At 64.3% G+C, this 57,671-nt stretch carries 49 protein-coding genes (2 of these 49 running past the window's edge); 22 read left to right on the top strand and 27 right to left on the bottom strand.

What is annotated here, in order from left to right; genetic code table 11:
• Together ACW9UR_RS16380 and ACW9UR_RS16375 are read right to left on the bottom strand one after the other, a co-directional pair.
• Nucleotides 1-614, bottom strand: partial view of a glutathione S-transferase family protein gene (locus ACW9UR_RS16380; protein ID WP_458918126.1) — the 5' portion only. The gene continues 100 nt to the left of window position 1, outside the view; the window shows 614 of its 714 coding nt (coding positions 1-614); its start codon is at nt 612-614; the stop codon falls past the left edge of the window.
• Nucleotides 601-1,209 carry an NAD(P)H-dependent oxidoreductase gene (locus ACW9UR_RS16375; RefSeq protein ID WP_458918125.1) on the bottom strand — a complete coding sequence of 203 codons (609 nt, stop codon included), beginning with the start codon at nt 1,207-1,209 and terminating at the stop codon, nt 601-603. Before ACW9UR_RS16375 ends, ACW9UR_RS16380 begins: the two co-directional genes overlap by 14 nt.
• A gap of 141 nt (nt 1,210-1,350) precedes the next feature.
• On the opposite strand from ACW9UR_RS16375, the gene ACW9UR_RS16370 reads away from it, so the two are divergent.
• Nucleotides 1,351-1,725: a winged helix-turn-helix transcriptional regulator gene (locus ACW9UR_RS16370; RefSeq protein WP_458918124.1), complete on the top strand. Its 375-nt coding sequence runs from the start codon at nt 1,351-1,353 to the stop codon at nt 1,723-1,725.
• Between the two features lie 26 nt (nt 1,726-1,751).
• On the opposite strand, the gene ACW9UR_RS16365 is transcribed toward ACW9UR_RS16370, so the two are convergent.
• From ACW9UR_RS16365 to ACW9UR_RS16350, 4 genes are all read right to left on the bottom strand, one after another.
• Nucleotides 1,752-3,140, bottom strand: a complete 1,389-nt coding sequence (locus tag ACW9UR_RS16365; protein ID WP_458918123.1) for an MATE family efflux transporter — start codon at nt 3,138-3,140, stop codon at nt 1,752-1,754.
• A complete protein-coding gene (locus ACW9UR_RS16360; protein ID WP_458918122.1) occupies nt 3,137-5,065 on the bottom strand; it encodes a cation:proton antiporter domain-containing protein in 1,929 nt (642 codons plus the stop codon). Before ACW9UR_RS16360 ends, ACW9UR_RS16365 begins: the two co-directional genes overlap by 4 nt.
• A 3-nt stretch (nt 5,066-5,068) precedes the next feature.
• Nucleotides 5,069-5,662, bottom strand: a complete 594-nt coding sequence (locus tag ACW9UR_RS16355; protein ID WP_458918121.1) for an NAD(P)H-dependent oxidoreductase — start codon at nt 5,660-5,662, stop codon at nt 5,069-5,071.
• Between the two features lie 126 nt (nt 5,663-5,788).
• Complete coding sequence (locus tag ACW9UR_RS16350; RefSeq protein ID WP_458918120.1) at nt 5,789-6,967, bottom strand: MFS transporter; 1,179 nt, start codon at nt 6,965-6,967, stop codon at nt 5,789-5,791.
• 85 nt (nt 6,968-7,052) lie between these two features.
• Here ACW9UR_RS16350 and ACW9UR_RS16345 point away from each other — a divergent pair, with 85 nt between their 5' ends.
• The 8 genes from ACW9UR_RS16345 (at nt 7,053) to ACW9UR_RS16310 (ending at nt 17,274) form a co-directional block, all read left to right on the top strand.
• On the top strand, nt 7,053-7,979 hold the full coding sequence (locus tag ACW9UR_RS16345; RefSeq protein WP_458918119.1) for a LysR family transcriptional regulator: 927 nt from the start codon (nt 7,053-7,055) through the stop codon (nt 7,977-7,979).
• Nucleotides 7,980-8,042: 63 nt separating this feature from the next.
• Entirely contained in the window at nt 8,043-9,302 is a 1,260-nt protein-coding gene (locus ACW9UR_RS16340) for a hydroxymethylglutaryl-CoA reductase (protein ID WP_458918118.1), read from the top strand.
• Entirely contained in the window at nt 9,299-10,204 is a 906-nt protein-coding gene (locus tag ACW9UR_RS16335; protein ID WP_458918117.1) for a UbiA family prenyltransferase, read from the top strand. The genes ACW9UR_RS16340 and ACW9UR_RS16335 overlap by 4 nt, the downstream gene beginning before the upstream one ends.
• Nucleotides 10,201-12,621 carry a PEP/pyruvate-binding domain-containing protein gene (locus ACW9UR_RS16330; RefSeq protein ID WP_458918116.1) on the top strand — a complete coding sequence of 807 codons (2,421 nt, stop codon included), beginning with the start codon at nt 10,201-10,203 and terminating at the stop codon, nt 12,619-12,621. Before ACW9UR_RS16335 ends, ACW9UR_RS16330 begins: the two co-directional genes overlap by 4 nt.
• On the top strand, nt 12,614-13,705 hold the full coding sequence (locus ACW9UR_RS16325) for a DUF3419 family protein (protein WP_458918115.1): 1,092 nt from the start codon (nt 12,614-12,616) through the stop codon (nt 13,703-13,705). Before ACW9UR_RS16330 ends, ACW9UR_RS16325 begins: the two co-directional genes overlap by 8 nt.
• Entirely contained in the window at nt 13,702-15,009 is a 1,308-nt protein-coding gene (locus ACW9UR_RS16320) for a hypothetical protein (protein ID WP_458918114.1), read from the top strand. Before ACW9UR_RS16325 ends, ACW9UR_RS16320 begins: the two co-directional genes overlap by 4 nt.
• A complete protein-coding gene (locus ACW9UR_RS16315; protein WP_458918113.1) occupies nt 15,009-15,851 on the top strand; it encodes a hypothetical protein in 843 nt (280 codons plus the stop codon). Before ACW9UR_RS16320 ends, ACW9UR_RS16315 begins: the two co-directional genes overlap by 1 nt.
• A complete protein-coding gene (locus tag ACW9UR_RS16310) occupies nt 15,841-17,274 on the top strand; it encodes an AMP-binding protein (protein WP_458918112.1) in 1,434 nt (477 codons plus the stop codon). The genes ACW9UR_RS16315 and ACW9UR_RS16310 overlap by 11 nt, the downstream gene beginning before the upstream one ends.
• Nucleotides 17,275-17,294: 20 nt before the next feature.
• On the opposite strand, the gene ACW9UR_RS16305 is transcribed toward ACW9UR_RS16310, so the two are convergent.
• A complete protein-coding gene (locus tag ACW9UR_RS16305; protein ID WP_458918111.1) occupies nt 17,295-17,552 on the bottom strand; it encodes a hypothetical protein in 258 nt (85 codons plus the stop codon).
• A gap of 256 nt (nt 17,553-17,808) precedes the next feature.
• Between ACW9UR_RS16305 and ACW9UR_RS16300 the strand changes: the two genes are divergently transcribed.
• Nucleotides 17,809-19,599, top strand: a complete 1,791-nt coding sequence (locus ACW9UR_RS16300; protein WP_458918110.1) for a tetratricopeptide repeat protein — start codon at nt 17,809-17,811, stop codon at nt 19,597-19,599.
• A gap of 180 nt (nt 19,600-19,779) precedes the next feature.
• Complete coding sequence (locus tag ACW9UR_RS16295; RefSeq protein WP_458918109.1) at nt 19,780-20,826, top strand: IS30 family transposase; 1,047 nt, start codon at nt 19,780-19,782, stop codon at nt 20,824-20,826.
• On the opposite strand, the gene ACW9UR_RS16290 is transcribed toward ACW9UR_RS16295, so the two are convergent.
• From ACW9UR_RS16290 to ACW9UR_RS16265, 6 genes are all read right to left on the bottom strand, one after another.
• Nucleotides 20,819-21,871: an ABC transporter ATP-binding protein gene (locus ACW9UR_RS16290; protein ID WP_458918108.1), complete on the bottom strand. Its 1,053-nt coding sequence runs from the start codon at nt 21,869-21,871 to the stop codon at nt 20,819-20,821. The two genes, ACW9UR_RS16295 and ACW9UR_RS16290, sit on opposite strands and share 8 nt — an antisense overlap.
• On the bottom strand, nt 21,868-23,931 hold the full coding sequence (locus ACW9UR_RS16285; RefSeq protein WP_458918107.1) for a glutaminase domain-containing protein: 2,064 nt from the start codon (nt 23,929-23,931) through the stop codon (nt 21,868-21,870). The genes ACW9UR_RS16290 and ACW9UR_RS16285 overlap by 4 nt, the downstream gene beginning before the upstream one ends.
• The gene (locus ACW9UR_RS16280; protein WP_458918106.1) at nt 23,928-25,727 is read right to left on the bottom strand and encodes a glycoside hydrolase family 2 protein; all 1,800 of its coding nucleotides are present in this window, start codon (nt 25,725-25,727) and stop codon (nt 23,928-23,930) included. The genes ACW9UR_RS16285 and ACW9UR_RS16280 overlap by 4 nt, the downstream gene beginning before the upstream one ends.
• Before the next feature lie 68 nt (nt 25,728-25,795).
• The gene (locus ACW9UR_RS16275; protein ID WP_458918105.1) at nt 25,796-27,079 is read right to left on the bottom strand and encodes an extracellular solute-binding protein; all 1,284 of its coding nucleotides are present in this window, start codon (nt 27,077-27,079) and stop codon (nt 25,796-25,798) included.
• Nucleotides 27,080-27,111: 32 nt separating this feature from the next.
• Nucleotides 27,112-27,951 carry a carbohydrate ABC transporter permease gene (locus ACW9UR_RS16270; RefSeq protein ID WP_458918104.1) on the bottom strand — a complete coding sequence of 280 codons (840 nt, stop codon included), beginning with the start codon at nt 27,949-27,951 and terminating at the stop codon, nt 27,112-27,114.
• Nucleotides 27,952-27,954: 3 nt separating this feature from the next.
• Nucleotides 27,955-29,091 (bottom strand): carbohydrate ABC transporter permease, encoded by a 1,137-nt coding sequence (locus ACW9UR_RS16265; protein WP_458918103.1) that lies wholly within the window; start codon nt 29,089-29,091, stop codon nt 27,955-27,957.
• 210 nt (nt 29,092-29,301) lie between these two features.
• On the opposite strand from ACW9UR_RS16265, the gene ACW9UR_RS16260 reads away from it, so the two are divergent.
• Entirely contained in the window at nt 29,302-30,348 is a 1,047-nt protein-coding gene (locus ACW9UR_RS16260; RefSeq protein ID WP_458918102.1) for a LacI family DNA-binding transcriptional regulator, read from the top strand.
• 52 nt (nt 30,349-30,400) lie between these two features.
• Here ACW9UR_RS16260 and ACW9UR_RS16255 read toward each other — a convergent pair whose 3' ends face one another.
• The 5 genes from ACW9UR_RS16255 to ACW9UR_RS16235 all read right to left on the bottom strand — a co-directional run bounded on the left by ACW9UR_RS16255 (nt 30,401) and on the right by ACW9UR_RS16235 (nt 35,515).
• The gene (locus tag ACW9UR_RS16255; RefSeq protein ID WP_458918101.1) at nt 30,401-31,543 is read right to left on the bottom strand and encodes a zinc-dependent alcohol dehydrogenase family protein; all 1,143 of its coding nucleotides are present in this window, start codon (nt 31,541-31,543) and stop codon (nt 30,401-30,403) included.
• A gap of 81 nt (nt 31,544-31,624) precedes the next feature.
• Nucleotides 31,625-32,626, bottom strand: a complete 1,002-nt coding sequence (gene araD1, locus ACW9UR_RS16250; RefSeq protein ID WP_458918100.1) for an AraD1 family protein — start codon at nt 32,624-32,626, stop codon at nt 31,625-31,627.
• Nucleotides 32,627-32,696: 70 nt separating this feature from the next.
• Nucleotides 32,697-33,704, bottom strand: coding sequence for a TRAP transporter substrate-binding protein (locus tag ACW9UR_RS16245; RefSeq protein WP_458918099.1), 1,008 nt, complete (start codon nt 33,702-33,704; stop codon nt 32,697-32,699).
• A 27-nt stretch (nt 33,705-33,731) separates the two neighbouring features.
• A complete protein-coding gene (locus ACW9UR_RS16240; RefSeq protein WP_458918098.1) occupies nt 33,732-35,012 on the bottom strand; it encodes a TRAP transporter large permease in 1,281 nt (426 codons plus the stop codon).
• Nucleotides 35,009-35,515 carry a TRAP transporter small permease gene (locus ACW9UR_RS16235; protein ID WP_458918097.1) on the bottom strand — a complete coding sequence of 169 codons (507 nt, stop codon included), beginning with the start codon at nt 35,513-35,515 and terminating at the stop codon, nt 35,009-35,011. The genes ACW9UR_RS16240 and ACW9UR_RS16235 overlap by 4 nt, the downstream gene beginning before the upstream one ends.
• 140 nt (nt 35,516-35,655) lie before the next feature.
• Between ACW9UR_RS16235 and ACW9UR_RS16230 the strand changes: the two genes are divergently transcribed.
• Nucleotides 35,656-36,606: a LysR family transcriptional regulator gene (locus tag ACW9UR_RS16230; RefSeq protein ID WP_458918096.1), complete on the top strand. Its 951-nt coding sequence runs from the start codon at nt 35,656-35,658 to the stop codon at nt 36,604-36,606.
• 99 nt (nt 36,607-36,705) lie between these two features.
• On the opposite strand, the gene ACW9UR_RS16225 is transcribed toward ACW9UR_RS16230, so the two are convergent.
• The 3 genes from ACW9UR_RS16225 to ACW9UR_RS16215 all read right to left on the bottom strand — a co-directional run bounded on the left by ACW9UR_RS16225 (nt 36,706) and on the right by ACW9UR_RS16215 (nt 40,241).
• A complete protein-coding gene (locus ACW9UR_RS16225; protein WP_458918095.1) occupies nt 36,706-37,671 on the bottom strand; it encodes an aldo/keto reductase in 966 nt (321 codons plus the stop codon).
• Nucleotides 37,672-37,732: 61 nt separating this feature from the next.
• Nucleotides 37,733-38,608, bottom strand: coding sequence for an SMP-30/gluconolactonase/LRE family protein (locus ACW9UR_RS16220; RefSeq protein ID WP_458918094.1), 876 nt, complete (start codon nt 38,606-38,608; stop codon nt 37,733-37,735).
• The gene (locus ACW9UR_RS16215) at nt 38,598-40,241 is read right to left on the bottom strand and encodes an SMP-30/gluconolactonase/LRE family protein (protein WP_458918093.1); all 1,644 of its coding nucleotides are present in this window, start codon (nt 40,239-40,241) and stop codon (nt 38,598-38,600) included. Before ACW9UR_RS16215 ends, ACW9UR_RS16220 begins: the two co-directional genes overlap by 11 nt.
• A 141-nt stretch (nt 40,242-40,382) precedes the next feature.
• On the opposite strand from ACW9UR_RS16215, the gene ACW9UR_RS16210 reads away from it, so the two are divergent.
• The 9 genes from ACW9UR_RS16210 (at nt 40,383) to ACW9UR_RS16170 (ending at nt 50,980) form a co-directional block, all read left to right on the top strand.
• Entirely contained in the window at nt 40,383-41,546 is a 1,164-nt protein-coding gene (locus tag ACW9UR_RS16210; RefSeq protein WP_458918092.1) for an enolase C-terminal domain-like protein, read from the top strand.
• On the top strand, nt 41,539-42,444 hold the full coding sequence (locus tag ACW9UR_RS16205; protein WP_458918091.1) for an SDR family NAD(P)-dependent oxidoreductase: 906 nt from the start codon (nt 41,539-41,541) through the stop codon (nt 42,442-42,444). Before ACW9UR_RS16210 ends, ACW9UR_RS16205 begins: the two co-directional genes overlap by 8 nt.
• Nucleotides 42,445-42,479: 35 nt before the next feature.
• A complete protein-coding gene (locus ACW9UR_RS16200; protein WP_458918090.1) occupies nt 42,480-44,231 on the top strand; it encodes an ABC transporter substrate-binding protein in 1,752 nt (583 codons plus the stop codon).
• Nucleotides 44,232-44,301: 70 nt separating this feature from the next.
• The gene (locus ACW9UR_RS16195) at nt 44,302-45,306 is read left to right on the top strand and encodes an ABC transporter permease (protein WP_458918089.1); all 1,005 of its coding nucleotides are present in this window, start codon (nt 44,302-44,304) and stop codon (nt 45,304-45,306) included.
• Between the two features lie 14 nt (nt 45,307-45,320).
• The gene (locus tag ACW9UR_RS16190; protein ID WP_458918088.1) at nt 45,321-46,217 is read left to right on the top strand and encodes an ABC transporter permease; all 897 of its coding nucleotides are present in this window, start codon (nt 45,321-45,323) and stop codon (nt 46,215-46,217) included.
• Nucleotides 46,214-47,962 (top strand): ABC transporter ATP-binding protein, encoded by a 1,749-nt coding sequence (locus ACW9UR_RS16185; RefSeq protein WP_458918087.1) that lies wholly within the window; start codon nt 46,214-46,216, stop codon nt 47,960-47,962. Before ACW9UR_RS16190 ends, ACW9UR_RS16185 begins: the two co-directional genes overlap by 4 nt.
• Complete coding sequence (locus ACW9UR_RS16180) at nt 47,959-49,389, top strand: sulfatase family protein (RefSeq protein WP_458918086.1); 1,431 nt, start codon at nt 47,959-47,961, stop codon at nt 49,387-49,389. The genes ACW9UR_RS16185 and ACW9UR_RS16180 overlap by 4 nt, the downstream gene beginning before the upstream one ends.
• Nucleotides 49,386-50,294, top strand: a complete 909-nt coding sequence (locus tag ACW9UR_RS16175) for a dihydrodipicolinate synthase family protein (RefSeq protein ID WP_458918085.1) — start codon at nt 49,386-49,388, stop codon at nt 50,292-50,294. The genes ACW9UR_RS16180 and ACW9UR_RS16175 overlap by 4 nt, the downstream gene beginning before the upstream one ends.
• Nucleotides 50,291-50,980 (top strand): SDR family oxidoreductase, encoded by a 690-nt coding sequence (locus tag ACW9UR_RS16170; RefSeq protein WP_458918084.1) that lies wholly within the window; start codon nt 50,291-50,293, stop codon nt 50,978-50,980. Before ACW9UR_RS16175 ends, ACW9UR_RS16170 begins: the two co-directional genes overlap by 4 nt.
• Nucleotides 50,981-51,017: 37 nt before the next feature.
• On the opposite strand, the gene araD1 (ACW9UR_RS16165) is transcribed toward ACW9UR_RS16170, so the two are convergent.
• From araD1 (ACW9UR_RS16165) to ACW9UR_RS16140, 6 genes are all read right to left on the bottom strand, one after another.
• Nucleotides 51,018-52,010 (bottom strand): AraD1 family protein, encoded by a 993-nt coding sequence (gene araD1, locus ACW9UR_RS16165; RefSeq protein WP_458918083.1) that lies wholly within the window; start codon nt 52,008-52,010, stop codon nt 51,018-51,020.
• 37 nt (nt 52,011-52,047) lie between these two features.
• A complete protein-coding gene (locus ACW9UR_RS16160; RefSeq protein ID WP_458918082.1) occupies nt 52,048-53,385 on the bottom strand; it encodes a sulfatase-like hydrolase/transferase in 1,338 nt (445 codons plus the stop codon).
• Nucleotides 53,386-53,397: 12 nt separating this feature from the next.
• Nucleotides 53,398-55,002 (bottom strand): ABC transporter ATP-binding protein, encoded by a 1,605-nt coding sequence (locus ACW9UR_RS16155; RefSeq protein WP_458918081.1) that lies wholly within the window; start codon nt 55,000-55,002, stop codon nt 53,398-53,400.
• A 7-nt stretch (nt 55,003-55,009) separates the two neighbouring features.
• On the bottom strand, nt 55,010-56,155 hold the full coding sequence (locus tag ACW9UR_RS16150; RefSeq protein ID WP_458918080.1) for an ABC transporter permease: 1,146 nt from the start codon (nt 56,153-56,155) through the stop codon (nt 55,010-55,012).
• Between the two features lie 13 nt (nt 56,156-56,168).
• Nucleotides 56,169-57,167 (bottom strand): ABC transporter permease, encoded by a 999-nt coding sequence (locus ACW9UR_RS16145; protein ID WP_458918079.1) that lies wholly within the window; start codon nt 57,165-57,167, stop codon nt 56,169-56,171.
• A 65-nt stretch (nt 57,168-57,232) separates the two neighbouring features.
• Nucleotides 57,233-57,671, bottom strand: the end of a protein-coding gene (locus tag ACW9UR_RS16140; protein ID WP_458918078.1) for an ABC transporter substrate-binding protein. It continues 1,604 nt past the right edge of the window; only the last 439 of its 2,043 coding nucleotides appear in the window; its start codon lies off the right edge, out of view — the gene reads right to left on this strand; it ends in the stop codon at nt 57,233-57,235.

The raw sequence follows: 57,671 nt of genomic DNA, 5'->3' as shown, positions 1-57,671 counted from the left end.
AATGCCCTCTGCACCGCGGGGCGGGCGTCGATCAGATCGAACCAGGCCTGCAGGTTGGGCAGACCGTCGACCGAGACCTTTGCCCAGGCAAAAGCACGCGCCCAGGGGTAGGTCGCCATGTCGGCGATGGTGTAGTCATCGGCAGCAATCCACTCGCGGCCTTCGAGCCGGGTGTCGAGCACCTCGAGCAGGCGGCGCGACTCGTCGACGTAGCGCTTGATCGAGAAGGGCTCTTCGTGGCCGTTGGGTACAGCGATGCGCTGGAAGTACATTGCCTGGCCCATCATCGGGCCGATGTGACCTACCTGAAAGAACAGCCACTGCAGGACTTCCGACTGCGCTACCGGGTCTTCGGGCAGGAACTTGCTGTACTTCCGGGCGAGGTGCCAGAGGATCGCACCGGATTCGAAGATCGCGCGGTCCTCGGCCCGGTCCACGATCGTCGGGATCTTGCCGTTCGGATTGAGCTTCAGATACTCCGGGGCCTTCTGCTCCTGCTTCGAGAAGTCGATGAATGTCAGGTCGTAGGGCACGCCCGCTTCCTCGAGGAAGATGACCGGCTTGTAGCCGTTCATCGTCGCGGCGGTATAGAGATGGATATCAGGCTGCGACATCATCCGCCTCCGCGAAAACCGTTTCCAGATGCATATCGAAAAGGGCCAGATCGGCCTCGACCTCGGGGTTCTTCATGACGTCGAAGGCGCCGAAGCTGGGCAGCGGCTTCATCCCGAAGAACTTGGCGTTGAGGTGCATCGGCCGCAACAGGTCGTCCATGGACATGCCTTCGAAGAAGGGCTCGGCGGCGTTGTCGAATGCCTCGCGCGGAGCGTTGAACGTGGCCGAGAGCATGTAGCTGGTGCCGGCCAGTGAACCACCCATGCCGTAGTTCGCCTTGGGCGCCTCGGCGGTGCGGCCGTCGCCTGTGCAGAGGCGGCCATCCATCCCGGCGGTGTAGACCTCGTCCATGTACTTCTTGAACGACCAGGGCACGCCCATCCAGTTGACCGGGAACTGCATGATCACCGTGTCGGCCCATTGGTGGCTGGCGATCTCGGCCTCGACATCGTAGCCCTCGGCGACAGTGGTCACGCGAACCTCGTTGCCCCGTGCTTCGAGCCAGGCGCGGGCGCGCTTGGTCAGCGTCGCGTTCAGCGTGCCCTTGGCGAAAGGATAGGGCTGTGCGCCGTTGAGTATCAGGATCTTGCTCATGTGATGGTCCTCGTAGGTCCTTGGGTAGGGCACTTGACTTGCGTGCCGTCGAGGAGGAAATTGCGCGCCAGAACACAAAAAACAACCAGTATACTTTTGGTAACCTGCGATTGAAGGGGGCCGGAAGAGGAGGAACGTGGGATGAAAGCGCGCGTCGAGGAAGACCGAAAAGGCCGGCGGCAAGTATATGACGCCTGCATGGAGCCCTGTGCGATCGAGCGCGGGATGCGGATCATCGGCGGCAAGTGGACCGGGTCGATCCTTTGGCATCTGAAGGACGGGCCGGTGAGGTTCAACGACCTCGCGCGAATGGTCGGCGGGGCGAGCAAGAAGATGATCACCGAGCGGTTGCGCCAACTCGAAGCGCAGGGGCTCGTGCGGCGCGAAGTACTGGATACACAACCGGTCTCGGTTCACTACGAGATCACCGATTTCGGGCGCACCGCCCTTGGCTTCCTGGACGAGCTGCGCCAGTGGAGCGAGGGACTGCCGGAGGAGTTTTCTACAGCGACCTGAGGGTCTTGCGAGGAGGGCCGCCGTCCCTATTTGTTACGGCCCGCGAGGCTCTGCCAGCGGCTGTGGGGGACGAACGGGTCGGCCTCAGCGCGGTCCATCCGGTCCATGACGCGGCGTGCGAGGAGGATGGCGACTCCGGCGAAGGCCACGCCGCCCAGGGCCTGTCCGACCAGCGCTCCGGGCGCCCCGTACCAGGCGGCGCCCAGCACCACCAGTGGCCAGGTGCCCAGTGTGTGCCGGCCCCAATTCACCGCAGTCGAATAGAGCGGCCGTCCGAGGTTGTTGAAGCTCGCGTTGGCCACGAAGATCACTCCGTTGAAGAAGGACATCAGCGCCAGCGGTCCGCAGAAGAGCAGGATCAGTGAGAGGGTCTCTCCCTCGGCGTTGAACAGCGCCGCGATGGGTTGCCGCAGGATGAACAGGACCGCCGAGGCGATCAGCACGTAGATGCCGGTGAACAGGACTGCGTCGCGGAAGGCCGCGCGCACCCGGTCGGCCCGGCCCGCCCCGGCGTTCTGGCCGATGATCGGCCCGATGGCGCCCGAAAGCGCGAAGATCACCGCGAAGGCGAGAGGCATCAGGCGGCCGATGACCGCCATGCCGGCGACAGCCTCGGTGCCGAACCGGGCGACCTCGCGGGTGACGATGGCGTTGCCAATGGGGGTTGCGATATTCGCCGCGATGGCGGGCAGGCCGATGGCCAGTGCTGCGCGAGCGTGACCGAGCACCCGCGCGAGGTCCGGCATGGCGAAGGCGTCGTGCTTGCGGATCGCAGGACCGACGGCCGCCGCCAGCATCGCGAAACGTCCGAACACCGTGGCGATGGCCGCGCCGTCGAGCCCCAGCCCCAGCGCGAAGATGAAAATCGGGTCGAGGATCGCGTTCACCGTACCTCCGGCGAGCGTCGCCATCATCGACCAGCGCGCATCGCCATGGGCGCGCAATACCGCCATGCCGGTCATGGCGAGCGCGACCACCGGCATCGTCGGCAGGATGATCGTGAGGTAGCGCTGCGCCAGCCGCAGGACCTCTCCGTCGGCGCCCAGAAGCCCGAGGATCTGGGGCAGGGCGGGCAGCATCAGCAGAGGCAGTACGATGCCCGTCACGAGGCCCAGCATGGCGACGGTCGTGGCCGCGTCCCGTGCTTCGTCCCCAGCCCCCCGGCCGATGGCGCGTGCGGTCAGGGACCCGGCTGCGATCGACAGGCCGATATTGATCGAGTTGGTGAAGAACAGGACCGAGCCGGCATAGCCAATGGCCGCGGCCAGCGCCTCGTTGCCGATCATCGAAATGAAAACCATGTCCACGAAGTCGACAGCGAACATCGCCATCAGGCCGATGCTGGCCGTGAAGCTCATGACCGAGACATGGCGCATCAGGCTGCCGTCGAGGAAGACGGCTCTGGTATCGGTCATTGTCTGTCCTGGCTTTGCGCGGCGGCTTCCTGGTCCTGCGGACTGGGTGGATGCCATCCGCGTTCGGAGCGCTGGTGGAACGCCGACTTGCCGCGGCTGCGCATCTGTTCGGCCTGTTCCTGCTGGATTTCCTTGAGCCGTTCCCGGTATGGCGCGTTCTCGTGAACGGGGATGTCCGGATCGTAGAGATTGGCCACCTCGCGCAGCGTGCGGCGGTCTTCGGCAATGAAGGCCCGGGCGGCGCGCTCGGCGTCGAACGGATGGAAACCGAGCGCTTCGTAGGCGGATCGGCCGGCCCGTACCGCGCTGTCGAACGTGTCGCGGATGACATCCCGGCAGCCAGCGGCCCAAAGCTCGTAGACGTGGCCGCGATCCAGCGCGCGGGCGGTGATGTGGACATGGGGGTAGTGCGTCGCGACATGCCGCACCAGTTCCAGCGCCTGCTGGCGATCATCAATGGCCACCACCAGCAGCGAAGCGTGTTCGATCCCGGCGGCATGCAGCAGGTCGGGCCGTGTCGCATCGCCGTAGAAGGCGCGCACGCCAAACGCTCGCAGGACGTCGAGATGCTTGGAGGAATGGTCGAGCACCGTCGTCTCGTAGCCGGCGCTGAGCAGCATCCGGTTGATGACCCCGCCAAAGCGGCCATGCCCGGCGATGATGATTTTACTGGGTGCGGTGATCTCGTCCGCCACCAGCGGCTCGGCGGATTGGTAGCGCGGCAGCACCAGCCGGTCGTAGAGGATAAACAGCAGCGGCGTCAGCATCATCGACAGGGTCACGATCAGCGTCAGCCGAGGCGCAATATCGGGCGGCAGCACCGCGTTGGCGGTCGCGAACGAGATCAGCACGAAGCCGAACTCCCCGGCCTGCGCGAGGCCCATGCCGAAAAGCCAGCCCTGCTCGTCCCGGACGTTGAAGATCCGGGCGAGCGCCAGCAGGACGCCGGCCTTCACAGCGATGACGCCAAGCGTCAGTCCAACGATCAATAGGGTCTCGTTCGCCAGCAGGCCGAAATCGATACTGGCGCCCACGGTCATGAAAAACAGGCCCAGCAGCAGGCCCCGAAACGGGTCGATGTCGCTTTCCAGCTCGTGTCGGTACTCGCTGTTGGCCAACACCACCCCGGCCAGGAAGGTGCCGAGGGCAGGGGACAGGCCGACCAGCGTCATCAGAAGCGCGATGCCAATGACGAAGCCAAGCGCGGCGGCGATGAAGATCTCGCGCAGGTTGGCATGGGCGATGAAGCGGAAGGTGGGTCGGGTGAGGTACATGCCGCCCGCGATCACCACGCCGATGGCGGCGAGTGTGACAAGCGCGGTCTGCCACCCCGCGAGCCCTTCGACCAGCGACAGCGAGATGCCGTGTTCCTCGCCGCCATGCGCCGCCTCCGCGCCGTGACTTGCGATGCCCGGAAGGGCGAGCAGCGGCATGAAGGCCAGCATCGGGATGACCGCGATGTCCTGGAACAATAGCACCGAGAAGCTCGCTTGCCCGCCATCACTTTTCATCAGGCCCTTCTCGTTCAGGGTCTGAAGCACGATGGCCGTCGAAGACAGCGCGAAGATCAGGCCAATCGCCAGCGCCGTCTGCCAGACCTGCCCGAAGGCGAGAGCGACCGCCGCGATCAGGGCTGCGGTGAGGCTGACCTGCAGCCCGCCGAGGCCCAGCAATCGCGCCCGCATCTGCCAGAGCAGCTTCGGCTCCAATTCAAGCCCGACGAGGAACAGCATCATCACCACGCCGAATTCGGCGAAGTGTTGGATCGAAATCACGTCGACATGGAGCAGGCCGAGGATTGGGCTCAGCACGATTCCCGCGATCAGGTAGCCGAGCACTGAACCGAGCCCGAGCCGCGAGGCGATTGGCACCGACACGACGCCCGCGACGATGAACAGGAAAGCAAGCAGCAGGAAATCCGTCATCGGTCAGACCTCGGTCAGCGGGAGCGTGTCATGGGTCAGGGTCTCGGCCTCGGCCATGCGGTCCAGGTCGATCCGGTCGTCCCGCAGAGCCTCGAGCAGGCGCACGAACCCGTCGGCGTGGGGTCCCGGATCGGCGCGCAGGGCGCCGTGCTGGACGTAAGGCGCAAGGAACCGCATCTGGCAAAGCCGCGCGGTCTGCTCGAACGGCGTCAGGAAGGTCCTGAGCGGAAAATGCTGATATCCCTCGGGGCGATAGGCCTCCTGCGGGCCGCCTGCCGAGATTGCCAGCATCATCGACTTGCCGCGCAGCCTGTCGCCTCCTTCGCCATAGGCGAAACCGTGTTCGAGGACGAGGTCGATCCATTCCTTGACCAGGGCAGGCGAGGAGTACCAGAACAGCGGAAATTGAAGCAGCAGCACGTCATGGTCCAGCAGACGAGCCTGCTCGGCCTCGATGTCGATGTCGTAGCGCGGGGACGCCGCGTAGAGATCGACGCTGGTGATCCCTTCCACACGCTGTGCGGCCCGCCACTGGGCCATATTGATCCGTGACGACTTCTGGCCCGGATGGGCGAAGATATGCAGCACCTGGGCCATGGGGTCTCCTGCGGGGTAGGGCAGGAAAGTGATGCCTCGAGCGCGTTCTGGCAACCTTTGGGCCTGCCAGCACACGATTTCGCGATCCAGCGGTCGGGGCGCGGCTGGGTGCCGCGCCCCACAGCTTCATTCTGCGGGAACCGGCTCTCCGCCGCGATCAAGGCGCCCTGATAGGCGGGTGAGCCCGATACCTCCGGCGACGATGACCGCTCCGACGAAGGGCGTCGCGGCGAGGCCCGCGCTCTCGACGACGAGGCCTCCCGCCCAGGCGCCGAGCGCGATGCCGAGGTTGAACGCGCCGATGTTCAGGCCCGAGGCGACGTCCACCGCGCCGGGGCTGACCTCGCGCGCGACTTGCACCACGTAGGATTGAAGCGGCGGCACGTTGGCGAAGGCGAAGCCGCCCCAGAGCGCAACGACGGCAACCGCCGCAACCGGATGGCTAAGCGCCAGGCCAAGCGCCGCCAGCAGGAACGCGAGACCCCCAAAGATCATCGTCAGGGCGGGAACTGGTCCAACGCGGTCGGCTAAGCGACCGCCGAGGATGTTGCCCGCCGCGACAGACACGCCGTAGAGCAGGATCACGAAACTCACCGCGCCACTCGACAAGCCGGTGACGTCGGTCAGCATCGGCGCGAGAAAGGTGAAGGCGACGAAGTTGCCGCCATACCCTACTGCCGTGATCAGGTAGATCAGCAGCAACCGTGGCGAGGTCAACACTTGCGCCTGCGCCCGCAGGCTGGGCGGCGTCGATTGCGCGAGGTTCGACGGGACCAGTACAGCGCTTGCAAAAAGGCCGATCAAACCAAGGCCCACGACCCCGAGAAAGGTCGACTGCCAGCCGAAGGTCTGGCCGATCCAGGTCCCCAGCGGCACGCCCGTGACCAGCGCGACGGTCAGGCCCATGAAAACCATTGCGATGGCAGAGCTTTCCTTGTCCCGGCTCACCAGCCCGGTCGCGATGGTCGAGGCGATGGCGAAAAAGACGCCATGCGCGAGGCCAGTGATGAAGCGCGCGACGATCAGGCTGCCGTAGCCCGGTGCGAACGCGGCGAAGGCGTTGCCGGCAATGAACAGGGTGAGCAGCGCCAGCAGCAGAGCCTTGCGCGGCATCCGTCCGGTCAACGCGGTCAGGACCGGCGCACCGATGGTGACGCCAAGGGCATAGAGGCTGACCAGCAGCCCCGCCGAGGGCAGCGAGACGCCGAGGCTCTCGGCAATGGTGGGGATCAGGCCGACGATGACGAACTCGGTCGTTCCGACGGCAAAGGCGCTGATCGTCAGCGCCCAAAGGGCAAGTGGCATTTCGATACTCCGCGATGAATTTGGCTCGACCGCGGATGTGGCGGGGTTTAGCCTTTGCGTGAATGGTCAGTCTTGGAAAGGGCCTTTGCGTTTGGCGCACGAATTGCCACAGGCCGCGGATCTTGCGGTGTTCACTGCGGTGGTCGAGGACGGCGGCTTTGCCGAAGCGGCGCGGCGTCTGGGCACTGCCCCGTCGACGCTGAGCCGGACCGTCACCCGCCTGGAGGGGCAGCTCGGCGTGACGCTTCTGCGCCGCTCGACCCGCGCGATCGAGGTTACGCCGGAAGGGCAGGCAGTGCTGCGAGCGGCGCGCGATATCCTCGACCGGACCGAGGCGCTGCGCGACATCGCCGCGGCAGGGCGTGCGCCTCGCGGGCCGCTGCGGGTGAACGCGCCGGTGTCTTATGTGCTGCACGCCATCGCGCCTCGGCTGGAGGCGTTCCACCGCCGCTACCCCGAGATCGAGATCACGCTCGACATGACGGACCAGGTGGTCGACCTGATCGATGTCCACGCCGATGTCGCGATCCGCTTCGGGCGTCTGCCGGACAGCGACCTTCTGCACCGCAGGCTCGGACAGGCGGATTGGCGGCTGGTCGCGTCTCCGGCCTATCTGGATCGGGTCGGCAGGCCCGCGGCGCCCGAGGACCTGGCCGGACTTGAACAGGTTCGCTTCACGTCGCCGGATCACATCAACCGGCTGCGGATCCACGGCATGGAGGCCGAGGTGTCGCCGCGCGTCTCGGCCTGGGCGAGCAATGGCGAGGCTGTCCGGCAACTGGTGCTGAACGGTATGGGCATCGCGCGGTTCTCGGATTTCATGATCGACCGGGACATCGCCGAAGGGCGCGTGGTCGAGCTGTTTCCGGGGCGGTTGGCCGCGCCGCCGCTCGACGTCACCGCGCTCTACCTGACACGCGCATCCGGCCTGCGGCGGCTGGCGGTGTTCCTCGAGTGGCTGGAGCAGGACCACTCCGAGGCGAGCGCCGAGACGGGACGCTTTTCTACTTGAACCCGAGAGAGTAGGGTGGCTCGGCCCGCGGGGGGCGGTTTTTCAGCAAGGATTCCAATCGGTTTGATCGTTCCTTTTCACATCACCGAGATGCTCGACCGGGTGCGCCGGAAATTCGAGAACCCCGAACGCGCGCCCACGCTCAGCGCGCGCGACGCCCCTGCCACGTCCCTGCGGCCAAGCAGGCGCGCCACGGCGGCCAGCATCGCCGGCTACATGCGGCGGCTGGGTCTTGGCGAAGCGGCGCGCGGGGCGCTGGCGGATCCCGCGACGTTGGAAACTGCTCGGCTCTACTCGGCCAATATCGAGAACATGGTCGGGACAGTGAAACTGCCGGTCGGCGTGATCGGGCCGCTCAGGGTCAACGGTGTGAATGCCGACGGCGACTACCCGGTACCGCTTGCCACGACCGAGGCGGCACTGGTCGCGTCCTACGGGCGGGGCGCGGCGGCAACGAACCGGGCAGGAGGGATCAGCACGGCGGTGCTCTACGAGGGCGTGATCCGCACCCCGGCCTTCGTGGTCGGAAACCTGCTGGATGCCGGACGGCTGGTCGACTGGGTGGTGCGCGAGCAGGACGCCCTGCGCCGCGCGGCCGAGGCGACGACGCGGCACGGCAAGCTGGTCTCCCTCGAGCCGGTCATCGAGACCGATATCGTCTTCCTGCGGTGCCGCTACACGACGGGCGACGCGGCGGGGCAGAACATGGTGACTTTTGCAACGGATGCGCTTTGTCGGCACCTGGTCGCAACCTGCCCGGTGCCGATCCGGCGCTGGTATGTCGAGGGGAACTTCTCGGGCGACAAGAAGGCCTCGGGCCTCGGCGCGCTGACAGGACGCGGGCGCAAGGTCAGCGCCTCGGTCGTGCTTCCACCCGAGGTAGTCGCCGAAGTGCTGCGCAGCGGCGTGGAAGACATGCTGGCCTATGGCCGTGTGGCGAACCTGGGCGCGCTGCTGACGGGGCAGCTCGGCGCGCAGGCGCATTATGCCAACGCACTGGCAGCGCTTTACATCGCGACGGGGCAGGACGCGGCCTGCGTCGCGGAAAGCGCTGTCGGCGTCACCCGGATGGAGCGGCACGTGGACGGTCTGTTTGCCTCGGTCACGTTGCCGAACCTGCTGGTCGGCACGGTCGGCGGCGGCACCGGCTTGCCGTCGCAATCCGCCTGCCTTGAGCTAATGGGCCTGCGCGGTTCCGGCCATGCCGATGCGCTGGCCGAGGTCGCCGCTGCCTTGTGCCTCTGCGGAGAGCTGTCCATCGTCGCGGCAATGGCGGCGGGTCATTTCGCAGGGGCGCACGAACGGCTGGCGAGACACAGATGAACCCGGCGCAGCGCTTGTGGGTTTATCAGGCGGAGCGGTTTCCGCTGCCCCGTACCGTGCCGCTTCTGGCTGTGTTCTCGGCGGCGAGCATCAACGTCTCGGCTCTGCTGGCAGGGCGCGAGACACCGGGTCTCGGGGCCTACATGGCAGGGCTTGCGCTGGCGCTGATCCTGTTTTTCCAAATGCGCGCGGCCGACGAGTGGAAAGACCGAGAGATCGACGCCCGCTATCGCCCGAAACGGCCGGTGCCGCGTGGGCTGGTGAGCTTGCGACTGGTGCTCGGCATCGCCGTCGCGCTGATCCCCGTGGGTGCCCTGATAGCCTGGGCCGTCACGCCGGGCCTGCTTTGGCTGCTGGCGGTTGCCTGGCTCTGGCTGGCGCTGATGACCGCAGAGTTCGGCGCGGCCGACTGGCTGCGGGCGCGCATGGTGCTCTATCTCGTCAGCCACATGGCGATCATGCCGCTGATCGACCTGCTTCTGACCGGAATCGAGTGGGTCGTGGGCGGCGGCCCCGTTCCGGCGCTCTGGCTGTTCCTGGCCCTGTCCTTCGTCAACGGCTGCGTGCTCGAGATCGGCCGCAAGACCTGGGCACCCGAGGACGAACGTGAGGGCGTCGAAAGCTATTCGAGCCTCTGGGGTCCGCGGCAGGCGGTGGCGGTCTGGATGGGCTGCGTCGCGGTGGCGGCGGGTCTGCTGGCGCTGCTCGGCATGGCTCTGGGTGTTGGGCTGCTGGCGCTGGTGGCGGTCGTCGGATTCGGGTTGTGCGTCATCCTCGGCCTTCGGTTCCGCGCGATGCCCACGGGCCGGGCGAGGCTGCTCGATGCCGCCTCGGGTCTCTGGGTGCTGGGGTGCTACGCTGCCGCAGGTTTCCTGCCACTGCTCTCGGGCGGGGGCGCATGACTGCATTCCTGTTTCCCGAGCAGGCTCTGGACCCGGCTGAGGTCGGCGGCAAGGCGGCGGCGCTGGCGCGGCTGACCGCCGAAGGCTTCGACGTGCCGCCTTTCCTGGTCCTGAGTGATGCCGCGTTCGCGGCGGATGGCCTGACAGTGGATCTGCCGCTGGCGCGTCTCGGCCCCGGCCCCTATGCCGTGCGATCTTCGGCGCGGGGCGAGGACGGGGCCGAGGACAGCCACGCAGGGCAGTTCGACACGCTGCTGAACGTCGACGCACAAGGCATCGCCAAGGCGGCGCTGGCCGTGCGCGCCTCGGGCGATGCGGACCGGATCGCGGAATACCGGCGCCTACGCGGATTGTCTGGCGAAGGCCTTCCCGCTGTCATCGTGCAATGCATGGTCCCGGCGCGCACGGCGGGCGTCGCGTTCTCGGCGGACCCGGTGTCTGGCGTGCGCGGCCGGGCGGTGATCTCAGCGACTCGCGGCCTGGGCGATGCGCTGGTTTCGGGAGAGGTCGACGGCGAGGGCTGGACGCTCGATGCAGAAGGGACGCTGCTTGACGGCCCCGCCATCCCCGCCGTGCTGACTTTGGCCGAAGCTCAGCAAGTCGCCGCCCTTGCCCGCAGTGCCGAAACGCTGTTCGGCATCCCGCAGGACATCGAATGGGCGTTCGAGGGCGACCGACTCCTTATCCTGCAAGCCCGCCCGATCACCACGCCCCTGCGTCCGGAACCGGCACCGGACACCGCCCTCGTCGTGCTAGACAATTCCAACATCATCGAAAGCTATCCAGGCCATGTCAGTCCGCTGACCTACTCTTTCGCAGCCTATTGCTACGACCGGGTCTACCGCTCGTTCGTGCGCCTTCTAGGCATGCCGCAGGCCGAGGTTGCACGGAACGCCGCCGTCTTCGCCAATCTGCTGGCGCGGGTAGATGGCCGGGTCTACTACAACCTCGGCAACTGGTATCGCGCGCTGGCCCTGCTACCCGGTTTTCGCGTGAACCGGGGATTCATGGAAACCATGATGGGGGTGGACGAGCCGTTACCGACCGAATTGACGGACGCCATCGCGCCGCAACCCTCGACCGGCCTTGCGCGGCTTGCGGATATGGCGCGGCTGACGCGGGTGGGCCTTGGCCTCATCGCTCAGGCCTTGCTCCTGCCGCGCACGAAACGGCGGTTCATGGCGCGGCTCGACGGGGCAATCAAGAGCGCGGCTGACACGGAAACGGCCAACCTGACCCGGCTGGCCCGAGACTACCGTACCATCGAGGCGGAACTGCTGGACCGTTGGGATGCGCCGCTGGTCAACGATTTCCTGTGCATGATCGGCTTCGGGCTCTCGCGGAAGATGCTCGAGAAATGGGCCGGGCCGCGCGGACTGGAGTTCCACAACGACGTGATGATCGGGCAGGGCGATATCGTCTCGGCTGAGCCTGTGCAGCGGATCGCACGGATGGCTTCGCTGGCGCGCGAAGCGGGGGCGGTGGACGCGCTGGCCAAGGGGCGCGAGGCGATCGCGGACTTCCCGGCGCTGGCGACAGAGGTCGACGCCTATCTCGCCGCCTTCGGGGACCGCTGCACCGAGGAGCTGAAGTTGGAAAGCACGCCGCTTTCCGACGATCCCACCCCTCTGCTGGCGGCGATCCGCGCGGGAGCGTCGCGGGACATGGCACCGCGCGCCACACGCGAGCCCCCCGACTGGACGGCGCTGATCCCGGACCGTCCCGTGCGTCGTGCCGTGGCTCGAGCCGTTACCGGCTGGGCCCGCGCCCGCGTCCGGGATCGCGAGAACCTGCGTTTCGAGCGCACAAGGATATTCGGGCAGGCTCGCCGCGTGTTTCGCGCGATGGGGCGGGAACTTCACGCACTCGGCGTTCTGGACGATCCCCGCGACATCTTCGAACTAACTGTGCAGGAGGTTCTGGGCGCGATCGAGGGCGCGGCGGTCACCTCCGATCTTCGGGCGCTGGCAGCGCTGCGCAAAGCGGAGACCGAAGTTCAGCGAGCCTTGCCCGATCCCCCACGGCGCATTCTGCTGCGGGGTGCGGCGCGCGTTGGACGCAGGGCTGCTGCGGCGACCTCTGTAACACAGGGTGGCGATACCCGCACTGGCACAGGCTGCTCGGCCGGAGTGATCCGCGCCCGTGCCCGTGTGATCCGCGACCCACTGACCGAACGGCTCGAGGCGGGCGAGATCCTCGTCGCCGCCAACACGGACCCGGGCTGGATTGCGGTCTTTGCAAATGCCTCGGGCATCGTGGTCGAGCGGGGTTCGCTGCTGTCGCACTCGGCCATCGTCGCACGCGAACTGGGAATACCCTGCGTCGTGGGTATCTCGGATGCCACTTGCTGGATAGAAGGCGGCGAGGTGATCGAGGTGGACGGCGGCTCGGGCTTGGTGAGGAAAGTCGATGACTGACTCACCGGTCGCTGCCCGTGCGCGCTTCGACAAGGTGCGCTATGCCCAGGCGTGGGAGGATGCCGACGTACTGACGGCTGCGCTTGGCCATGTGGCGGGGCAACGGTTGGTGTCGGTCTGTGCCTCGGGCGACAACGCGCTGGCGCTACTGTTGCTGGATCCGGCCGAGGTACACGCCGCCGACTTGTCGTCTGCGCAACTTGAATGCCTGAACCTGCGCATGGCGGCGCTCGAAACGCTCGAACACCCTGAATTTCTGGAACTGATGGGCGCACGGCCCTCGGATCGACGCGGCGCGCTTTTGGACCAGACCTTGGAGGCCGCCGCCCCTGAAACCCGCGCCTTCTGGACCGCGCTGAAGCCACAGGTCGTGGCACATGGCGCGGGCGGTGCCGGCAAATTCGAAAGCTATTTCCGCCTCTTTGCCCGCTACCTTCTGCCGCTGGTCCATTCCCGCGCTACCCGCAGGGCGGTGTTCGAGCCGCGAGAGCCGCAGGACCGCGCCCAGTTCTTTGAAACCCGCTTCGACACCTGGCGCTGGCGGTTGCTGGTGCGGCTCTTCTTCTCGCGCTTCACCATGGCGCGGCTGGGCCGCGATGCGGCGTTCTTCGAGCATGTCGAGGGGTCGGCAGCCGATCATGTCTTCCGCCGTCTGAGGCACGCGGGGGTGGATACGGACCCGTCGCAGAATCCCTATCTGCACTGGATCTTCACCGGCACCCACGGGCAAGCCCTGCCACTGACCTGGCGGCCCGAGCCCTGGGAGGTGCTGCGCGCCCGCCGCGACCGGATCGTGCCGCATCTCTCGGGGATCGAGGCGTTGGATTTGCGCGATGTCGCCGGCTTCTACCTGTCGGATGTCTTCGAGTACATGTCCCCCGAGGAGGCGACATGCGCCTACGCGAACCTGCTGGATATGGCCCGGCCCGGTGCGCGGCTGGTGTACTGGAATATGATGGCCCCGCGCCGCCGTCCGGAGTCTCTTGCGTATCGGGTCAAGACGCTCACCGCTCTCGAAGATGAGCTGAAGTCGCGGGACATGGCCTTCTTCTACTCCGATCTCGTGATCGAGGCGGTGCGATGAGCGTGGTCTATGGGGTCCTGCCCGTCCTCGGTTTGATCGCGTTCATGTTGGCGGCGCTGCTCGGCCTGAACCGCATCGCCAGGGCGGGGGACTGGGCGCTGGAACTGCGCCGCAAGATCGTCCATGTGGCGACCGGAGCGCTGGCCATCTCGCTGCCCTGGGTGCTGGCGCAAAGCTGGCAGGTCTGGCTGATGCTGGGGTTTACAACCGTTGCTTTGGTACTGATGCGGACGGGTGCGCTTGGCGGGCTGGGGCAAGCTGTGCACGGTGTCGAACGGCAGTCCTGGGGTGATTACCTTCTGGTGCTTGGCGTTGCGCTGACCTTCGCGCTGCACGACGGCCGGGCGGTGCTCTACGTGCTGCCCCTAGCGGTGCTGACCGTTGCTGATGCGGCTGCGGCGCTTGCGGGACTGCGCTATGGGCGAACGTTCTACAGCGCCGGGTTGAGCCGCAAGAGCCTCGAGGGAAGTACGATCTTCTTCCTGTTGACGCTGATCCTGTCGATGGTCTGTCTTCTGCTGCTCACCGATGTGCCCAGGGCGAACGTGATCGCGATCTCGGGCGCGATCGCCGGCTTCGCCACCCTGGTCGAGGCCGATAGCTGGCAGGGATTCGACAACCTTTTCGTGCCAATGGGCGTGCTGATCTTCCTCACGGCGACGCTGGATGCGACGGTTGCAGGCGCGGTGGTGCGGGTCGGGATCGTTTCGCTGGCGTCCGGACTGGCGTTTCTCCTGGTTCGGGGTGCGGGCCTGTCGGCACAGGTCGCGCGGGTCTATGCGCTGGCGGCTTTCATGTTGCTGTCGGTGGCCGAACTGCACGACGTGCTGATCCCGGCAATCTATCTGAGCGTTCAGATCGCGATCGACCGGGATGCGCCGGGCCGGGACGACCGGGTTCTGCGCGCGGTCGCCGCGCTGGCGTTGGTGAGCTTCGGTTTCCTGGCCGCCGGCCCGTTGATCGGTGCGGGCGTGGTCGATTTCTACCTGCTTGGCGTCTCGTGCATGATCGCGGCGACAGTCGCGGTCTCAGCCGCAGGGTTGCGATCTGTCGGTAGGGTCGCCGCGGCTTCGGCCGGGTTCGCGGCGATGCTTCTGCTCTGGCAGTTTGTCGTGGGTTTCGACGCCGGTCCCCGCCTGTGGCATGGCCCGCTGACGGTTCCGGGTGCAATTGCGCTTGCATTGGCCGCAGGCATCCCGCTTGCCGCGCCCCGCCCGTTTCGAAAGCATACAGTGGCAACTGTCGCGGGGCTTGGCGCGGGTCTGGCCCTGGCGCTGTTGCTCTGGACCTGGGGAGGTACCTGATGTCCGACACCCGGAAGATCGACGGCGGGCAAGCGACTATCTATTACGAAGCTCCGGCGTGGGAGGGGCAGCGCACGGCTGCTGTCGGTCGGTTCCGCTGCGAGACGGCAAAGGCAGGGGCGACCCTGTTGCGGCAGATCGCTGACGAGCTGCGCGGCGAAGGCTATGCCCGGCTGCTCGGCCCGATGGACGGAAACACCTGGTACGCGTACCGGCTGGTTTCGGAAAGCGATGGCTCGCCGGCGTTTCTCATGGAGCCTACCTCGGGACCCAACGACCGCGAAGCGTTCGCAGCAGCGGGGTTCGAGGTCGCGGGCCGCTATTTCTCGGCCCGCGTACCCGTCAAGGCGGCTTTGGCAGACGCACGCACACCAGACCCAGCTATCAGGATCGAGCCTTGGGACGGGGCCGACCCCAAGAAGTATTTTGCCGAGGTCCATGCACTGTCGCTCAACGCCTTCCGCGAGAACGCATTCTACACGCCCATCGACCGCGAAACCTTTCTGGGCATGTATATGCCCTTCGTTCCTATGCTCCGCACGGAACTTATCTTCCTGGCGCGTGATCCCGGAGGGAGCCTTGTCGGCTTTCTTTTCGGCCTCCCGAACTACGCCGAAGGACCGAAGCCGCGGACCGCCATCCTCAAGACCTATGCAAGCATGCGATCCGGGGCAGGGCGGCTACTGGCACACGCGTTCCACAGCTCGGCGCGGGATCTTGGTTTCGAGACTGCTATCCACGCGCTGATCCGGGACGACAACGCCTCGGCCACACGCAGCCGGATGCTCGGAGCCGAGATCTTCCGGCGCTACGAATTGATGGGGGCCAGGCTTGACTGCTGACCTCGCATTTCTGTTCTCCGAGGTTGCCGAGCGCGAGGGCGACCGAACCGCGCTGATTGCACCCGAGGGCCGGATCGGCTTTGAGGAACTCGACCGCCGCGCTGCCGCATTTGCGGCCACCTGCGCCCGCAGGGGGCTGGGCAGAGGCGACCGGGTGCTTTTGGCGATGCCCCTCGGGATAGACCTGTTCGTGGCCCTCGCCGGGGCCTGGCGGTGCGGTGTGACGGTGGTCTTTCCCGAGCCCGCGATGGGTCTACGCGGTGTTCTCCACGCGGTCCGCGCGACCCGGCCCAGGGCGTTGATCGCCAGCGGGGCCTACCGCTGGCTGAAAATGCTGGTGCCGCGCCTTTGGTTCCGGCCCTTGCTGTCGCCGTCAAAGCGCGACATCGGTACCGCACCGCCGGTCAGGGTGGACCCGGACGATCTCGCCCTGATCTCGTTCACCTCGGGGTCCACCGGTGCGCCCAAAGCGATCCCGCGCAGCCACGGATTCCTGATAGCGCAGCATGCCGCGGTCGCGCCGCTGCTGGCGTCACCGGAGGACGAGCGGGACCTTGTCGCGTTCCCTGTCTTCACCCTTGTCAACCTTGCGGCGGGGCGCTGCTCGGTACTGCCCAACTGGAAGATGAACGCCGTTGAAAGGGTTGCCCCGCAACAGCTGGCCGATTGGCTCTCCCGCACCGAATGTACCCGGGCTTTGCTGCCGCCCGCGCTCTGCGAGGTACTGGCGCGGGCAGAGGCGCCGCCAAGGCTCCACACAGTATTCACGGGCGGCGGGCCCGTTAAACCCAGTCTCGTGGCGGGGCTTAAAGGACAAATGCCTGGGCTGCGCGCGGTCTCGGTCTATGGTTCCACGGAAGCGGAGCCGATCGCCGAGTTGGACTGGGCCGACGTGGACGCGTCAGACCTGCGGGCAATTGAGCAGGGACAGGGGCTTCTGGCGGGGGCGTTGGTTGACGGGCTCCGGCTGCGGATCGTCGACGATGAGATCCAGGTCGCGGGCCCGCACGTGAACGCGGGCTACCTGCATCCGTCGATGGACACGAGCACGAAGATCCGTGACGGCGAAGTCACGTGGCACAGAACAGGGGATGCGGGTCGGTTGGATGATTTGCAGCGCCTGTGGCTGCTTGGACGTCATGCCGCGATCGCCGAGGGTCCCGAGGGGAAGCTCTATCCATTCGCTGTTGAACTGGCCGCCGAGTCCTGGCCCGGCGTCCGCCGAGCGGCGCTTACGACAGCCGATGGAGAACCTGTTCTGGCGGTGGAGGGCGACCGCGGACAGATCGTTGCATGGCAGACCAGGGCGAAAGCTCTCGGGATCGGCCGGGTCCAGCACCATGACGCCTTGCCCCTAGATCGGCGTCACCGGTCCAAGTTGGACTACGTAGCGCTCGAGCGCGAGGTAGTACGGCGGCGGTAGCCAACCGGACTACCGAGACGTCATCCTCGCAGCGTCTCGAACGGCACGAGCCTCGCGTCGGGTCCGGTCAGCCAATCCTCGATCTCTGCGCGGATTTCTGATGACAGGCGGACATAGTCCTCGACGATCGGGCGCGGCGGCTCGGACTTTGCGCGCAGCCGCTTCAGAATGGTGCGCACTTCCTCGAAATCGTCCCAGAGTGAGGCGAAGCAGGGTTCCTTTCGGCGCAGGCGCTGAATCTCGAATTCGCGATCCCGGAAGGGGTGTGTCTCGTCCATGCTTTCATCCACTTCCTGGCTCTGGTGGTGCGTCCGACGCGCCGGCAGGTTGTCGACAACATCGGTCGGAAATGGCGTAGCGGGAAGTTTCAAAAAGGTTTCACCTTGATTACACCCTTGAAACTTTGAGGAATTTTTGTTCTTCTAGAGGAGCATTCATACTACCGCCCGGCGCGGCCGGGACAGGCTATGGACTACATGCGATAGTTGTACCGTCCAAATTGGCCCAACCAGGCGCGGACGGTTTGGGGAACATATGCAGGAAGCGGAAACCAGCCTCTGGCCGTCCGGGGACGGCGCAGGCACCAGGCCCGACGGCATATCGGCTCCGGTGCCCGAAGCCGCTGTGCGCGCCCAGTTACGGCGGGTCCTGACAAGTGCGAAATTCACCCGCTCCGTGCGGCGCAGAGAATTCCTGACCTACATCGTCGAACATTCCCTGTCGGGGCAGATCGATGCTTTGCGCGGGGACGAGATCGCCGTCGCCGTATTCGCGCGCGGCGATGACTTCGATCCGCAGGCGGACCCGGTTGTGCGCATCGAAGCGCGACGCCTGCGTCATGACCTCGACCGCTACTACGAGGAAGAGGGCCTCCGCGACCCGGTGCTCATCAGCGTTCCCAAAGGCGGCTATCGGGCGGTCTTCACGTCCCGTGAGGTCGAGGATGACGATGTCGCGTATCCCTCCGCCGAGCCCACGCTGGGACAACCGGGCAGAAATGTCTGGCGGTTCCCACAACGGGGCAGGGTCCTTGCCGCAGCGCTGACTGCCATGGTCTTCGGCGGTATCGGCATCGCGACCGGTTTGCGAGACCAGGGCGCGGCTGTACCGAGCGGGGCGCCCGGGCTTGCGGTGGCCGCCTTCGAAGCGTTGAGTGCGGCACCGGAGGATGCCTATTTCGCCCGCGGTCTGTCAGATCAGGTGGCGCACGATCTTCAGCCGTTCAGCAATGTTCGCGTCTTCAAGCTTCCAGGGCACCTGAGCGCTGACGATGCCACGGACGTGCAGGCTCTCGAGGCGACCCGCGACATCACCTACCTGCTGACCGGCACATATCGAGGGTTGCCGGACGGGAGCGCCGGCCGTCTGGTCGCGCAACTGCGCCGCACCGAGGGCGACGTCGTCTGGAGCCGCGCGTATGACGTGAGCCGCTCAGCCGCCGATTTCATCGCCCTCCAGGATGAACTTGCCGGGGACATCGCCACCAAGCTGGGACAGACGTACGGGATCGTTGCGGGCGACCTGCGGCGACAGGCCGGCGAGACGCTGCCAACAAACGAGAGCTTTGCCTGCCTGCTGAAGGCATACGAGTACCAGCGCACGTTGTCGGCGGGCCTCCGAAACGAGGTCGTCGCCTGCATCGAACCCGCGACGGTGCGCGACCCCGGCAACGCTGAGGTCTGGGCGATGGCGGGCTACATGCGGCGGGACCTGGCGCTGATGCGGAACATCGATGCCGCCGAGCGTCAAGTACTGCTGGCCAGCGCGATGGACGCAACGACAAGGGCGATAGCGCTTGGCCCGGAAAACACCCTTGCGCTCAGAGCGCATGCCGCGCTGCTGCACAGCACGGGTGACTACGACGCCGCGGAAACGGTGATGCGCCGCGCTCTGGCGCTCAATCCGCATGACCCTGAGACGCTTCAAAACCTGGGTTGGAGGGTTATGGTGCGCGGCCGTCTCGAGGAAGGCGCCGGCTACATCCGGCAGTCGATCGAACGGTCCATCGATCCGCCGCCCCGATATTACAACCTGCTTGCGATCGACGACCTGATGGCGGGCCGGTTCGACGACATGCTGGTGTCCGCCGAGATCACCGCCTCCGGTGGATCGGCAGTCGGGCTGGCCCTCGTCGCCATCGCCGAAACGCGTGCACCTTCCGGGTCGCCCGATGCGGCTAGGGCCGCGCTCCGCAAACTTGCGGAATCCTCGTCTCCCATGGCTACCACGCCCGGCGAATACATGCGCCGACACGGCGTGCGCGACGAGATCGCCGACGAGATAGTTGAGGGACTTATCGAGGCGGGCTGGTCGGCGGACGGGTGAGGCAAAGAAAGGGCCAAATGGAGCAGGAGTCGCTGTTAATCTACGCCTTGTCGCGATCAATAATTTAACATAAACATTATTATCGGCATTACCGGAATAGCATCTGTACGCGGGTGCGCGCTACCTTGAAGTGCGACTCCTGTTAGAAACCAATGGGTTATCTAATTAGGAGATCGTGGCATGGGAGCCATTTACACGCAATTGAGTCTGAAAGAACGCCGTAGAATCGAGGATTTGTGGCGTGCGAAGGTCCCTGTCCGAGAGATGGCGCGTGTCCTGAACCGTCACAAGTCGACCATTCACCGAGAGATCAAACGCAATTTCTGGGCCGATGATGCCCTCCCGAAGAAGTACGCCGGTTATTTCGGACATGCGGCCCAGTTGCAGTGCCAGAAGCGCCGATCCGTGCAGAGAAAGTTGATCCGGCACCCGAAGCTCTGCAAGGCCGTCGTGGCCCGGATCAAGCACGGCTGGACGCCCGAGCAGATCGGCAACCGGATGATCTTCGAGCGCGCAAAACACCGCGTATGCCAGGAGACTATCTATCGCTACATCTACTCGAAGGAAGGCATGGCGCAGGAGCTCTGGTGGTATCTGCCTGAGCACCGAAAATCCCGCCGGCCACGCCGGGCCAGGAAGCGACAGGCGCCGAAGTTCGACCGCGATGTCAGTATCCTGTTCCACCCCGACGATGTGGCGCATCGCCGGCAGTTCGGGCACTGGGAGGCAGACCTGATGCTGTTCAAGCAGAAGCTTGGCCAATCGAATGTGACGTCCTTGGTCGAACGGGTCAGCCGGTTCACGGTTCTGTTGAAGAACCCGAACAAGCGCACGAGACCGGTGATGGGCAAGATCATGAAGGCGGTGCGCGACCTGCCTCACCTGGCCCGGAAATCGATCACATTCGACCGCGGAACCGAGTTCGTCAGCTGGCCGCATCTCCAGGCCGAGATCGGAACACCAACATGGTTCTGTGATCCCTCCGCGCCTTGGCAGAGGGGCACGGTGGAGAAAACCAATCGGCGCGCCCGCCGATGGCTGCCGAGGAAGCGCGATATCACGGCACTCTCCGATCAGGAGTTGAAGGTGATCAGCGATCAGCTCAACAACACGCCCCGAAAGTGCCTCGGCTGGAAGACCCCGGCCGAGGTCTTCCGCGAAAAGATGATGGAAGAGACGGCCCGTGCCCCCTACCCTCAACGACAACAGGAGTCGCGGTTCAGGTAGCGCTCACAGAACTTCCGCGTTCGTCAAAGAGATGAGCTCGGTTCCGGATGAAGTTCAAGCGCACGTAATCTCCAAGGCGCGAGCTGTCGTCCTCAAACAACTTCATCGACAGTTCGTGCGGTCCGGCGGTGAGGTGGACGAGGATGTACTCGCCCAGATGTTCCTTAAGCTCTACCCTTGCGCGAATGGGTCCTTCAGGATCTACGTACAGATGCTCAGGGCGAATACCCAACGTCGAACCCGTGCCCGCCACGGGCAAGCTGGTACCTCCGAGTTCACCCTCCAGTCTCAACAAACCATCTTTGTCGGTGGTAAGCGGCAAAAAGTTCATCTTCGGCGAGCCGATGAACCCTGCGACGAACAGATTCGCTGGCCTGTGGTAGAGGTCGAGTGGCGTTCCGATCTGTTCCACCCTCCCGTCCCGAAGAACCACGATCCTGTCGGCCAGCGTCATTGCTTCGACCTGATCGTGGGTCACATAGATCATGGTCGCATCAAGCTGTTGATGCAGCCGCGCGATCTCGATCCGCGTCTTGACCCTGAGGGCCGCATCAAGGTTCGAAAGCGGCTCGTCGAACAAAAACACAGCCGGCTCGCGTACGAACGCCCGACCAATCGCGACACGCTGTTTCTGCCCCCCTGAAAGGGCTTTCGGCAGCCGATCGAGGTAGGGGCGGATCTGCAGGACTTCGGCGGCGGCCCCTACCTTCTCGGAGATCACCTCGCGAGCCTGCCGAGCCAGGCGCATGGCAAACGACATGTTCCCCTCGACCGTCATGTGCGGGTACAGCGCATAGCTCTGAAACACGAGCGAAACGCCCCGTTTCGCTGGCGCGACATCGTTCATGCGCTTGCCGCCGATCGTCAGGTCGCCGCCGGTGATCTCCTCCAGGCCGGCGATCATACGCAGAAGCGTCGACTTTCCGCACCCGGACGGTCCCACGAACACGACGAATTCACCCTCGTTCACTTCGAGATCGACCCCGGGTATGACCTCATGTTGACCATAGGACTTGCGAACGCCGGCCAATGACAATGCCGTCATGCTGTATCTCCGGTTTGTAGTTTTCCCTGACGGGCCAGAAGCAGTGGAAGGAAGATGCCGCCAACGACCGGCCGCGCCTTGAACCCCTTGCCGCGCGCCAAGCGCCCGGTATCAGCATCGAACCAGTCGCTCAGCGGTACTCTGTCTGGTGTCTCGTCGAGCCATCGTCCAAGGGGCGCAAGTATTGCGTCGAGATCATCGCGTCGACCGCTCAGGCAGGCGGCCCAGACGAGCCAATCCAGTTTGGTATGACGCGCAGCAGAATAGAGGGGAGTACCGTAGGTCGCCTGCGCCTCGCGATAGCAATGGATTTCGGCTTCTCCTACGGACGGCGGGAACAAATCCAGGCCAAGGACTCGATCCCATATCAAGTTGTACTTCAGGCTCCAACTGTCGGGTTCATCGAAGCGCATCGGCCAATGGGCACCCGAACGGCGGCACGCCAGCCAGGCCTCTGCACCACGCTGCGCCGCGCTTGCGAACATCGCGCCATCGTCACGGAAATGCTCAGCCAGCAAGCTGGCAGCCCCGAGCGCAACGATGGCCTTGGCAGACAGATTGACGTTGTGCGCCATGTGTCCATCGAAATCATCGGTCGAGAGTTGCTCCTGCGGATCGTAGCCTGCCGTCGCAAGATAGTCGGCCCAGCCGCGAAGCACCGGCCAGTCGTCCTCGCGCAACCCGCCGCCGGTCTGTTTAATCAGGGCTGCGGCGAGGATCAGCATGTTGCCGCATTCCTCGTAGGGCATCTGGTTCTCTTCACCCTGCGCGCCGCCGCCATAGACCTGCCCGTTCGCCAGCGGATACCGTCCGATATCGTGCGGTGCGTAGGGGAATGGCCAGTCAGGAGCGGCTGCGTAGTCGAGAATAAAGCGCAATTGCGCGGTGAGAAGCTCGGGCGCGAATAGCAGAAAGAACGGCGCCGCCGGGTAGGTCAGGTCGACGGTGCCCATGCAGCCATTCGACGAGTTTTCCTTCGAGAAGTGTAGCAGCGTTCCGTCACGATCGGCCACCAGCGCATGTCCGCCGAGGCATTGCCGCCAGGCCAGCGCACCGAGCCTTGCGAGGGGTTCTCCGCCAACATCCGCGAGCTCTCGGGTGACCGCTGAATCCAGTTGCGTGCAGCGCTCGAAGAGCGCCTCGCGCTCGTCCCACGCCGCCCGCAAGAGGCTGATGGCTGTTACATGGTTCCTGCGCCAGAGTGGCCGCAACCGGCGATGGTGGTATTCGGCCATCCAGACCTGATCGTATGCAATGGCGACATTCCAGGTCCCGGTGTCGCCGACGTCATGTGCCGCTGCCAGCGTCGTGATCGGCGTTCGCAATTGGCGCAAACCGGCCGGGCTTTTCATTTCGCCACCCGATGCCGGGCATGGCATCGACAAATCCCCACCCTCACGGGTCCCGTCCCGGTCCGGGAAGCACCCCTCCAAAGCGAAGGAACCTCGAAGGCTGCGTGCTTCACCGATTGCCGTGCAGGCGTGCGCGCGCGGATCCGGTGAAAGATGAAGGTAACCCCAATCCGCAAGGATCTCGTCACCACCTCTCAGCAGGGGCCTTTGGTCGGCCAACCCCACCCAGAGGGAGGTCACAGGTCCGTCGCAATGCCTCCCCCAGATGACCGGTGCTTCGGCCTGATCCGAGCAAAGGGCGGCGGGGACATCCAGGTACAGCTGCACCTCGTGCCGCCCGCCGTCGTTTTCCCTGACCGACAACGACACATAGGTCACCGGCCGCGACAGGACATCCGGGTCTTCCGGCAATGCGGGGGTGACGAACTCGACCTCCAGGTCCACCCCGCCTGCCGTGAACGCGTAGATGGTCCGCGTTGGCGTGATCCGGAGGCCTGTCTGCTCCATCGCTGGCAATGGTGCGGATAGAAAGGTATCCGGCCCCATCCAGCGATAGGCGGTCCCGTCTATGCGCGCCATCCCGCACAGCCCCAGTGTCCGGCCTGTCCAGTGCGCGGGCCACGCGTCCGTCAGGTGGTCCGCCGGTGACCAGATCGACAGGAACGGGTCGTGTACGATCAGCGGAACGGCAGGAGCCCTGACGCTCATTCTGCAGCCACCCTGCCCCGTGCACGTTCTGGCGCGTGCGAAAAGATCTCGCGATAGGTCTCGAGCGGCAGCTTCGGGCGCCGGTCATAAGTAAGAAGTCCGTTCTGTTCTTGCTCGACATCGGTCAGCTGCGTGTAGCACCAGCCCTGCATGTGGGGGATGTCGTTGACCGTAGCGACCTGTGCCCTGATCCGCTGTTCGAACTCCTGCGCGGTCGCAGGCGGTTTGCCATACCCCCACGCGTCTCCTTCTTCCCGCCGGTCGCGTCCTTCGTCGTTATTGGCGAAATCGCGTGCTGCTTCCGGGTCGAATGCCGCGCCGCCGAACTCGTCCAGAATGTATGGCTGACCGGCGTATTGCGGCTCGCTCTGCGGAGCATCGCGATAGACGTCAGGATAGGGCGCGAGCTGCGCGTGGAGCATTGCGGGATCCTGCTGGTAGCTGTGCACAGTCCAGATGTCCGTGTCCCTGTGCACCCAGCCGGACGCATCGTTGACGGGGCGGGAGGGATCGACGAGCCGTGTCAGTGCCGCAGCGCGTTCCACTAGCCGCAGGTGCGGCTCTTCGATGGGCTCGTTCCGTCCCTTGCCCCAGCCGGTTTCGTTCAGCGGTGTCCAGGCAATGATCGAGGGATGATTGCGCGTCTGCCGCAGGATCTCCGCCCATTCCTCGAGCATGTTCCCGTTGGCTTCCTCGTCCTCCGGTTCCGCGCCCCAACTCGGACTTTCACTCCAGGTCAGGTAGCCAAGGCGGTCCGCCCAGTAGTGCCAACGCGGCTCGAAGACCTTCTGATGCAGCCTCGCGCCGTTGAAGCCCATCTGCATCGCGATCTTGATATCCGCCCGCAGGGCATCATCGCTCGGGGCAGTCCAGATACCGTCGGGATAGAACCCCTGATCGAGCACGAGCCTCTGGTAAAGTGGCGCGCCGTTCAGAAGCACCAGTCCATCTGTGATACGAACATCGCGCAGACCGCAGTAGCTCGACACCTGGTCGATGACCGTGTCGCCATCTCTGATTTCATAGACAAGATCATAGAGCACCGGCGCGCCCGGTTGCCAGGGCCGCGGCTCCGGAATTGCGAGCGAGACCGGAAGGCCAGGCCGCAAGGGCGCCTCGACTTCCGCAACCTTCTTTCCTTCCAAGCTGGCAACAACACGGAAGGTCGGATCTCCGGCGAGTCGGGTCGCTTCGGGAGTCAGCGTGACCTGCCCGTCAGCGGTGGTCAGGATAGCGACGTCGGTCAGGTAACTGTCGCCTGCGGCCTCAAGCCAGACACTCTGCCAGATGCCAGTGGTACGCGTGTAGTAGCATCCCCAGGAATGCTCCTTGCGGCTCTGTTTGCCCGCCGGTTGCTTGCCGGATCGCAAGAGATCGAGCGCGTGGACCACGATCGTACCACGACCATCCACCAGCAGATCCGTGATGTCGTAGCGAAATCCGGTCGAACCTCCCCGGTGCGTTCCCGCCAAGACGCCGTTCACCCAGACCTTCGCCTGCCAGTCGACAGCACCGAAGTTGAGCAGAACCCTGCGCCCTGACCAATTGGCCGGCACTTTCACCTCTCGGCGATACCATATACTCTCCATGAAGCCGGTTTCGCCAATTCCGGACAGCGCGCTCTCCGGGGCGAATGGCACGGTAATCTCGCGGTCGAAACGTCCTCCATCCTGACGGGCTTCGACGCGGCCATCCGGATCGATTGCGAATTGCCATTTCCCATTCAGGCAAAGCCAATCGGCACGGTGGAATTGCGGACGCGGGATTTCGGCGCGAGGCATCGCTGCATCGGTCATTGGGGTATCCAGTCTTGTTCAGGATTGATCCCGGCGCGAGCAGAGAGCACGCGCGCCGGGTCACCGGACTACATCAGGTCTTCAATATCGAGCTGAGCGTCAGCAAGGGCGTCATCTAGGGATTTCTCCCCCAGCCAGACCGCCTGCATTTCACGTGCCAACGTATCCTGGATCGCGCCATACCGGACGGTTGGCGGGATATCCTTGGCGATGTTTGCAGTTTCGGCGTAGTCGGCACGGTGAGGCAGCTGCTTGTAGGCAGCGCTTTCCAAGACCGAATTTCGCACGGCCATGTGTCCCGTCTTGGCCCAGCTCGCGTTGTTGTCGTTGATCCAAGCGAGGAGTTCCAGTGCGGCCTGGTATTTCTCGGGATCGCCCTCTTTCACGGATCGCGGAATCGCCCACATGTGCGTGTCGGCCCAAGCTGCCGGCGTACCAAAGATGGTGGGGTAGTCCGTGACGTAGTAATCCTGCAGCGGAACGCTCGCGTCCTTGGCTTGCGCGTCATAGAAGTCGACGACCCATGTGCCGTTAGCTAGAACCGCGACGTCTCCATCAAGGAACGCCTGCTGCGCGCCCGGATAGTCATACTGGTTGTTGATCTGGCCGGCCTCCATCATCTGGAGCAGCACGTTCATGGCGTTTCGCGCCTCCGGCGTGTCGACCGTGACATCCTCGCCTTCGAAGATGTTGCTGTCTTGCTGCATGATCCACGACAGAACGAGGCGAATGCCCATTGGGCCTGCCATCCAGCCGGCCCCAAGGTATTCCTTCCCTGTCTTTTCCTGAACCGTTTGCGCCTGGGCCAGCAGTTCATCTACGCTCTGCGGGATCTTAGGGGTGCCATCCTCGTTCAAGAGGCCCGCTTCCTCCATGATGTCGACATTGACGTGCCAGAGCAGCGCGTGAAAATCGAGCGGAACGGCGTAAATCTCGCCATCATGTGTCACCGCATCCTTCGCGAGCTCCGCCCAGTCACCTGTATCGATGCCCACGGCCTCGAGGTCCTCGGTGATCGGCGCGATCGCTCCGAGCGAGGCGAACTCAAGCACCCGGTGCCGGTGCATCACGTGGACATCGGGCGGGTTGCCACCGGCATAGGCCGCCTTGATCTGGTCGTAGTAGTTGTTCCATTCGGTCGGCAGCGTGCTGACGGTGATGCCGTTGTCTTCTGCCGAAAATCCGCGAATGATCGACTCGATGATGCAGGGCTCGCCGACCTCCTTGGTCGGGTCGGTCCCCGCACCTTCGCATGCGCCGAAGAACCTGCCGAGGACCAGCTCTGTCTCTGCGCTGGCGACTGTTGGCATTGTCGCTGCGGCTATACTGGCAGCCAGAACGAGATGTTTCATGTTTCCTCCCGAAAGGATTGTTGTGAGGACGGTCATTTCGCCCCGCCCATGGCGATCCCGCGGACTACGAACCGCTGAAATATGACAAACAGAAGGATCACCGGGGCGCTGGCCATCATCCCTGAGGCCATGAGCCTTCCCAGTCCCTCGGTCTGCGCGAAGTTCTCCTGGATTGAGCCGAGGCCGACCGTGATCGTGTACATCTCCTGCCGCTGTGCCGAGACGAGCGGCCAGAGATAGTCGTTCCAGGCATAGAGGAAGGTGATGATCGCCAGAGTGGTAATCGCCGGGATGGACATCGGCAGCATGATGCGGACGAAGATCGCGAAGCGTCCCGCGCCGTCCAATTGGGCTGCTTCCTCGATTTCCTGTGGGATGGCGCGAAAGAACTGCATCATCAGGAAGACCCCAAGCGGAACCGCCAGACGCGGCAGGATCATCGACACATGGGTGTTGTGAAGCCCCCAGTCCGCGAACATCGTGTAGAGCGGGATGAAGACGACCTGCTCGGGCACCATCAGGCCAGCAAGGATCAGGACGATCACCGCAGTGCGGCCAGGAAATCGGATTCGCGCCAGCGCATAGCCGGCGGTTGTCGACAGGATCAACGTCGCCACCGTCATCCCGGTTGCGACAATCAGGCTGTTCAAAAACCAGCGCGGCGTCATGCCGAGGTTCAGCAGGTTGACGTAGTTGTCGATGGTGAACGGATAAGGCACGAGACCCATCGCTGTGTTCGACGTCGTCCGGGCAAGCAGTTCATTGGGTTGCAGCGAGAGCGAAAGCATCCAGATCGTAGGGACCGACCAGATGAAGGCGGCCGCGCCCAGAATGGCGACGAGCATCCAGTAGCGGCGGGTTCTGAGAGTCATGGGTCAGTCCTCGTCGCTGCGGCTGATGCGAAGCTGGAGCATCGCGAACACGAACATGATCGCGAAGAGGAACAGCGACATCGCGGCCGCCCGTCCGAGTTCAGAGTCGCGAAACCCAGCCTGGTAGATGTGCAGCACCAAGGTCTGCGTGGCGTCGTTCGGACCGCCCTGCGTCATCAGGTACGCCTGACCGAATATCTGGAAATGCGCGATGGTCTGCAGCACGACGACCAGTGTGGTCGTCCGGCGCAGACCGGGTAGCGTGATGTGTCGGAGCAAGCCCCAGAATCCCGCGCCGTCCAACCGGGCGGCCTCGAAGCGTTCGTCCGGAATGCCCTGAAGGCCTGCCAGAAACAGCACCATCGCCAAACCGGCCGACCACCAGACAGTAGCGATCACGATGGCCGGCATCGCGAGGTCGACATTGGTAAGCCAAACGATGGGTTCGCGGCCCATGCGCTCCGCGATCTCGGCGAAGAAGCCGCGCTGGCTATCGAACATGAAGACCCAGATCAGGGTGACCACGGAAACCGACAACACGTGCGAGGTAAAGAAGACCGTTCGGAAGAAGGTCATCATCCGCGTTTCGCGGTTCAGGGCGATGGCCAGTGCCAGCGAGACGACGGTAACAGCCGGCACGGTCATTGCGACGAAGGTGAACGTGTTGCCGACGACTGGCCAGAAGCGCCTATCGTACCACCGCCCGCCTTCACCCGGGTGGAAGCCGAGCAAGATCCACAAGGCCAGGCACGCGAGTCCCGCCACAGCGGCCGCGCCGCGAGAGATGCGCGATTGCCAAGCCATCAGGGCGATCCCGCAACCGACCAGCAATATCAACATCCGCATCTGCCAGGCGTGAACCGGATCCCAAGTCATGCCCCGGCCCCACAGCATCCGCACGTAGTTCTTCAAACCCACTAACTCTTTTGCGTCGGGATTGAAGGCGACGGCCATGAGGTTCCAGTCGTGGAGCGAGATCCAGATACCCTTAAAGAACGGGTAGACGAGGAGGAGGCCGTAGGTGAGCAGGAACGGCGCAAGAAACGCATACCCGGCCACGGCATCCCGATGCCGACGCCAGAATACTGGCTTGGCATTACTCGGCAGGTCGTTGGCCAGTATTTCGGTGCCCGCGCTCATCGGGTCACCAACGTTTCGGGCGCACGTTGCGGCATCCTTGAAATGATCATTCCTCCTCCGTCAGGCCGGACAGTTTTCTGCCTCTAGGTCCATGAAAGGCCTTTCATGAAAGCGGTTCCATGGAAGCGCTTTCAATCACCACGATTCTGGTTTAGTTGTCAACTACCCTGGGAGAGGCTAAGCGATCTTTCGAACAGATCAGGCTGGCGGATGGATCAGAGAAACGAAACCGAAGCGCCAAAACGCCCGACGATCGCCGATGTCGCAAGGCTATCGGGCGTCGCGCCTGTTACTGTCTCGAGGGCGCTGAACACGCCGGGGCTGGTGAACGATAAGACGCTCCAGCGTGTGCGAGAGGCCGTTGATATACTTGGCTACCAAGCGAACGCCGCCGCCCGGGTCCTGGCAGGAAGCAAATGGGGCGCCGTCGGCGTCGTCGTGCCCTCGCTCGACCACGCGATGTTTCCGCATCAGCTCAGCGTTTTCGAGGCCGAGATGTCAGCGCGAGACGTCTCGCTTCTGATTTCCGCCACCAACTACGATGTCGCAAGCGAAGAGAAGATCGTCCGAAATCTAATCGCGCGCGGGATCGATGGAATTCTCCTGACCCACCTTCAGGCGCCCGAGCCCATCTCCCGCCTGCTCAAGGCTCAACATGTTCCAACCGTTTTGATGGGAAGCCACAGCCGGGAGTATATCGATAGCTGGGCCGGCTATGATGACCGCGCCGGGATGAGACTGGTCGTGGAGCATCTGTTGTCACTGGGTCATCGGCATCTTGGAATGATCGGTGACAGGCGCGCCGTCACGAATGGCGAAGCGCGGATCGGGGCCGTCGTCGAGAGGCTGGGCGAAGCGGGTGTCGAGATGTCGCCGCGGTACATTGCCCGCTGCGGACCTGCCGACAGCGAAGCGCGCGAAGCGTTCGAAACGCTGATGGCCGCCGATCCCGCGCCGACCGCAATCATTTGTGGGAACGACTGGCTGGCCCTGGCCGCGATGGCGCAGGCCGAGAAAATGGGCGTGCGCATACCTGAAGACGTCTCGCTGACTGGGTTCGATGGAATAGACATCGCAGAACATCCCCGGATCTCCCTGACGAGCATCCGGACACCGTGGCGGCGGCTTGGCAAGGCAGCGGCGGATCTTCTGATCTCCGGAATCGAAGGAAATGACCCCGCACAGGTTCTTCTTCCTACGGAGCTCGTCCCACGGGCTTCGACAGGGAAGCCTTGGCAGAATAATGGAAGCAGCTAGCAGGTCTACTCGGCAGGGCTGTCAACGACATAGAAGGCCTTCCCGAAGGGCATCATGTGTCATTATCTGTCGGGAAAACGATCACCTGCCGGATAGCCTCTCCCGCGGCAAGCCGTTCAAAACCAACGTTGATCTGGTCGAGCGTGAGCCGATGCGTCATCAGCCGCTCGATCGGCAACTGGCGCTGCATCATCATCTGGGCGAAACGGGGAATGTCGCGCACGGGAACGCAGGATCCGACGAACGATCCCTTGAGGCACCTTTCCTCCAACGTCAGCATCGCGGGCGGGATCGTGAGCTGTTGATCGGGATGCGGCAGCCCTGCTGTCACCGTCGTGCCACCGCGTCGGGTAACGTCGTACGCAAATCGGAGGGCCGAGACGACGCCGGCCACTTCAACCGCGACATCCACGCCGCCCCCCGTCCATTCCTTGACCTGCGCGACCGCATCTTCCGCCAGCGGATCCACCACGTGGGTGGCGCCAAGGGCCTTTGCCTGTTGCCGCTTGTCCGCCGCGATATCGACGGCAACGATCGTCCGCGCTCCAGCAGCGACAGCGCCCAGAAGCGCCGCGAGCCCCACGCCGCCTAGACCGACGACCGCGCAGGTCTGGCCCATCCGAAGCCCGCCGGCATTCAGCACAGCGCCGACGCCCGTCAGGACCGCGCAACCAAGCAGCGCTGCGCGGTCCAACGGAATATCCTTGGGGATCTTCACGCAGGAATTCTCGGACATGATTGCATGGGTCGAAAACGCCGAGACGCCCAGGTGATGGTGCACCATCTCGCCATTGAGCGAAATCTTCCTGTCGCCGTCCAGCAACGTGCCGCTCGCACCCGCCTTGGCACCCGGTTCGCAGAGTGCCGGACGGCCTTCGGCGCAGGGCACGCAATGCCCGCACGACGCAACGAAAACCATTACGACATGATCACCGGGGCCGAGGCGGGTGACACCCTGGCCAACGGCTTCAATGACCCCGGACGCCTCGTGACCCAGCGCTATCGGCATTTCACGTGGCCGGTTGCCGTCTATCGTCGACAGGTCCGAGTGGCACAGGCCAGCGGCGGCCATCCGTACGAGCACTTGGCCCGGGCCCGGGTCGCCAAGTTCTGCCTCGACGATATCCAAGGGGCGCGAAACATTATAGGGCCGCGGCAGACCCGCCTCGCGAAGCAGTGCAATACGCGCCTTCATCTCATGTCCTCATGCGTAAGTTTGAATATCGCGCCCGGTCGATCAGGCGGGCGGCCAGGTAAAGGACCGCCCGCCCATAGCTCAGAGAGCCGCGACCGAACCGAAGGTCACCTGTTCGGCCTTGCGCTCGGTCCCGTTGCGCAGCGGTTTGCCGAACTCGGGGATCTCGATTTCGAACACGTCACCGTCCTCCGTGGTTACGCCATCGCCGAACGAAGCGACCGACGTGCCCATGAACTGGACGTGCACATCGCCCGGCCGCAGGAATTGGTCGTACTTGAAGTGGTGATATTCGAGGTTGGCGATCGAATGGCACATGTTGTCCTCGCCGGTCAGGAACGGCTTCTCCCAGACCACCTCGCCGCCACGGCGGATGCGCACCTGACCTTCGAGGTGCGACGGCAGGTCGCCGAGCAGCAGCTCGGGGCCGTAGGAGCAGTGCCGCAGCTTCGAATGTGCGAGATAGAGATAATTCATCTTCTCCATCACGTGGTCCGTCGCCTCGTTCCCCAGCGCGAAGCCGACGCGATATGGCCTGCCATCGCCGCCGATCACGTAGATCCCGACGACCTCGGGTTCCTCGCCCTCGTCCCGCGCGAACGCCGGAACCGGGAATGGTGCGCCGGGTTTCACGACGATGTCGCCGTCGCCCTTGTAGAACCACTCGGGCTGAGCCCCCGGCATGCCGTTGGCTGGCTTGCCGCCTTCTAGACCCCACTTGAACACCTGCATGCTGGGCGTCAGCTGCTCTTCCACCTCGGACAGGTTCTTGTGCATGCTGTCGCGCGCTGCGGCGCTTCCGACGTGAGTCAGGCCGGTGCCCGCCACAATGCAATGCGCGGGATCGGGATGGTCGATCGGCGGCAGCACGCGGTCCGAAGAAACGAGGGCGTCATAGTCCTCGGCCGTCTCGGTGGTCAGCGCGTCCACAAGTTCGACGAGCGGTTTCTTCTCTTCAATCGCGCGGAGCGCTAGGTCGCGCGTCGTCGCGACGCCGTCGATGGGGTGCACCCCATCGTTCATCACGCGGCCAACGGCACGCTGGCCGTCGGCAGCCTCGTACTGGATGAGCCTTACGGTCATCGTCTTCCTTTCCAGTCATCAGGGGAAAAACTGCGCCGGCGCCGAAGCGCCGACGCGTCTGGGGTAGAATTCACTGGCCTCCGGCGGCCATGTCTTCACGCGCCATGTTGATGAGAGCCGGACCGATGGCGCCGGCGAACTCGTCGATCACCGGGGCCACCAGGTCACGCAGCTTCGCCTTTTCGGCCTCGGGTAATTCGGTCAGCGTCAGGCCCGCGTCGATCAGCGTTTCATTCGCAAGCTTGTCAGCCGCACCGCGCGACAGGTCGCGCTGGAAGGGCTCGCTTTCGGCTGCCGCCTCGAGTACCAGGGCCCGGTCTTCGTCCGAAAGCCCGTCGAACCACTGCTTCGAGGCCAGCAGCACGTAGGGCGAGTACACGTGGCCGGTCAGCGTCAGGTAGTCCTGCACCTCGTAGAACTTGGTCGAGTAGATCAGGCCCACCGGGGTTTCCTGGGCATCCACGGTGCCGCTTTCAAGCGCGTTGTAAAGCTCGGGATAGGGCAGCGGGACTGGGTTCGCGCCAAGCGCCTCGAAGGTCGAGATGAACAGTGGGTTGGGAATGACCCGGATCTTCAGCCCCTCGATGTCTTCGACCTTCTCGATCGGGCGCAGGGCGTTCGTCATGTGGCGGAAACCGTTGTCCCAGTATGCCAGCCCGACGATCCCCTGCTCCTCCAGTCGGGAGAACAGCTCGTCCCCGACGCGCCCGTCGAATACAGCATCCACAGCGTCGTGATCTTCGAAGAAGAAGGGCAGATCGAACACCCCGAAGCCGGGAAATGCGCCGACGAGGTTCGAGGTCGGGCCGACCATGACCTCCAGGAAGCCGCCCTGGATCGACGACTGCATTTGCGGCTCGTTTCCAAGCGTCCCGCCAGAAAATGTCTCGAAGGTGACGCGTCCCTCGGTCTTCTCCTCCACCCGTTCGGCGAAGAACTGGACGGCCTGGCCGACGGGGTGAGTTTCGATCGGTACATAGCCGATGCGGGATTGCGCCGAGGCTTCCGCCGCTCCGAGGGCGAGGCCGACGGCCAGGGTCGCGCCCGCCACCATGTTCATTCGTTTCTCTTTGGTCATTTCATCCTCCCGGGTGTTGGTTGACAATCAGTGGGCGAACCAGTTGCCGGGCACGGTCACCAGCGCCGGGAACAGGATCAGCAAAAGCAGCACGCCGACCTCGGTCAGCAGGAATGGCAGGACGCCGACGGCGGATCTCTCGATGGGGATGCGAGCAACACCGCAGACTACGTTCAGCACGGCTCCCACTGGCGGTGTGATCATCCCGATCGCCGCGGTCATCAGGAACAGAACGCCGAAATAGATCGGATCGATATCGGCGGCGTTCACTACTGGCAGCAACACCGGAACGAGGATCAGGATGGCGGGCGTGAAATCCAGCACCGTTCCGATCACCAGGATCGAGAAGCAGATGGCCAGCATCAGCAGCTTCGGGTGATCGACAAGCGGCTCGACCAGTTGCACGACCTGCCCCGGGATGTTCGCGATAGTCATCAGCCAGGCAGAAACCATCGAGGCCGCAACCAGGATCATGATCACCGAGGTCATTTTTGCTGCACGCAGGAACGATTGATGCACGTCCCGTATCGAGATCTCGCGATAAACGAACATGCTGATCAGGAAAGCATAGGTCGCGGCGATGATGCCCGCCTCGGTCGGGGTGAAGACACCGAACTTCAGCCCGCCGATGATGATCACCGGCATGAACAGGGCCCAGATCGAGCCGCGCAAACTAACCAGCACCTCGCGCGTTGATTTGCGCGGCTGCGTCACGGTCGGATTGCTTCGAGAAAGCAAGGTCCAGACCACCATCAGTGACAGCGCCATCATGATGCCCGGCACGATCCCCGCCAGGAAAAGCCCCGAGATCGACAGGTTCGCGGTCACACCCAGCACGATGAACCCGATGGAAGGCGGAATGATCGGTGCGATAATGCCCGTCGCCGCCATCAAGCCGGTGCTGCGTTCGAGGTCATAGCCTCCCTCGCGCATCAACGGCAGCAGCATCACCGCCAGCGTCGCCGTATCCGCAATCGCCGATCCGGACAAACTTGCAAGCAACAGGCCGGTGCCGATCACGACGAAGCCGAGGCCACCGTTCATGTGCCCGAAGAGCGCCATAGCGAGCGCAACTATTCGCTTCGACAGGCCGCCGGCGTTCATCAATTCCCCGGCGAGAAGGAAGAAAGGGATCGCCATGAGCGGAAAACTGTCCGCGCCGTCGACGAACTTCTGCGCCAGGATCATCGCGTTGACGTTGCCCATCCAGAGCATCATTGCCAGCGCAGCCAGCAGTAGCGCGATGAAGACCGGAAATCCGAGCATGATCGAACCAGCCAGACCGCCGAGGAAAACAAGCGTGGTCATCGATCGGCCTCCAGCGGTTCTTGCACCGCGGCATAGGGTTGCCAGCCAGAGAAAATCCTCCAGATCCCGGTCAACAGGACAACACCGCACCCTACGGCAAAGACCACGCCAGCCCCGTAGAGAAACGCGATGGACACCCCGGAAATCGGCGACTTGTTATTCCAGTTTATCAGAGCCAGAGCATAACTGCCCTTGCCGATGAGATAGCAGCAACACAGCATCACTGCGTGACTGGCGACCGCCAGCCAAGCGGCGGCGCGGCGCGGCAGGAAGCGCACGAGCATGTTGACCGACAGGTGCGAACCCTCAGCCATCGCGGCTACCGCGCCGACGAACACGATCCATACGAAGATCAGCCGTGAGATCTCGACCGAGAACGGCAAACCCGATTGAAATCCGTATCTTAGTATGACGTTAGCCAACACAAGGCCGGACATGGAAACCATGCCGAGCACCAGGCTCACGTTGATTACGGCCAAGCTGAAACGACCTGCGTGCAGCAAGCATCTCCCTCCCGAATACCCGGCTGTTTTGACGCTGTCCGCGCAATGCCGTGTTGCAGTAATTTCGGAGGAGGCTAAGCTGTGGCGGACCCCTCGTATAATGAAATGATATGATCGGGATATAGCTAAAAGGTATATCAATGACCGTGAGCGCCGAATTCATGACTTCCCGCCTGAAGATGCGTCACATGAGCCTGCTAGTGGCGATCAGCGACTGCGGAACGCTGCTTAGAGCGGCCGAGCGCGTCGCGATTTCGCAGCCCGGCGCGACCAAGGCATTGCAGGAGATCGAGAAGGCGTTCGGCCAGCAACTGTTCGAGCGGACGAACCGCGGGCTGGAACCCAACGACATCGGCCTCTGCGCAATCCGCTACGCGCGACTCATCTGCACGGACCTGGTCAATCTCGGCAATGAAATCGAGGAAATCTGGAAGGGGTCCGGCGGTCGACTGGCCATAGGTTCGATTATGGGCGCCGTCCCGCTATCATCAAATCTGATCTCCACTTTGGTGTGCAAACTTCCAAACCTGAAAGTGCAGTTCACCGAAGGGACAAGTTCCGAACTGCTTCAGATGCTGGACGAAGGCAGGCTGGACTTCGTGATCTGCCGCACGAGCGTCAGTTCACGCCCGGAAGACTACGAAGCGATCGAAGTCCGCAAGGAGAGCATCAGTGTGGTTGCGAACCGCAGTCATCCCCTGGCGAACCATGTTGGCATCGATCTTCAGGATCTTCATCAATTTCCTTGGATCGTCTGCCTGCCGAATATGCCCATGCGGCGGCATTTTGAGCGGGAGTTTGCAAACCAATCCGTGCCCGAACCACGAAGCCTGATCGAGACAGCCTCTGCCCTCTCGGTTCTGCGACTGATGCAAGGCAACCCGCAGCTCTGCTCGATGCAGGCGGACGACGTGATTGATGAGCTGATCGGCTGCGGCGATCTTTGCCGCCTGAACGTCCGCCTCACATCGACGGGAGAGCCATACTACCTTGTGACGCGTCGCGACCGAGAGCTATCCTCCACAGCCAAGCTAGCGGTGGACGAGATGAAGTTTATGCGAGCAAGCAAGGAAATCCCTGTGCCCGCATGAACCGAAGGACGAAATTTCTGCGGATTCGGGTTGCGGGAAGCCAATCTTTTCCCGCATGCCGCGGCCGGATCGGCTATGCGCATCGCGGAATGACGTGAGTCAGGTCTCTGACAGCCCGCTCATGGCGATTCCCCTGATTTGGGCGACGTCCTTCCGAGGCAGGACAAGGTCTACGGCCCTGAATGAAGACCGTAGTTGCTCGACATTCCGACAGCCGACGACGGGGATGACCGGAAACGGCGAGTGTCGCAGAAGCGCGACGAGCGTTTCGGTCGGCGTGGCGTCGACCTTGGTCGCGAGCTCGCTCAACATCGCGCCGATCCGGCGGTTCAGTGGGCTATGGTAGCGCTCGGCCTTCCGGCCTTTGAGCGTTCCACTTTCGAGCCGATCGAAATATCCCATCGCCTGCGCGGAATAGGGTATCGCGGCACATCCGGTTTCACGGTGCCAGGCGATCATCGTATCGTCCATGGCGACGAGGTCGGACCCGTCATCCGTAGCGAGGGCGGCAAAGTTCCACTCGACCTGGCTTGCGACCGGGAATGGCCAGCCATTGTCCCCGGCACACCGCCACGCCTCCGCAAGTCGTTCCGATCTCCAATTCGACAGACCATAGTTAGAGATCAGCCCTTCCGATATCATCTCAATCACCGGGCCAAGTATGTCCTCGACGGGCCGTGCCGGGTCGTCCCTGTGCAGATACCACAGGTCGAGACAGTCGAGTCCCAGGCGCTCGCAACTTTGTGCTGCATCGTGGCGCAGGCTTGTCGCATCCAGCCGGGGTTTGCGTGTTTCAGGGTCCGGATGGCCGCCTTTCGTGGCAATGACGAAGCCTTGCGGGTTTCGCGCTGCGCGCCAGCGGCCGAGGGTCTTTTCCGAGCAGCCCCGCTCGATGCCCTGGATCCAGTCCGAATAGACGGCTGCCGTATCGACGAAGTTGCCGCCCAGCTCCACGAGCATGTCGAGCAGTTCAAAGGACTCATCCTGGCTCAGAGTCGCGCCGATCTTGGTGGTTCCGAGGCAAATCGGGGATACGGAGACGTCGGTTCTGGGCAGGGTTTGCATCTTGGTACCTTTTTGGTCCGGAGCCTTTGTCTATCGAGAAAGCGAGCGCGGGCGCATGAGGTCAGACCCCGGCCACTCGGTACACGGGTCCGGCGCGCCCAATGCCAGGGGCCATCAGTAATCCACCTGCGTTGGGTTCGGCCCGCAGCCGGTCAACCGGCAGGAAACGCCTTTGGCTAGTGATATAGAAACGGTCGCCTTCAGGACCGCCGAGGGCGGGCATGGTGACGCGGCTGACCGGGGTTGCAACCCGCGCGAGGATCTCGCCCGAGCGCGACACCCGCCAAACCTGGGACGGTCCGATTAAGCCCACCCAATAGGCCCCTTCGCTGTCGAGCACCGCCCCGTCGGGGTGAACGCCCGACGGCAGTTCAAGGATAACATCCGGTTCCGAAAGGGCGCCGTCAGGACCGACCCGGTACCTCTCAAGCAGACCGGTGGGAGAGTCCGCGAACAGCAGGCTGTCGTCCGACCCTGGAACGATGGCATTCGGGACCGTGATTCCCTCTCGCTCGACGGTTACGTTACCGTCCGGATCCCGCCGATACAGTCGCCCTATCGCCTGTCCGGTCCCGGTCATGTCCATTGATCCGAACCAAAGCCGGCCCCGCCCATCGGGCTTGCCGTCGTTCAAGCGCACCGTGGGCCTGTCAGCCTCGGTATCCGAGATCTGCTCCCATTCCTCCGTCTCGGGCGAATACGCATGGAGCCCGTTCTCGAGGCCCAGTACCAGGCGGCCGCTCTCGGCAAGCGCGACGAAACCCGGTTGCCACGGAAGGAACGTGACGCAGGTCGCTCCGTCCGCCTCGGTGCGCAACAACCGCTGCGCCTGGATATCGATCCACCAAAGGCAATTGCGGCGATCGTCCCACACCGGGGACTCGCCTGTAATCGCCTGCGGTTGGCAAACCAGCTCGAAAGGGGTGTCAGAGTTCAATGGTCGGGACCTCCTGTCCGCGGATGCCGATGTCGATCTCGATCAGGTTTCCGGCTAGCGGTGCGATCCCTGAATACCCGGCCGGCATTCGCAAGTAGGTCGTCGTGACATAGAGCCGGTCCCTCTGCGCGCCGCCGAAACACAGCGCCGTTGGCGTCGGGACCGGCAGCGGCACGGATTCCAGCAACTCGCCCTCGGGGCTGTAGCAGTTGACGGCCCAGCCGCCGAACATCGCGACCCAGATGTTGCCGTCCGCATCCAGCGCGATCCCGTTCGGGTTCCCACGGTCCGCCCTGCCCCGCATCACCTCGCGCGGCGCCCCGAGGGTTCCGTCCGCACCCACCGGATAGGCCGAGAGCCGCTCGGTGTGCCCGTCGGACAGGTAGAGCCACGCCCCATCGGCAGAGCGCATCGCGTTCTTGGGAAGTTTCACCTCCGGCAGCATCGCCTGCACAGACATGTCTGGCCCGATGCGGTAGAGGCTTCCAGTCCCGGTCCGGTGATCGACCGGCATAGACCCGACCCAGAAATTGCCATCCAGATCGACGCTGGCCGAGTTGAACCGGTTGTCCGGCTTGTGTTTTTCGGGGTCGAAGAGCATCGTCCCCTGGCCCGTCTGTGGATCGAACTGTTGAATCCCGTCCTGTCCCGCCAACAGGACCTTGCCGCTGGTACAGAGCGCCATTCCACCGGTCAGCGCAGGCAGCACGAAGCGCTGGGTCTCGCCGGTCTGCGCTGACCAGCTGCGCAGCGCGGGGGCGAGCACGTCCAGCCACCAGATCCGGCCGTCGGCGGGATTCCAGACCGGGTTCTCGCCCATGAAATCCCGCCCGGTGGCGAGGACTTTCACGCGCGCATCGGCTGTTTCGGGCTTTGGCCCCACGGTCACCGCCATCTGCGACAGGCCGACATTGCCCGAGGCGCGCTCGGCCGCTTCGCGTACCAGTCGGCCGGTTTCGTGCAGGGCCTCGACCGGCGCGTCGCTGTCGAAATGACAGCAAAGCGCCGCGACGGGATATCCTGTCTCGTCGGTAATAGGTGCTGCGACCGCGGGCGTGTCGCCGAGAACCGTGGCGTAGCCCAGAGCCTTGGCCTGGTTGAGCGCCGGCGGCGATGGCACTTCGGTCCGGGCCGGAAGCTTGCTTGCGATTGCCATACCGGGGGCGGCCTGAACGGCGGGCATGCGCGGCCAGACCCGTACGACCCGGGTCTGGGCAGCGTCCGGGTCCTCGAAATCCAGCACGAAGACCTCGTCTCCGTCCTGCACGTACAGGCAACACGCCCGATGAAGGTGCCGGGCGAGCCGCGCAAGCTCAGGTTTTGCCGCTCGGATGACCGAGTTCTGCTCCATCGTGCGGCGTGCCAGGTCGAACACCCGGGAGCCGATGGCATAGCGGCGGCCGTTCTCTTCATAGCGGATCAGGTCGCGGCTCTGCAGCGCGGAGAGCAACCGGTGCAGGCTGCCCTTGGGAATGCCGACCTGCGATTGCAATTCGCCGAAGCGCAGCGGTGCCGGGGCGGTGCCGATCGCCATGAGGACATCGAGCCCGCGCATCAGCGCCTGCGCCCCCGGTACGCTGTCCCTGTCCCTGTCGGCGGCATCCCCGGCCGAATTTGTGTTGGTCTTGTTCATACCGTGACGTTAGCCCGCCGCGCTTGCGGTTCGCAATCCAATTTATGGGTCAGAAAAATTTTTGTTGACCGTATCTATCATAATATGGAACAAATTACCCCAATCAAGTACAGCGCCCCAAAAGTGGCGCGAGGGAGGAACATGCGGATCATCCGGCTCGACGCCTACAGGTTCGATGTCTCGGCAAAGACTTGCTGGGCGTTCATGGCCTTGCGTACGGATGACGGGCGAACCGGCTGGGGAGAGATCACTACCTTCGGCCGCGAAGGCGAACTGGCACGGCTCTGCGTCGGCCTGGATGCCTCCCTGCGAGAAGCGCCTGCGCACGACCTGACCGATCTGGAAAACCGCATCTGGCAGGCCACGCCCGACCGCAACCGCCGCGCGGTGATGTCGGCACTCGAGCAGGCCTTCCTGGGGCTCGTCGCCGAGGCGGCGGGTGAAAGCTTGCAGGTTCTGCTAGGCGGGACGGGCCGGGCACTGGTCCCCTACTACGCGAACATCAATCGCGGCATCACGGATCGCAGCCCCGAAGGCTTTGCCGCGCAAGCGCGCGCGGTCGTGGCCGAAACTGCCGCGACTGGCGTGAAGATCGCGCCCTTCGACGGGCTGCGCTGGAACCGGCAAACGCCGGACGAGGCTGCTGCAGCGATTCAATTGGGCCTCGACCGAGTCGCGGCGGTCCGGGCGGTGCTGCCCGAGGATGCCCGGCTTCTGGTCGATTGCCATGGCCGCTTCGATCCCTTCCTTGCCCGGCAGATGTTCCGGGGACTTGGCGCTCAAAATGTTTACTGGGTCGAGGAGCCCTGCCAGATGGAGATTCTCGACGCCGCCGAACAACGCGCCCTGCGCAGCGCAGCGAATAATCAGGGCATGAGGCTCGCCGGGGGCGAGGAGATACTCGATTGCGCGGGCATGGCGGCGCTTCTGGCTGCGGGTGGACACGATGTCGTGCTCCCGGACTTGCGGCTGACCGGTATCCGCCAGGGCATGGCGATGCTCGCGCAGGCCGAGGCGGCACAGGTTTCGCCGAGCCTGCACAACCCCGTCGGCCCGGTTCTAGATCATATTTCGGCACAGGTCGCGGCGGCCGTACCCGGCTTTCTGATCCTCGAGCGCCAGGTCGGCGAAAGCGCCGACTGGACCCGGCTGCGCGGTTCTCCCGTGCAACTGGCGGGGGGCGCGGTGATCCCCGAGACCGGCGCTCCAGCCCCAGTGGCTGAGCTGATGAATCGGCTCGGCTCCCCCACCGACACCGCGCCCCTCAGTTTTCAACGCATGGGCGGGGCCGGACCCGATGCCTGACGCGATACCCAACCCGGAGGACCGCCCCTGCATGGCACAGGAAACGCAATTCGAAGGACGGCGGGCGCTGGTCACCGGAGGCAGTCGTGGCATTGCCGCGGAGATCGCCCTCGCCCTTGCCCGGCAGGGCGCCACGGTCGCCGTCAACTTCAGCGCCCGCGCTGATGGCAAGATCGGCAAGGGCGACGCCGCCGAACGGCTCGTTGAAGAGATCCGGGCCGAAGGCGGCACGGCGATCGCCGTCGAACAGGACCTGATGCAACCCGGCGCAGGTCGAACCCTTGCGGACAAGGCGGCGCAGGCAATCGGGCCGATCGACACGTTGCTGCTGTCGGCGTCGATCCAGTATCACATCCCGTTCCTGCTCCAATCCACCCGCGAGGTGGCAGAGCAGATGCGCATAAACCTGATGGCCAATATCGAACTGCTGCAGGCGTGCCTGCCAGACATGGCCCGTGCCGGCTTCGGCAGGGTGCTGACCGTCGGCTCGGTGCAGGAGGTCTCGCCTGCAGCCGAGATGCCTATCTACGCGATGACCAAGTCAGCAATGAAAAACCTGGTCGAAAACCTCGCCGTTCAGGCTGCCCCGCAAGGCGTGATCATCAACAACATCGCGCCGGGGCTGGTGCAGACCGACCGGAACGAGTTCCGCCGCACCGATCCAGACGCATGGGAGCAGCTGCAGCGCGGCGCCAATCCGGTCGGGCGGGCCGGACAGCCCTCGGACCTGACCGCGCTGGCGCTGACGCTTCTAAGCCCCGCGAACAGCTTCACCACAGGGGCGACCATCTATGCGACCGGTGGCAGCCACATTCCCAATGCCGGGGGACAGAACCATCCCGGACTGACCCTGCCCGAGATGGCGGATGCCAGGCCGTCGGAAGCGGCCGGCACCTGAGATCAACAACAACGAGAACACAGAGGAGGAAGACCATGACACTGACCGGAGCCCTCGGCCGAGCGGCACTAGGCGCCGCGCTTATGGCGGCCGCGGCCCTGCCCGCCTCGGCCCTCGACAACGTGGCGCGCGAGCGCACGCTGATCCTGATGCCGGACGACGGCGGCGCGCCGCAGTTCCGCAACCCGGGCCAGCTGAACCCATACCTGCCCTCGAACCTCACGTTCCGCTGGTCGGGCGGTCCGATCATGGAGCCACTGTTCTACTACAACTCGCTGCGCGACGAGGTCATTCCCTGGGTCGCCGAAAGCTTCGAGTACAATGACGACTTCACCCAGGTGACGGTCAAGCTGCGCGACGGGGTAACCTGGTCCGACGGCGAGGCGTTCACTGCCGACGACGTGATATATACCTACGAGATGCTGCTCGAGAACGGCAAGGGTGCGGGTGGCCTGATGCATTCGTCCGACGTTGCCGACCGTGTCGCCTCGGTCGAGGCGCCGGATGCACATACCGTGGTCGTCAACCTGACCCGCCCCGACAGCCGCTACGCCTACCGGCACCTGATCAACCATTTCGGCAAGGGTCTGTTCTGGCTGCCCGAGCACGTCTGGGCCGACGAGGATCCGCTGACCTTCAACAACTGGGCCGAGGACGGCAGCCTTCCCGTCGTGACCGGCGCCTGGCAGGTCGTCCGTTCGATGCCGCAGCAGATCATCCTCGACCGACGCGATGACTGGTGGGGCGCCGCGACCGGCTTCCGAGAAATGCCCGACGTCGAGCGCGTCATCAACATCCCTAAGACCGGCCACGACCGCGCCGCTCAGCTGGTGGTCTCTGGCGAGGTCGACATGACCGGTGATCTTGTGTCCGCGCCGCTGACCAAAAGCGTTGTGGAAAGCGCGCCGCATGTCACCACGTTCTCGGGCAGCGAGCCGCCCTACGGCAACTTGGACTGGTGGCCGAACTCTCTCTACATGAACCACAAGACCGGTACCTGGGACGACGTCCGCCTGCGCCGCGCGATGAACCACTATGTCAACGCCCAGCAGCTGGTCGATATCGCCTATCTGGGTTCCAACCCTGTCAGCAAGACGCCCTTCCCCGCCTTCGGCTCGATGGCGCCATATATCGAGGACAGCGAGGAGCTGGCCGCGAAGTACGGCATCGGAGAGTTCGACCCCGCCAAGGGCGATGCGCTTATGGAGGAGATGGGCTACGCCAAGAACGGCAACGGCATGTGGGAAAAGGACGGCCAGACCGTAACCGGCGCCTTCCACGGCCTCGCCCTCTTTGAGGCGGTTGGGCCGATCCTTGCCCAGCAGCTGCGCGATGCGGGCATCGACGTCGAGTTCGTCACCAACACCGACAGCCGAGGGCTGATGGTCGAGGGCAAGACCGAGCTGTCGATCTTCGGTCATCGCGGCGGCGTGGCGGATCCCTATGACACGCTTGACCTCTACCATTGCAAGAACGCCGTCGACGTGGGCAAGCCGCTGCTGATCCTCGACCGCTGGTGCGACGAGGAATATTCGGCCATCGTCGATCAGATCGGCGCGATCGCCCCGGACGATCCGCAGATGCGCCCGCTGGTAAAGCAGGCGATGGAGATCTGGTACGAGAATGCCGTCGAGGTGCCGCTGAACCAGTGGGTCCACCGGATTCCCTACAACACGACCTACTGGAGCAACTACCCGACGACCGAAAACCCCTACATGCAGCCGGCCTTCTGGTTTGCATCCGGGCAGTTCGGCTACGTGCTCCACAACCTCGAAGCCACGCGCTGACGCGCGGTGCGCCGGTCCCGCCTTTTCCCTCTCCCTGGGGCGGGACCGGTCGTTTTCTGAAGGTGAAGCAATGTATCTGATCCATGTCGTCCGGCGCTTCGTGATGTTGTTCCTCGTCGTCATCACGGCGGCGTCGCTGAATTTCTTCGTTCCCCGGATGAGCGACAAGAACCCGGTGCTCGAAAAGATCACCGAGATGTCCGAAAGCTCGGCGCCTGGCAGCGTCGACATGCAGGGCCTTCTCAAGGTCTTCAACGAACGCTTCGGCCTCGACCGCCCCCTTTGGGAGCAATACGTCGACTACCTCGGCGACATGCTGACGCTCGACCTGAACTACTCGATCACCAGCTACCCCAGCCGGGTTGCCGACATGATCGCGCAGGCCCTGCCCTGGACCCTCGGCCTGATGCTTACGTCGACACTGATCGCCTTCGTTCTCGGCACGATCCTCGGGGCCTTGACGGTCTGGCGCAAGGACTCGCGCCTGCTTCAGATATTCGTACCGGTGGTGATGGTGTTCTCGGCGATCCCCTTCTACCTGATCGGCCTCGTCCTGATCTATTTCCTCGCCTACCGCGCCGGCTGGTTCCCCATCGGCGGCGGCTATTCGATCACATCGTTCCCCGGATGGAACTGGGACTTCGCAATGGAAGTCTTGCGCCATTCGATCCTGCCTGCGTCCTCGATCGTCATCGCGTCCATCGGGATCTGGGCGCTACAGATGCGCGGCATGATGGTGACCGTGCAGGGCGAGGACTACATGAACTTCGCCGAAGCCAAGGGCCTCAAATCCCGCCGCAGGTTCCTGACCTATGCAGTCCGAAATGCGATATTGCCCCAGATAACCTGCCTGGCGCTGTTCATCGGTCAACTCGTCACCGGGGCGGTGCTGGTAGAGATCGTCTTCGGCTACCCGGGCATGGGCAGCCTGTTGCTGCAAGCGGTCGACTACCTCGACTACTACACGATCTACGGCATCGTCTTCGTGCTGATCCTCGCGGTCGCCGTCTCGATGCTGATCCTCGACCTGGTCTATCCCCTGCTGGACCCGCGCACACGGGCGACCCACTCATGAGCGGAGGCAATGCAATGACGGCCGATGCGGCCACGGCGCCCGCGCTGCGGCGCATCTCGAAACTCACCCATGCGCGGCGCTACCTGTCCCGGAACCCGTCGCTGGGGATCGGAATCACGCTGGTCGGCGGGTTGATCCTGTTCTCGCTGATCGGCAGCTTCTTCGTCGAAGCTCGCATGGCCCGACCGCTCAGCGCGCCGCCCTCGCAGCCGCCCTCGGCGGACCACTGGTTCGGCTCGGACAGCCAGGGGCGTGACCTCTTCGCGGTCGTCGTCTACGGCACCTGGCTGACGGTGCGGCTGGGTCTGATCGCGGGCGCCATCGGCGTCGCGATTGGTGGCGCGTTGGGGTTCATCTCGGCCTATTTCGGCGGCTGGACCGACCGGATCATCAACTTCGTCACCGACGTTCTGCTGACGGTCCCGGCGCTGCTGATCCTCGTGATCATCGCCAGCGCCATCAAGGAGGGCCTGACGCCGACCACCATGGCGCTGATCATCGCAGCGCTCGCCTGGCGCCGCCCGGCGCGGCAGATCCGGGCGCAGGTGCTGGTCATGCGCAACGCGGGCTATGTCAACACCGCGCGGATCTCGGGCGCCGGCCCGTTCGAGATCATCTTCGCCGAGCTTGTCCCGAACCTGCTGCCCTTCCTCGTCGCCAGCTTCGTCACCGCGGTTTCCGCCGCCGTGCTGGCCTCCATCGGCCTTGAGGCGATGGGGCTCGGTCCGAAGAACGCGCCGACGCTGGGCATGACGATCTACTACATGATGAATTTCTCGGCCTTCCTGCTGAAGCTCTGGTGGTGGATCGTCCCGCCGATCGCCGCGCTCGTGATCCTGTTCGTCGGCCTCTACCTGATCAACACCGGGCTGGACGAGCTGGCCAACCCCCGTCTGCGGAGGCGCGCATGACCCTCACCATTCGCGATCTGGCGGTCGAATACCCGACAATGGCGGGCGTGGTGCACGCCGTGGCCGAGGTGAACATCGCCATCCAGCCGGGCCGTCGCATCGGCTTTGTCGGCGAAAGCGGCTCTGGCAAGACGACGACGGCACTCGCCATCATGCGGATGATCAAGCAGCCCGGGCGCATAGCAAGCGGGCAGATCCTGCTGGGCGAGACTGACCTACTCGCGCTCGGTCCCGAGGAGATGCGGCAGGCGCGGCTCAGCCGGGTCAGCTATATACCGCAGGGAGCAATGAACTCACTTAACCCTGTGCTACGGATCGAGCGGCAGATCTGGGACGGGATCACCGACCACGAGGGCCCACGCCCCAAGGCTGAACTGCGCGAGCGATCTCGCAAGGCGCTCGAAGGTGTCGGCCTGCCGGCCAAGGTCGGACGCATGTACCCGCACGAGCTATCCGGCGGCATGAAACAGCGCGCCTGCATTGCCATCAGTACGGCACTGCACCCGGAACTTATCATCGCGGACGAGCCGACCTCGGCGCTCGACGTGATCACCCAGCGCCAGGTAATGGAGACGTTGCGCAAGGCGCAGGAAAGCCTTGGCTCGGCGCTGATCCTGATCGGGCACGACATGGGTCTAATGGCGCAGTCGGTGGACGAACTGGCGGTGATGAAGGACGGCCGCATCGTCGAGACCGGTCCGATCCGCCAGATCATGACCGACCCGCAGCACGCCTACACCAAGCAGCTGATATCTTCAGTCCCGGCCATAGGCGGTGAGAGTTTCCTTGCGTCCTCGACCAACAGCACGGGCAAGAGCCGGCACGAGGCCGCCACGCCTCTGCTGGAGTTCCGCGGCGTCTCCAAGACCTATGGCGGGGGTTTCCTAAGCGGCCCCGGTAACCAGGCGCTCGCGCCCCTGTCGCTAACGCTGGACGGAAGCAAACCGATGATCGTCTCGGTGGTGGGCCAGTCCGGGTCTGGCAAATCGACGATGGGTGGGCTGATGCTGGGCTTCAACGCGCCTTCTACCGGCCAGGTGCTGTTCGAAGGACAGGATGTGGCGACACTTCCGAAGGCCCGGCGCAAGGACTTCCGCCGCGACGTGCAGGCGGTCTTCCAGGATCCCTACGGCTCGTTCAACCCGTTCTACCGCGTGGACCGCGCTCTGTCCCTGCCCCTGCGCCGCTTCGGCATCACCAGCGATCCGACCGAGATCGAGCGCCGCATGGTTCAGGCCTGCGGTGCGGTCGGCCTGAACCCCGACCTGATCCTCGGCCGCTTCGCGCACGAGCTTTCCGGCGGCCAGCGCCAACGTCTGATGGTGGCGCGCGCGCTGATGCTCAGCCCCAAGCTACTCATCGCGGACGAACCGGTCTCGATGGTCGATGCCAGCCTGCGGGCCTCGATCCTGAAGAACCTCTACGAGCTGAAGGACCGCTTCGGCATCTCGATCGTCTACATCACGCATGACCTCGCGACCGCCTATCACGTCAGCGACTACGTTATCGTGCTGCACGCCGGGCGCGTGGCCGAGGCCGGGCCGCCTGCGCAGGTGATCGGTGAGCCGCAGCATCCCTACACGCAGCTTCTGATCAACTCGATCCCCTGGCCCGACGTCGATCGCCGCTGGGGCACGTCAGAGTCCTCGGCGGACGACCTCAAGTACCTGGCGGAACTTGCAGACCGCCGCGACAGCGTGCTGCGCGACCCGGTCGAAGGTATCGCTCTGGACGCGCACGCATGAGGCGGCCGCCAAACATTCTTTTCCTGATGCCGGATCAACTTCGGGCGGATTTCCTCGGCTGCTACGGGGCGGAGTTCGCGCGGACACCGGCGCTGGATGCGCTCGCCGCGCGCTCGACGGTCTATGAGCGCTGTCTCTCGCCCACGCCGATCTGCGTTCCGGCTCGAGCCAGCCTGATGACCGGCGCGACCTCGCTCGAAACCGGGGTGACGACCAACGGCCAGTGGCTGCGCCCCGACCACGCCGCCTGCGGGATCGAGACTTGGCCCGCCCTGCTATCCCATGCCGGGTATCGCACCTACGGCGTCGGCAAGATGCACTTCACACCGTGGGACGACCTCGGGGGTTTCGACCAACGCGTGATCGCCGAGGACAAGCGGCACACCGACATTCCCGACGACTATGCGGAATACCTCGAGGGCCTGGGTCAAAGGAAGCGGCACGGGCGCGAGCTGGAAGGCTATATCGAGAACGGCGGGGCCTGCATCTCGGCCCTATCAGCCGAGCAACAGGTTGACGCCTGGTGCGCGGACCGTGCGGCCGAACTGATCGAGGCGCACAACCGTGACCAGCCCTTCGCGATGATGGTCGGCTTTCCGTCGCCGCACTGCCCCTATGATCCACCCGCCGATATTGCGGCCCTATTCGACCCCGCCGATATGCCACCCGCGGCCCCGGCCACCCGCGAGTCCGAGGCGCTCCGACCCTGGCTGATCCAGAACATGCGCAACCCTTGGGCCGACATCGATTATGCCGAGTTCACCGACGGACAGATCGCCAAGGTCCGCGCGCACTACTCCGCGCTGATCCACCTGCTCGACAGGGCGGTGGGTCGGATACTGGACGCGCTCGAAGCAAGCGGGCTGGCCGAGAACACCGTCATTGTCTTAACCTCGGACCACGGCGATTTCGTCGGCGATTACCGCATGGTCTGCAAGAACTTCTTCATGGACGGATCGGTACGCGTGCCAATGATCGTCCACGTGCCGGGACAGGAACCCCAGCGGCGCGCCGATACAGTGGCACTGCCGGATGTCTATCCCACCTTCCTCAGTCTTGCCGGAATAGCGCCGCGAAAGGGAACCTTCCGCGATCTTCTCGCCCCGTCGCCCCAGGTCGCTAGACCGATCTGCGGGTTCGTGCACCGCGGCATGATGATCGAGCAGGGCCGCATGAAGCTCTGCCGCTATCGAGAGGGGCCGGTAACTCTGCACGACATCGACGCCGACCCGCAGGAGCAGCGCAACCTCGCGCATGACCCAGCCTATGGGGCGATCCGAGAGGCGTTGGACGCCCAACTGACCGACTGGCTGATCGCCGAAACCATCAAGGGCCATGCCGAGAAGACCACGGATGCGCCGCCCGGCGAAAACCGTCACGCGCCGGGCTGGCGGCGTCCCTATCCCAATACTGCAGGTGCCGCATGACCCCGGACCAGCTCGGCGGGATCCTGCCCGTCCTTTATGCCTTCTTCGATGCCGAAGGCCGGCTGCGTCAGGACGGTTTCCGCCATCAGGTCGCGCACTGCATGGAGGCCGGCGCCTCGGGCGTGGTTCTGTTTGGCTTCGTCACCCAGTTCTACCGACTCGACTTCGCCGAGAAGCTGGAGAGCCTGCGGACCACCGTGGCCGAGATGGCCGGGCACGGAAGCGTCGGTGTGACGGTGATGGAGGCCTCGCCCCATGCCCAGGTCGAACTCATCCGTGCCGCGCGTGAGGAAGGCGCCGACTGGGTGATCCTCCAGCCACCGCTGGGACCGCCGCCGCGACCGGCGGATTGGTGGGACCTGCTGGCGGAACTGGCCGACGGCGCGGGACTGCCCGTCGCCGTGCAGAACGCCAAGGTGGCAAGTACGCAGCTTGGCTATGACCGTCTCGCCGCGCTGCAGGAGCGCTGCCACAACCTCGTCGGCGTCAAGGCCGAGACCGAGGCCGAGGATGTTGCGGACTTCTGCGAGACCCACGGCGCCCGGTTCCGTATCCTGACCGGAGATTGGGGAGTGGAGTACCCGTTTCTTGCCCGCGCCGGTGCGCACGGGCTGATCCCGGCGCCCAATTTCGTGTCCGAACAGGTCGCGCAATGCCAAGCGGCCGCTGCGGGAGACTGGGATCGTGTCGACGAGATCCAGCGGGCGCTCTTGCCGCTGATGCAGTTCGTCCGCGAGCGCCCGGCGCCGGAGGGCCAACTTCTTCTAGGCAAGCAAGCCTATGGTTGGCGGACGGGCTTCGATCCAGGTAGCAACCGGCGTCCCGGCCCAGCGTCGCCCGATCCGCGGATCGCGACGCACGCCCGGCACCTTCTCGACAAATTGCTCGCAGAGCGCATCACATGAAGACCGTCCTTGTCACTGGCGCCGCCCGGGGCATGGGGCTCGAGTTCTGCCGCCAGTACAGTGACGAAGGCTGGAAGGTTCTGGCAACGGTCCGGAATGTCTCGCAGCCCGGGGGGCTGCCCGGGATCGGGTTAGAACCGCTGCCCCTCGACACGGGCGACGATGCAAGCATCAACGCCCTTGCCTCAAGCCTGTCCGGCGTCCCGATCAACCTCCTGATCAACAATGCCGGCATCATGGGGGATCGGACGGCAACCGCGCTTGATGCGGACCCGGAGCAATGGGAAACCGCCTTTCGCATCAACGCTCTCGGTCCCGCGATGGTGACACGCGCGCTCTTGCCCAACCTGCGACTGGCAGATGCACCGGTCGCAGCGACAATGGGCAGCCAGGCCGGTCTGCTTCGCTTCATGGGGGACGCTGGCATGGCGGTCTACCGGTCGACCAAGGCTGCGGCCCACGTGGTCACGATCTCGCTGGCGCACGCGCTGCGCGATCAGGATATTCCTTACGTATCGCTCCGCCCGGGACCCACGCGAACCGACATGCTTCAAGGTGGCGGGCAGCACGACATCGACGACAGTGTCCGCCGCCTGCGCCAGGTTCTTGCCGACGTCACTATGGAGCACAGCGGCCTGTTTCTAGACCGCGACGGCAGCATCTTTCCCTACGACACGACGCGATAAGTGGCCTCGGGCACAGTTCTGCCCGAGGCCCACATCGTCAAAGCACCCGCATCTCGGGATGGCGCGGCGGCACCTGCGCCGCGACCTGGACCAGAGGATTGCGCAGAGGCTGCCCAAACGGCGCGGCCTCAATTTCGAAGACGTCTCCCGGCCGCGTTTCTATTCCGTCCGCGAACGACAGCGTTGCGGTGCCGAACATATGCACATGCACATCGCCTGGCTGGCGGAAGATACCGTACTTGAAATGATGCCCTTCGAGGTTGGCGATCGTGTGCGACATGTTCGCCTCGCCCGACAGGAACGGCTTCTCGAAGATCGGCACTCCGTCTCGCAAGATCCGGCTGGTGCCCTCCAGGTGCTCGGGAAGCGACCCAACAAGCATCTCGGGCCCGACCGAGCAGGGCCGCAGCTTGGAGTGCGCGAGGTACAGATAGTTTTGACGCTCGATCACGTGGTCGGAGAACTCGTTGGCCAGGGCAAAGCCCAACCGGACGGGCGTCCCGTCAGGTGCGATGACATATAGCCCGGCAATTTCCGGCTCCTCGCCGCCGTCTTCCGCGAACCAAGGGCTTTCGAGTGGTGCGCCGGGAGCCACGAGCGCCGCGCCCGTCCCCTTGTAGAACCACTCGGGCTGCGCCCCGATACCGTCCGCCGCAGGCTTTCCGCCCTCGACGCCCATTCGGAACATCTTCATGGAGTCCGTCTCGTCCTGCGTCGCCTTCGCGTGCATTGCTGAGCGCGTCGAGGCAGACCCCAGGTGCGTCAGCCCGGTTCCCGTAAGGTGCAAGTGCGCGGGGTCCGGATGGGTCAGCGGGGGAAGCATACGGCCCTGCTCGGCCAAGGCGGCAAGATCGACGATCTCACCGGTTCCAAGGTCGGCCACCGTCTCGGCCAGTCCGCGTCCGGCGGCGATGCACTCAACCGCAAGCTCATAGAGACTCAGATCGGTTCGAACATCGCGTGCGGGGCCTCCTTCGCGGACCGCCAGTTGTACACGCCCATCTTCGGTTCGGTATTGGGATAGAAGCACGGGGGCAGATCTCCTGTCATGCCATTGGTGAATTGGATCAGTTGAACTCGTGCCGCCCGACGCGCCTCTGGCCCTGCGTCGGAAGCGGCGGAGCGGGCGTGATCTTTGGCGCCGCACCTTCGACCGCCTCGATCTGCACCAGAAGCCGGTCGCGCAGGTGCGCCGACAATTCGGCATGAGACTCTTGGCCCGCGAGGTTGACCAACTCGTAGGGATCGTGCGCGAGGTCGTAGAGCTCGGTTTCCATGTAGCGGTCCGAAGCGCCTTGGTCTTCAAGCTCCGGATCGGCGGCAATCGCGTACTTCCAGCGCTTCGTCCTGAGCGCGCGCCCCGTTTGGGACTCGCTGATCTGAACCATCAGATCCTCCCGCCAGGGCGCGCGCCGGTTGGTCAGAAGCGGCAGGATCGAGCGGCCCTGCATCGCTTCGGGTACGTCGAGGCCGACGGCATCCAGCAGCGTCGGGGCCACATCGATGAGCGACATGAACCCCTCGACCCTACCGCCACCCTCGAAACCCGGTCCTGTCGCCATCATCGGCACCCGGATCGAGGCCTCGTGGCAGGACCTTTTGTACTCCGCGTTTCGCGTCTTGAAGTGGCATCCATGGTCCGAGAGGAACAAAACAATCGTGTTTTCCAGCTGCCCCGTGCTGCGCAGCGCATCCATCAGCCGGCCAAGCGCCTCATCCAGCCGCTTCACCATCCCGTAATAGCCCTGCAGATGCCCCGGCGCCGAGCCGCCGAGCGCGGTCAGGTCCGGCGGCGACCAGACCGGAGGACAAGCCTCGGCCCAGCCATCGGGCGCGGGATAGGCATCGACATGGTTCTGGTGGTGAGGTTCGAGGAAAGAAAGCGTCAGGAAATAGGGCGCCTCGCGCGGCGCGCTGACATAGCGGATCGCCTCGTCGGTCATCGCATCGACACGGTAGCCCGGCAGGTGCTGCGCATCCCCTTTTTCATCAAACAGCACCGTGTCGTAGGCGTCCGAGACGAACTCCAGCAGGTTCGCCCCGCGCCAGAAATCATGCCCGCCCCGCTCGTCTGCGGGCACGGGCTCCTCGCCGCTCAAGTGCCACTTTCCGATATAACCCGTGTCGTAGCCAGCCGCCTGGAAGACCCGAGCCATCGTTGTCGCATTCTTCGGCAGCGGTCGCCCGTTACGCCAGCAGCCGACCTCGGTGGGATAGCGACCGGTCTGAAGCGAAGCACGCGCCGGACCGCAGACCGGTTGCACCGTAAAGGCGTTTGCGAAATGCGTCCCTGCCCCCGCCAACCGGTCGAAATTCGGCGTCAGCCCCATCGGGTTGCCATGCGCGCCGGTAGTGTCGAACCGCTGCTGGTCAGTGAAAAAGATGATGACGTTAGGACGGGACATGAGGCCTCTGGTTCAGAACGCGGCGCGGATCAGAGCGCGGGTGTAGTCGGTCTTTGGATTGCCAAGAACCTGATCGCAGGGCCCGGCCTCGACCACCACGCCATCCTTCATCACCAGCACATCATGGCAGAGGGCGCGTACGACCTTCAGATCGTGACTGATGAAGACATAGCTCAGCCCGTACTTCTCCTGGAGGTCGCGCAGAAGATCGATCACCTGCGCCTGCACCGACAGGTCCAGCGCCGATGTCGGCTCGTCGAGCAGGACGAACTCGGGCTTCAGCACCAGCACGCGCGCGATCGCGATACGCTGCCGCTGACCGCCCGAAAACTCGTGTGGGAACCGGTTGTAGCAGTTCGGATCGAGGCCGACCTCCGCAAGCGCCGCGCGCACCTTGGCGAGCCGCTCGGCGGGCGTGCCCATCCCGTGGATCTCCAGCCCCTCTTCAATGATCCGGCGCACGGACATACGGGGGTTGAGGCTTGCGAACGGGTCTTGGAAAACCGCCTGCATCTGGGGCCTCAGGGGCCGCATCTGGCCGCGGTCGAATTGGTCGATCCGCCTGCCCTTCCAGATCACCTCACCGGTGGACTCGATCATCAGCCGCAGGATCGTCTTGCCGAGTGTCGACTTGCCGGACCCGCTCTCCCCGACGACTCCGACCGTGTGCCCGCGCCGCAGCGACAGCGAGACCCTGTCGACGGCAGTCAGTTCCATCCGCTGACGCGTGAACGTGCCGCCCCAAACGAGATTGTAAACCACCTTCAACTCGCGCCCTTCGAGGATCACCTCCGAGTCCGCAGCCACCGGAAGTGGGTTGCCCGATGGCTCCGAAGCGATGAGACGCTGCGTGTAGGGATGCTGCGGATCGGCGAAGACCTTCGTGGTCTCACCGGTCTCGACGATCACTCCTTTCTCCATCACGCAGACGCGGTCGCAGATGCTGCGCACCACTCCGAGATCGTGGGTGATGAAGATGATCCCCATTCCGTGGGTTTTCTGCAGTTGCTTGAGCAGGTCGAGAATCTCGGCTTGGACGGTCACATCCAGCGCAGTCGTCGGCTCGTCTGCAATCAGCAGGTCGGGATTGTTGGCCAACGCGATAGCGATCATCACGCGTTGCCTCTGACCGCCCGACAACTGGTGAGGATACTGCTTGAGCCGCGCCGCCGGACTCGGAATCCGGACCTCGCCCAGCAGTTCCTCAGCCCGCTTCAGGGCCTGTTTCTTGTTCATCCCCTGGTGTGTGATCAACGTTTCAGCGATCTGGTTGCCGATCGTGTAGAGCGGGTTGAGCGAGCTCATAGGCTCCTGGAAAACCATGGCGATCCGCCCGCCCCGGATCTGCCGCATCTGATCGTCGGGAATGCTGTCGATCCGGTGCCCGTCCATCCGGATCTCGGTCTTGTCCGTCACCGAGGCTGTCGGCGCCAGAAGCCGCATGATCGCCCGCGCGGTGACCGATTTCCCAGAACCGGATTCTCCAACAAGGCCCAGGGTCTCGCCGGAGCGGACCATGAAACTGGAATCGTGCACCGCCTGGAAACTGGACTTGTCGAGCCGGAAGCTGACCCCGAGGTTGCGGACGTCGAGCAGCGGATGTGTCTGATCAAGCATGGCGGCCTCAGTTCGAATAGGGATCGATGGCGTCGCGCAGCCCGTCGCCCAGCAGGTTGAACCCCAACACCGCGATCAGGATCGCGCTGACTGGCAACAGCATCCACGGGTAGGAGCCGAGGTTCTGCAGGTCCTTCGCCGCGTTCAGCAGCAGACCCCAGCTGACCAGCGGCGGCTGTACGCCGATGCCAAGGAAGGACAGGAAGCTTTCGACCAGGATGATCTGCGGGATCATCAGCGTGGTCACGACGATCACGTGGCTCAGGATGTTCGGCAGCAGGTGCCGCACGAGGATGCGCCGGTCCCCCGCCCCGAGCGCGACAGCCGAGACGACATAGTCCACCCGGCGAAGCGCCAGCGTCTTGCCGCGGATCTCGCGGCTGAGGCCTGCCCATTTGATCAGCGACAGGATTAGCGCCAACAGCAGGAACACGGTCATCGGCCCGGCATTGCGCGGCAGGATCGCGACCAGCGCCAAGTAGAATGGCAACTCGGGCAACGCGAGGATGAACTCGGTCAACCGCTGCAGCGTGTTGTCGACCCAGCCAGAGAAAAAGCCGGACATCAGACCCACGGCGGTGCCGATGAAAACACTCGCCGTGACGACCAACGCTGCCATCGCAAGCGTCAGCCGACTGCCGACCAAAGTTCGCGAGAGCATGTCCCGCCCCAGCGAGTCCGTACCCAGAAGATGCATTGCGCAGTCCGGGTCCGGCGCCATGAAGTGTCGGTCGAAGGTGAACCCGAAATACTCGTAGCTCCACCCCCGGCCCAGGAACCGGAACTGGCAAATCGTACCAGCATCTGCCTCGAAACTCGTCGCGAAGGTCTCAGGGTCGAAAGTCTCGGTCAGCGGGTGGACATAGGGGACAAGGTGCAGGCCTTCTTCCTGGCTCCAGAAATGCGGGGCCTGCGGGGGCATGTAAAAATGCGCGCTGTCCCGCTGCGTCGGATCGTAGGGGGCGAAGAAGTCGGCAAAGACGGCGACGATGGCCAGCATGATGACGATCGCCGCGCCAAGCAGTGCGGGCCGGCGGCGGCGGAACCGGCGCCAGACCAGGCGCATGTGGCTTTCCGGGGCCTCGTCGGGCACGACGGGTGCGGCCAGCGAGGCAGCGGCGTCCGGCGAAAGTATCAGGGTCTTGTCCTGCATGGATCGCGGTCCCTCAGCTATAGCGGATACGGGGGTCGAGGAAGGCAAGCGCAAGATCGGCCAGCAGATTGCCGATCAGCAGCACTGCCGAAAGCACAAGGAGGATCGAGGCGACGACATTGACGTCCTGCTGCGTCAGCGCGCTGTACATCAGCGGCCCCAGCGTCGGGATCGACAGGATGATCGCGACTTCGAGTTCTCCGGTAAGCATATACGGCAGGATCACTCCCTGGTGCATGACCAGCGGGTGCAGCGCGTTGGGCACCGCATGCTTCACGATCACCTTGCGCTCGGTCAGTCCCTTGGCCCGGGCGGCCTCGATATAGGGCTGGCGCAGGATGTCGAGCAGGTTGCCCCGCATCACCCGCGTGTTGTAGGCAAGCCCCCCGATGGTCGCGATCAGGATCACCGGCCAGACATGTTTCAGGAAGTCCCAGGCCTTGGCGAAGCCCATGTCCTCGAACACGAACTCGGGTGAATAGAGCGAGCCAATATAGGGCCAACCCACCACGAATGCGAGGTAGTAGAGGATCACCAGCGCCATGAAGAAGCGCGGAATGGTCATCCCGATGAAGGCTAGCGTCGAAGCGACGGTGTCGCCAAGCCGGTGCTGGTTGGAGGCCGCGATCACCCCGAGCGCGACGCCGATCAGCGTCGCAAGCACGTGGCAGATCAGGGCAATGGCAAGCGTCCGCGGCAGGCGTTCTCCGACCAGTTCCGAAACCTGCTTGTTGTAAGCAAAGGACGGTCCCATGTCGCCATGCAGGACTATGTTTCCGATCCAGCGCGTGTATTGCACCAGCAGCGGCTGATCGAGCCCGTAGCGCTCCCGCACCTGCGCTGCGTAGGCCTCGGCGTCGGCTTCGTTCATACCGCCCTGGCTGATCGCCATCGCCTTGGCATAGCTCGCGTAGTCGCCCTCGGGCACCTGAAGGATCAGGAAGCTGACGATGCTGACGGCAAACAGCAGTCCGATCGCGGCGACGATGCGTTTCAGGATGTAGGCAAGCATCTGGATCCTCCGTGTGGGAGCCCGGCGCCGAGGAAGGGCGGCGCCGGGCAAACGTCAGTCCGGGGTCACTCGACGCCCGGGATGACGCCTGGCTGGATTTCCGAAACGTCGCCCTGCCGGTCCGCGGCGATCCACAGGCGCTCGCGCATCGCGCCCTTCTCCGAGAACTGGTAGGCAAGCACCGGCGTGCCGGGCACGATGTTCCGGATCCGCTCGTTCACGATCAGTGCGGCAGAGGCGTTGATCAGCCCGACATGATAGACGTTCTCTGTCATCACCCGGTTGAGACGCGAGAACAGCTCGATCCGCTTCTCAGTATCGGTTTCGGTTCGCAGCGCCGTAACCAGTTCCAGAAGCTCGGGCTCAAAATCCAGCAGCTCCTGAGGGCGTTCGGGTGTACCGACATGCCAGACCGGAACGTTGTAGGACGCCGGCGCGTAGTAATCGAGGTTGGTGATGGGCGTCTGGAACCCGCGTCCGGCGCGATCGAGGATCACGTCCCAA

The sequence above is a fragment of the Halovulum sp. GXIMD14794 genome, from assembly GCF_054457455.1.
This window is presented reverse-complemented; position numbering and strand designations above follow the sequence as displayed.

Bases quoted from the DNA above. Each gene is read 5' to 3' on its own strand.
- ACW9UR_RS16375 (WP_458918125.1), bottom strand. From the start codon at position 1,209: ATGAGCAAGATCCTGATACTCAACGGCGCACAGCCCTATCCTTTCGCC.
- ACW9UR_RS16370 (WP_458918124.1), top strand. From the start codon at position 1,351: ATGAAAGCGCGCGTCGAGGAAGACCGAAAAGGCCGGCGGCAAGTATAT.
- ACW9UR_RS16365 (WP_458918123.1), bottom strand. From the start codon at position 3,140: ATGACCGATACCAGAGCCGTCTTCCTCGACGGCAGCCTGATGCGCCAT.
- ACW9UR_RS16360 (WP_458918122.1), bottom strand. From the start codon at position 5,065: ATGACGGATTTCCTGCTGCTTGCTTTCCTGTTCATCGTCGCGGGCGTC.
- ACW9UR_RS16355 (WP_458918121.1), bottom strand. From the start codon at position 5,662: ATGGCCCAGGTGCTGCATATCTTCGCCCATCCGGGCCAGAAGTCGTCA.
- ACW9UR_RS16350 (WP_458918120.1), bottom strand. From the start codon at position 6,967: ATGCCACTTGCCCTTTGGGCGCTGACGATCAGCGCCTTTGCCGTCGGA.
- ACW9UR_RS16335 (WP_458918117.1), top strand. From the start codon at position 9,299: ATGAACCCGGCGCAGCGCTTGTGGGTTTATCAGGCGGAGCGGTTTCCG.
- ACW9UR_RS16330 (WP_458918116.1), top strand. From the start codon at position 10,201: ATGACTGCATTCCTGTTTCCCGAGCAGGCTCTGGACCCGGCTGAGGTC.
- ACW9UR_RS16325 (WP_458918115.1), top strand. From the start codon at position 12,614: ATGACTGACTCACCGGTCGCTGCCCGTGCGCGCTTCGACAAGGTGCGC.
- ACW9UR_RS16320 (WP_458918114.1), top strand. From the start codon at position 13,702: ATGAGCGTGGTCTATGGGGTCCTGCCCGTCCTCGGTTTGATCGCGTTC.
- ACW9UR_RS16315 (WP_458918113.1), top strand. From the start codon at position 15,009: ATGTCCGACACCCGGAAGATCGACGGCGGGCAAGCGACTATCTATTAC.
- ACW9UR_RS16305 (WP_458918111.1), bottom strand. From the start codon at position 17,552: ATGGACGAGACACACCCCTTCCGGGATCGCGAATTCGAGATTCAGCGC.
- ACW9UR_RS16300 (WP_458918110.1), top strand. From the start codon at position 17,809: ATGCAGGAAGCGGAAACCAGCCTCTGGCCGTCCGGGGACGGCGCAGGC.
- ACW9UR_RS16295 (WP_458918109.1), top strand. From the start codon at position 19,780: ATGGGAGCCATTTACACGCAATTGAGTCTGAAAGAACGCCGTAGAATC.
- ACW9UR_RS16290 (WP_458918108.1), bottom strand. From the start codon at position 21,871: ATGACGGCATTGTCATTGGCCGGCGTTCGCAAGTCCTATGGTCAACAT.
- ACW9UR_RS16285 (WP_458918107.1), bottom strand. From the start codon at position 23,931: ATGAGCGTCAGGGCTCCTGCCGTTCCGCTGATCGTACACGACCCGTTC.
- ACW9UR_RS16280 (WP_458918106.1), bottom strand. From the start codon at position 25,727: ATGACCGATGCAGCGATGCCTCGCGCCGAAATCCCGCGTCCGCAATTC.
- ACW9UR_RS16275 (WP_458918105.1), bottom strand. From the start codon at position 27,079: ATGAAACATCTCGTTCTGGCTGCCAGTATAGCCGCAGCGACAATGCCA.
- ACW9UR_RS16270 (WP_458918104.1), bottom strand. From the start codon at position 27,951: ATGACTCTCAGAACCCGCCGCTACTGGATGCTCGTCGCCATTCTGGGC.
- ACW9UR_RS16265 (WP_458918103.1), bottom strand. From the start codon at position 29,091: ATGAGCGCGGGCACCGAAATACTGGCCAACGACCTGCCGAGTAATGCC.
- ACW9UR_RS16260 (WP_458918102.1), top strand. From the start codon at position 29,302: ATGGATCAGAGAAACGAAACCGAAGCGCCAAAACGCCCGACGATCGCC.
- ACW9UR_RS16255 (WP_458918101.1), bottom strand. From the start codon at position 31,543: ATGAAGGCGCGTATTGCACTGCTTCGCGAGGCGGGTCTGCCGCGGCCC.
- araD1 (WP_458918100.1), bottom strand. From the start codon at position 32,626: ATGACCGTAAGGCTCATCCAGTACGAGGCTGCCGACGGCCAGCGTGCC.
- ACW9UR_RS16245 (WP_458918099.1), bottom strand. From the start codon at position 33,704: ATGACCAAAGAGAAACGAATGAACATGGTGGCGGGCGCGACCCTGGCC.
- ACW9UR_RS16240 (WP_458918098.1), bottom strand. From the start codon at position 35,012: ATGACCACGCTTGTTTTCCTCGGCGGTCTGGCTGGTTCGATCATGCTC.
- ACW9UR_RS16230 (WP_458918096.1), top strand. From the start codon at position 35,656: ATGACCGTGAGCGCCGAATTCATGACTTCCCGCCTGAAGATGCGTCAC.
- ACW9UR_RS16225 (WP_458918095.1), bottom strand. From the start codon at position 37,671: ATGCAAACCCTGCCCAGAACCGACGTCTCCGTATCCCCGATTTGCCTC.
- ACW9UR_RS16215 (WP_458918093.1), bottom strand. From the start codon at position 40,241: ATGAACAAGACCAACACAAATTCGGCCGGGGATGCCGCCGACAGGGAC.
- ACW9UR_RS16210 (WP_458918092.1), top strand. From the start codon at position 40,383: ATGCGGATCATCCGGCTCGACGCCTACAGGTTCGATGTCTCGGCAAAG.
- ACW9UR_RS16205 (WP_458918091.1), top strand. From the start codon at position 41,539: ATGCCTGACGCGATACCCAACCCGGAGGACCGCCCCTGCATGGCACAG.
- ACW9UR_RS16200 (WP_458918090.1), top strand. From the start codon at position 42,480: ATGACACTGACCGGAGCCCTCGGCCGAGCGGCACTAGGCGCCGCGCTT.
- ACW9UR_RS16195 (WP_458918089.1), top strand. From the start codon at position 44,302: ATGTATCTGATCCATGTCGTCCGGCGCTTCGTGATGTTGTTCCTCGTC.
- ACW9UR_RS16190 (WP_458918088.1), top strand. From the start codon at position 45,321: ATGACGGCCGATGCGGCCACGGCGCCCGCGCTGCGGCGCATCTCGAAA.
- ACW9UR_RS16185 (WP_458918087.1), top strand. From the start codon at position 46,214: ATGACCCTCACCATTCGCGATCTGGCGGTCGAATACCCGACAATGGCG.
- ACW9UR_RS16180 (WP_458918086.1), top strand. From the start codon at position 47,959: ATGAGGCGGCCGCCAAACATTCTTTTCCTGATGCCGGATCAACTTCGG.
- ACW9UR_RS16175 (WP_458918085.1), top strand. From the start codon at position 49,386: ATGACCCCGGACCAGCTCGGCGGGATCCTGCCCGTCCTTTATGCCTTC.
- ACW9UR_RS16170 (WP_458918084.1), top strand. From the start codon at position 50,291: ATGAAGACCGTCCTTGTCACTGGCGCCGCCCGGGGCATGGGGCTCGAG.
- ACW9UR_RS16160 (WP_458918082.1), bottom strand. From the start codon at position 53,385: ATGTCCCGTCCTAACGTCATCATCTTTTTCACTGACCAGCAGCGGTTC.
- ACW9UR_RS16155 (WP_458918081.1), bottom strand. From the start codon at position 55,002: ATGCTTGATCAGACACATCCGCTGCTCGACGTCCGCAACCTCGGGGTC.
- ACW9UR_RS16150 (WP_458918080.1), bottom strand. From the start codon at position 56,155: ATGCAGGACAAGACCCTGATACTTTCGCCGGACGCCGCTGCCTCGCTG.
- ACW9UR_RS16145 (WP_458918079.1), bottom strand. From the start codon at position 57,167: ATGCTTGCCTACATCCTGAAACGCATCGTCGCCGCGATCGGACTGCTG.